The 57,671-nt window shown below is 44.8% G+C and carries 54 protein-coding genes and 4 pseudogenes (2 of these 58 cut by a window edge); 39 read left to right on the forward strand and 19 right to left on the reverse strand.

The genetic code is table 11. From position 1 onward, the window contains the following. The 4 genes in view from purM to purD are tightly spaced (at most 15 nt apart) and all read left to right on the forward strand, a layout consistent with a single transcriptional unit that may run on beyond the window. On the forward strand, positions 1 to 943 hold the 3' portion of the coding sequence (purM, locus tag NYE62_RS03390; protein ID WP_015239317.1) for a phosphoribosylformylglycinamidine cyclo-ligase. The gene continues 98 nt to the left of window position 1, outside the view; 943 of the gene's 1,041 nt are visible here — the last part of the coding sequence; the start codon falls outside the window, past its left edge; its stop codon occupies positions 941 to 943. After that, positions 940 to 1,527 carry a phosphoribosylglycinamide formyltransferase gene (gene purN / locus NYE62_RS03395; protein WP_012116999.1) on the forward strand — a complete coding sequence of 196 codons (588 nt, stop codon included), beginning with the start codon at positions 940 to 942 and terminating at the stop codon, positions 1,525 to 1,527. Before purM ends, purN begins: the two co-directional genes overlap by 4 nt. Next, positions 1,524 to 3,062, forward strand: a complete 1,539-nt coding sequence (gene purH / locus NYE62_RS03400; protein ID WP_342497235.1) for a bifunctional phosphoribosylaminoimidazolecarboxamide formyltransferase/IMP cyclohydrolase — start codon at positions 1,524 to 1,526, stop codon at positions 3,060 to 3,062. Before purN ends, purH begins: the two co-directional genes overlap by 4 nt. A 15-nt stretch (positions 3,063 to 3,077) precedes the next feature. Further along, positions 3,078 to 4,346 carry a phosphoribosylamine--glycine ligase gene (purD, locus tag NYE62_RS03405; RefSeq protein WP_017419029.1) on the forward strand — a complete coding sequence of 423 codons (1,269 nt, stop codon included), beginning with the start codon at positions 3,078 to 3,080 and terminating at the stop codon, positions 4,344 to 4,346. Positions 4,347 to 4,362: 16 nt separating this feature from the next. Here the strand turns inward: purD and NYE62_RS03410 are convergent. Together NYE62_RS03410 and NYE62_RS03415 are read right to left on the reverse strand one after the other, a co-directional pair. Beyond that, positions 4,363 to 4,488: pseudogene (locus NYE62_RS03410) on the reverse strand (Lrp/AsnC family transcriptional regulator); the annotation flags it as partial. 27 nt (positions 4,489 to 4,515) lie between these two features. Continuing rightward, a complete protein-coding gene (locus tag NYE62_RS03415) occupies positions 4,516 to 4,746 on the reverse strand; it encodes a DUF2892 domain-containing protein (RefSeq protein ID WP_017419030.1) in 231 nt (76 codons plus the stop codon). Between the two features lie 121 nt (positions 4,747 to 4,867). Between NYE62_RS03415 and NYE62_RS03420 the strand changes: the two genes are divergently transcribed. The 3 genes from NYE62_RS03420 to NYE62_RS03430 are packed head-to-tail and all read left to right on the forward strand — an operon-like array spanning position 4,868 to position 7,944. Then, complete coding sequence (locus NYE62_RS03420) at positions 4,868 to 6,610, forward strand: adenine deaminase (RefSeq protein ID WP_342497236.1); 1,743 nt, start codon at positions 4,868 to 4,870, stop codon at positions 6,608 to 6,610. Between the two features lie 24 nt (positions 6,611 to 6,634). Next, positions 6,635 to 7,630: a DUF3048 domain-containing protein gene (locus tag NYE62_RS03425; RefSeq protein ID WP_017419031.1), complete on the forward strand. Its 996-nt coding sequence runs from the start codon at positions 6,635 to 6,637 to the stop codon at positions 7,628 to 7,630. 2 nt (positions 7,631 to 7,632) lie between these two features. Continuing rightward, positions 7,633 to 7,944 (forward strand): YerC/YecD family TrpR-related protein, encoded by a 312-nt coding sequence (locus NYE62_RS03430; protein ID WP_003155745.1) that lies wholly within the window; start codon positions 7,633 to 7,635, stop codon positions 7,942 to 7,944. Between the two features lie 34 nt (positions 7,945 to 7,978). On the opposite strand, the gene NYE62_RS03435 is transcribed toward NYE62_RS03430, so the two are convergent. Then, the gene (locus NYE62_RS03435) at positions 7,979 to 9,553 is read right to left on the reverse strand and encodes an FMN-binding glutamate synthase family protein (protein WP_342497237.1); all 1,575 of its coding nucleotides are present in this window, start codon (positions 9,551 to 9,553) and stop codon (positions 7,979 to 7,981) included. A 195-nt stretch (positions 9,554 to 9,748) separates the two neighbouring features. On the opposite strand from NYE62_RS03435, the gene NYE62_RS03440 reads away from it, so the two are divergent. The 5 genes from NYE62_RS03440 (at position 9,749) to NYE62_RS03460 (ending at position 17,191) form a co-directional block, all read left to right on the forward strand. Further along, positions 9,749 to 10,438, forward strand: a complete 690-nt coding sequence (locus NYE62_RS03440) for a heptaprenylglyceryl phosphate synthase (protein WP_003155740.1) — start codon at positions 9,749 to 9,751, stop codon at positions 10,436 to 10,438. A 57-nt stretch (positions 10,439 to 10,495) separates the two neighbouring features. After that, complete coding sequence (gene pcrA / locus NYE62_RS03445; RefSeq protein WP_020955453.1) at positions 10,496 to 12,715, forward strand: DNA helicase PcrA; 2,220 nt, start codon at positions 10,496 to 10,498, stop codon at positions 12,713 to 12,715. A 24-nt stretch (positions 12,716 to 12,739) separates the two neighbouring features. Continuing rightward, the gene (ligA, locus tag NYE62_RS03450; RefSeq protein ID WP_144664922.1) at positions 12,740 to 14,746 is read left to right on the forward strand and encodes an NAD-dependent DNA ligase LigA; all 2,007 of its coding nucleotides are present in this window, start codon (positions 12,740 to 12,742) and stop codon (positions 14,744 to 14,746) included. A gap of 15 nt (positions 14,747 to 14,761) precedes the next feature. Continuing rightward, the gene (locus NYE62_RS03455) at positions 14,762 to 15,958 is read left to right on the forward strand and encodes a CamS family sex pheromone protein (RefSeq protein WP_015416980.1); all 1,197 of its coding nucleotides are present in this window, start codon (positions 14,762 to 14,764) and stop codon (positions 15,956 to 15,958) included. A 237-nt stretch (positions 15,959 to 16,195) separates the two neighbouring features. Next, positions 16,196 to 17,191, forward strand: a complete 996-nt coding sequence (locus NYE62_RS03460) for a phosphotransferase enzyme family protein (protein ID WP_342497238.1) — start codon at positions 16,196 to 16,198, stop codon at positions 17,189 to 17,191. A gap of 40 nt (positions 17,192 to 17,231) precedes the next feature. Here the strand turns inward: NYE62_RS03460 and NYE62_RS03465 are convergent, their stop codons facing one another. Both NYE62_RS03465 and putP read right to left on the reverse strand, forming a co-directional pair. Beyond that, the gene (locus NYE62_RS03465) at positions 17,232 to 17,924 is read right to left on the reverse strand and encodes an MgtC/SapB family protein (RefSeq protein WP_003155735.1); all 693 of its coding nucleotides are present in this window, start codon (positions 17,922 to 17,924) and stop codon (positions 17,232 to 17,234) included. A 120-nt stretch (positions 17,925 to 18,044) separates the two neighbouring features. Next, positions 18,045 to 19,523, reverse strand: coding sequence for a sodium/proline symporter PutP (gene putP, locus NYE62_RS03470; RefSeq protein ID WP_003155733.1), 1,479 nt, complete (start codon positions 19,521 to 19,523; stop codon positions 18,045 to 18,047). Between the two features lie 421 nt (positions 19,524 to 19,944). Between putP and gatC the strand changes: the two genes are divergently transcribed. From gatC to gatB, 3 genes are read left to right on the forward strand one after another with little or no spacing between them, the layout of a single operon-like run. Beyond that, positions 19,945 to 20,235: an Asp-tRNA(Asn)/Glu-tRNA(Gln) amidotransferase subunit GatC gene (gatC, locus tag NYE62_RS03475; protein ID WP_003155732.1), complete on the forward strand. Its 291-nt coding sequence runs from the start codon at positions 19,945 to 19,947 to the stop codon at positions 20,233 to 20,235. A gap of 14 nt (positions 20,236 to 20,249) precedes the next feature. Then, entirely contained in the window at positions 20,250 to 21,707 is a 1,458-nt protein-coding gene (gene gatA / locus NYE62_RS03480) for an Asp-tRNA(Asn)/Glu-tRNA(Gln) amidotransferase subunit GatA (protein ID WP_007408915.1), read from the forward strand. Between the two features lie 13 nt (positions 21,708 to 21,720). After that, entirely contained in the window at positions 21,721 to 23,151 is a 1,431-nt protein-coding gene (gene gatB, locus NYE62_RS03485) for an Asp-tRNA(Asn)/Glu-tRNA(Gln) amidotransferase subunit GatB (protein WP_199022403.1), read from the forward strand. 63 nt (positions 23,152 to 23,214) lie between these two features. On the opposite strand, the gene NYE62_RS03490 is transcribed toward gatB, so the two are convergent. Continuing rightward, a complete protein-coding gene (locus NYE62_RS03490) occupies positions 23,215 to 24,063 on the reverse strand; it encodes a TetR/AcrR family transcriptional regulator (protein ID WP_124934888.1) in 849 nt (282 codons plus the stop codon). A gap of 128 nt (positions 24,064 to 24,191) precedes the next feature. Here NYE62_RS03490 and NYE62_RS03495 point away from each other — a divergent pair, with 128 nt between their 5' ends. From NYE62_RS03495 to NYE62_RS03530, 8 genes are all read left to right on the forward strand, one after another. Next, a complete protein-coding gene (locus tag NYE62_RS03495; RefSeq protein ID WP_342497239.1) occupies positions 24,192 to 27,335 on the forward strand; it encodes an efflux RND transporter permease subunit in 3,144 nt (1,047 codons plus the stop codon). Between the two features lie 152 nt (positions 27,336 to 27,487). Next, entirely contained in the window at positions 27,488 to 28,399 is a 912-nt protein-coding gene (locus NYE62_RS03500) for a diacylglycerol kinase (RefSeq protein WP_342497240.1), read from the forward strand. Between the two features lie 147 nt (positions 28,400 to 28,546). Further along, complete coding sequence (gene rlmD, locus NYE62_RS03505) at positions 28,547 to 29,926, forward strand: 23S rRNA (uracil(1939)-C(5))-methyltransferase RlmD (protein ID WP_342497241.1); 1,380 nt, start codon at positions 28,547 to 28,549, stop codon at positions 29,924 to 29,926. Positions 29,927 to 30,027: 101 nt separating this feature from the next. Beyond that, complete coding sequence (locus NYE62_RS03510; protein ID WP_342497242.1) at positions 30,028 to 30,237, forward strand: hypothetical protein; 210 nt, start codon at positions 30,028 to 30,030, stop codon at positions 30,235 to 30,237. Positions 30,238 to 30,811: 574 nt separating this feature from the next. After that, positions 30,812 to 32,824: a class I SAM-dependent DNA methyltransferase gene (locus NYE62_RS03515; protein ID WP_095061196.1), complete on the forward strand. Its 2,013-nt coding sequence runs from the start codon at positions 30,812 to 30,814 to the stop codon at positions 32,822 to 32,824. Beyond that, the gene (locus NYE62_RS03520; protein WP_342497243.1) at positions 32,821 to 34,152 is read left to right on the forward strand and encodes a restriction endonuclease subunit S; all 1,332 of its coding nucleotides are present in this window, start codon (positions 32,821 to 32,823) and stop codon (positions 34,150 to 34,152) included. Before NYE62_RS03515 ends, NYE62_RS03520 begins: the two co-directional genes overlap by 4 nt. 15 nt (positions 34,153 to 34,167) lie before the next feature. Further along, on the forward strand, positions 34,168 to 37,158 hold the full coding sequence (locus tag NYE62_RS03525) for a type I restriction endonuclease (RefSeq protein WP_095061192.1): 2,991 nt from the start codon (positions 34,168 to 34,170) through the stop codon (positions 37,156 to 37,158). A gap of 89 nt (positions 37,159 to 37,247) precedes the next feature. Further along, positions 37,248 to 37,886 carry a DUF1643 domain-containing protein gene (locus tag NYE62_RS03530; protein ID WP_095061190.1) on the forward strand — a complete coding sequence of 213 codons (639 nt, stop codon included), beginning with the start codon at positions 37,248 to 37,250 and terminating at the stop codon, positions 37,884 to 37,886. A gap of 82 nt (positions 37,887 to 37,968) precedes the next feature. Here the strand turns inward: NYE62_RS03530 and NYE62_RS03535 are convergent. The 9 genes and pseudogenes from NYE62_RS03535 to NYE62_RS03575 all read right to left on the reverse strand — a co-directional run bounded on the left by NYE62_RS03535 (position 37,969) and on the right by NYE62_RS03575 (position 43,829). After that, positions 37,969 to 38,343, reverse strand: a pseudogene (locus NYE62_RS03535) (immunity protein YezG family protein). A 121-nt stretch (positions 38,344 to 38,464) separates the two neighbouring features. Then, entirely contained in the window at positions 38,465 to 38,671 is a 207-nt protein-coding gene (locus NYE62_RS03540; protein ID WP_342497244.1) for a hypothetical protein, read from the reverse strand. 85 nt (positions 38,672 to 38,756) lie between these two features. After that, positions 38,757 to 39,245, reverse strand: coding sequence for an immunity protein YezG family protein (locus NYE62_RS03545; protein WP_342497245.1), 489 nt, complete (start codon positions 39,243 to 39,245; stop codon positions 38,757 to 38,759). A gap of 84 nt (positions 39,246 to 39,329) precedes the next feature. Further along, positions 39,330 to 39,806: an antitoxin YezG family protein gene (locus NYE62_RS03550; protein WP_342497246.1), complete on the reverse strand. Its 477-nt coding sequence runs from the start codon at positions 39,804 to 39,806 to the stop codon at positions 39,330 to 39,332. 19 nt (positions 39,807 to 39,825) lie between these two features. Then, positions 39,826 to 40,271, reverse strand: a pseudogene (locus tag NYE62_RS03555) (TIGR01741 family protein). 101 nt (positions 40,272 to 40,372) lie between these two features. Continuing rightward, on the reverse strand, positions 40,373 to 40,843 hold the full coding sequence (locus NYE62_RS03560; protein ID WP_251257706.1) for an antitoxin YezG family protein: 471 nt from the start codon (positions 40,841 to 40,843) through the stop codon (positions 40,373 to 40,375). A gap of 44 nt (positions 40,844 to 40,887) precedes the next feature. Beyond that, positions 40,888 to 41,356: pseudogene (locus NYE62_RS03565) on the reverse strand (immunity protein YezG family protein). Continuing rightward, complete coding sequence (locus NYE62_RS03570) at positions 41,346 to 41,819, reverse strand: antitoxin YezG family protein (RefSeq protein WP_032871739.1); 474 nt, start codon at positions 41,817 to 41,819, stop codon at positions 41,346 to 41,348. Before NYE62_RS03570 ends, NYE62_RS03565 begins: the two are co-directional and overlap by 11 nt. A gap of 3 nt (positions 41,820 to 41,822) precedes the next feature. Further along, the gene (locus NYE62_RS03575) at positions 41,823 to 43,829 is read right to left on the reverse strand and encodes a T7SS effector LXG polymorphic toxin (protein WP_342497247.1); all 2,007 of its coding nucleotides are present in this window, start codon (positions 43,827 to 43,829) and stop codon (positions 41,823 to 41,825) included. Between the two features lie 287 nt (positions 43,830 to 44,116). On the opposite strand from NYE62_RS03575, the gene NYE62_RS03580 reads away from it, so the two are divergent. The 10 genes from NYE62_RS03580 (at position 44,117) to NYE62_RS03625 (ending at position 50,570) form a co-directional block, all read left to right on the forward strand. Then, entirely contained in the window at positions 44,117 to 44,836 is a 720-nt protein-coding gene (locus tag NYE62_RS03580; protein WP_003155709.1) for a YebC/PmpR family DNA-binding transcriptional regulator, read from the forward strand. A gap of 179 nt (positions 44,837 to 45,015) precedes the next feature. Next, positions 45,016 to 45,315 (forward strand): hypothetical protein, encoded by a 300-nt coding sequence (locus tag NYE62_RS03585; protein WP_020955471.1) that lies wholly within the window; start codon positions 45,016 to 45,018, stop codon positions 45,313 to 45,315. Between the two features lie 176 nt (positions 45,316 to 45,491). Further along, the gene (gene ant(6), locus NYE62_RS03590; RefSeq protein WP_042634942.1) at positions 45,492 to 46,361 is read left to right on the forward strand and encodes an aminoglycoside 6-adenylyltransferase; all 870 of its coding nucleotides are present in this window, start codon (positions 45,492 to 45,494) and stop codon (positions 46,359 to 46,361) included. Between the two features lie 133 nt (positions 46,362 to 46,494). Then, complete coding sequence (gene cotJA, locus NYE62_RS03595; protein WP_342497248.1) at positions 46,495 to 46,743, forward strand: spore coat-associated protein CotJA; 249 nt, start codon at positions 46,495 to 46,497, stop codon at positions 46,741 to 46,743. Continuing rightward, positions 46,727 to 46,990: a spore coat protein CotJB gene (gene cotJB, locus NYE62_RS03600; RefSeq protein WP_007408934.1), complete on the forward strand. Its 264-nt coding sequence runs from the start codon at positions 46,727 to 46,729 to the stop codon at positions 46,988 to 46,990. The genes cotJA and cotJB overlap by 17 nt, the downstream gene beginning before the upstream one ends. 14 nt (positions 46,991 to 47,004) lie before the next feature. Then, positions 47,005 to 47,574 carry a spore coat protein CotJC gene (gene cotJC / locus NYE62_RS03605; protein WP_003155700.1) on the forward strand — a complete coding sequence of 190 codons (570 nt, stop codon included), beginning with the start codon at positions 47,005 to 47,007 and terminating at the stop codon, positions 47,572 to 47,574. An 88-nt stretch (positions 47,575 to 47,662) separates the two neighbouring features. Continuing rightward, complete coding sequence (locus tag NYE62_RS03610; protein ID WP_007408935.1) at positions 47,663 to 48,196, forward strand: GNAT family N-acetyltransferase; 534 nt, start codon at positions 47,663 to 47,665, stop codon at positions 48,194 to 48,196. Between the two features lie 30 nt (positions 48,197 to 48,226). Then, positions 48,227 to 48,505 carry a YesK-like family protein gene (locus tag NYE62_RS03615; RefSeq protein ID WP_007408936.1) on the forward strand — a complete coding sequence of 93 codons (279 nt, stop codon included), beginning with the start codon at positions 48,227 to 48,229 and terminating at the stop codon, positions 48,503 to 48,505. A gap of 113 nt (positions 48,506 to 48,618) precedes the next feature. Beyond that, positions 48,619 to 49,308 carry a DUF421 domain-containing protein gene (locus NYE62_RS03620; protein ID WP_015416992.1) on the forward strand — a complete coding sequence of 230 codons (690 nt, stop codon included), beginning with the start codon at positions 48,619 to 48,621 and terminating at the stop codon, positions 49,306 to 49,308. A 111-nt stretch (positions 49,309 to 49,419) separates the two neighbouring features. Continuing rightward, positions 49,420 to 50,570, forward strand: a protein-coding gene (locus NYE62_RS03625) for an IS3 family transposase (protein WP_222835235.1) whose coding sequence is annotated in 2 segments (ribosomal slippage) — positions 49,420 to 49,693 and positions 49,693 to 50,570 — 1,152 coding nt in all. Because the reading frame shifts where the segments join, the coding sequence is not laid out codon by codon here. 59 nt (positions 50,571 to 50,629) lie between these two features. Here NYE62_RS03625 and hmoA read toward each other — a convergent pair. Both hmoA and NYE62_RS03635 read right to left on the reverse strand, forming a co-directional pair. Then, on the reverse strand, positions 50,630 to 50,956 hold the full coding sequence (gene hmoA / locus NYE62_RS03630; RefSeq protein WP_003155696.1) for a heme-degrading oxygenase HmoA: 327 nt from the start codon (positions 50,954 to 50,956) through the stop codon (positions 50,630 to 50,632). An 84-nt stretch (positions 50,957 to 51,040) separates the two neighbouring features. After that, positions 51,041 to 51,403, reverse strand: a complete 363-nt coding sequence (locus NYE62_RS03635; RefSeq protein ID WP_007408938.1) for a VOC family protein — start codon at positions 51,401 to 51,403, stop codon at positions 51,041 to 51,043. 160 nt (positions 51,404 to 51,563) lie between these two features. On the opposite strand from NYE62_RS03635, the gene NYE62_RS03640 reads away from it, so the two are divergent. The 4 genes from NYE62_RS03640 (at position 51,564) to NYE62_RS03655 (ending at position 53,987) form a co-directional block, all read left to right on the forward strand. Beyond that, positions 51,564 to 52,430, forward strand: coding sequence for an STAS domain-containing protein (locus tag NYE62_RS03640; protein ID WP_007408939.1), 867 nt, complete (start codon positions 51,564 to 51,566; stop codon positions 52,428 to 52,430). A gap of 315 nt (positions 52,431 to 52,745) precedes the next feature. Continuing rightward, complete coding sequence (locus NYE62_RS03645; protein WP_003155693.1) at positions 52,746 to 52,919, forward strand: YezD family protein; 174 nt, start codon at positions 52,746 to 52,748, stop codon at positions 52,917 to 52,919. 29 nt (positions 52,920 to 52,948) lie between these two features. Next, positions 52,949 to 53,251, forward strand: coding sequence for a hypothetical protein (locus NYE62_RS03650; protein WP_007408940.1), 303 nt, complete (start codon positions 52,949 to 52,951; stop codon positions 53,249 to 53,251). A 91-nt stretch (positions 53,252 to 53,342) separates the two neighbouring features. Then, positions 53,343 to 53,987 (forward strand): Bax inhibitor-1/YccA family protein, encoded by a 645-nt coding sequence (locus NYE62_RS03655; RefSeq protein WP_007408941.1) that lies wholly within the window; start codon positions 53,343 to 53,345, stop codon positions 53,985 to 53,987. A gap of 38 nt (positions 53,988 to 54,025) precedes the next feature. Here the strand turns inward: NYE62_RS03655 and NYE62_RS03660 are convergent, their stop codons facing one another. Continuing rightward, positions 54,026 to 54,538, reverse strand: coding sequence for a MarR family transcriptional regulator (locus NYE62_RS03660; protein ID WP_122503772.1), 513 nt, complete (start codon positions 54,536 to 54,538; stop codon positions 54,026 to 54,028). 150 nt (positions 54,539 to 54,688) lie between these two features. On the opposite strand from NYE62_RS03660, the gene NYE62_RS03665 reads away from it, so the two are divergent. Continuing rightward, on the forward strand, positions 54,689 to 55,810 hold the full coding sequence (locus NYE62_RS03665; protein WP_342497249.1) for an FAD-dependent oxidoreductase: 1,122 nt from the start codon (positions 54,689 to 54,691) through the stop codon (positions 55,808 to 55,810). A 36-nt stretch (positions 55,811 to 55,846) separates the two neighbouring features. Here the strand turns inward: NYE62_RS03665 and NYE62_RS03670 are convergent, their stop codons facing one another. Beyond that, entirely contained in the window at positions 55,847 to 56,917 is a 1,071-nt protein-coding gene (locus NYE62_RS03670) for a DUF3900 domain-containing protein (RefSeq protein WP_209387983.1), read from the reverse strand. A gap of 164 nt (positions 56,918 to 57,081) precedes the next feature. On the opposite strand from NYE62_RS03670, the gene NYE62_RS03675 reads away from it, so the two are divergent. Next, positions 57,082 to 57,671, forward strand: partial view of a bifunctional cytochrome P450/NADPH--P450 reductase gene (locus NYE62_RS03675; RefSeq protein ID WP_342497250.1) — the 5' end (the start) only. 2,593 nt of this gene lie beyond the right edge of the window; only the first 590 of its 3,183 coding nucleotides appear in the window; the start codon lies at positions 57,082 to 57,084; its stop codon lies beyond the right edge, outside the window.

The following is a 57,671-nucleotide window of genomic DNA, read 5'->3' on the forward strand; positions in this document are numbered from 1 at the left end:
CGTTATGGGAAGCCTGGGCGGTTTTGGCGGAATGTTTGATCTGTCAGAGCTTCCGTATCAAAAGCCTGTTTTAATTTCCGGAACAGACGGTGTCGGCACCAAGCTGAAACTCGCATTTTCAATGGATAAGCATGACACGATCGGCGTCGATGCGGTCGCGATGTGTGTAAATGATGTGCTTGCCCAAGGAGCGGAGCCGCTGTTTTTCCTTGATTATTTAGCGGTCGGCAAGGCCGATCCGGTAAAAATTGAGCAGATCGTTCAGGGCGTGGCGGACGGATGCGAGCAGTCAGGATCAGCGCTTATCGGCGGTGAGACGGCGGAAATGCCGGGGCTGTATACGGCTGATGAATACGATATTGCGGGCTTTTCAGTCGGCGTCGCGGAAAAAGACGAAATCGTCACCGGTGAACATATCGAAGAGGGGCATCTCTTAATCGGACTTACTTCAAGCGGCCTTCACAGCAACGGGTTTTCCCTAGTGAGAAAAGTGCTTCTTGATGACGGCGGACTTGATTTGGATACGGTCTATGAACCGTTTGCGCGTCCTCTCGGAGAAGAATTGCTGGAACCGACGAGAATATATGTGAAGCCGGTGCTCAAGGCGGTGAAAAGCGGTAAGGTGGACGGCATGGCGCATGTGACAGGCGGAGGATTCATCGAGAACATCCCGCGGATGCTGCCGGACGGATTGAGCGCGGAAATTGATCACGGATCATGGCCGATCCCGCCGATTTTTCCGTTTCTGCAGGAGCACGGCAAGCTGAAAGAAGAAGAAATGTTCAATGTCTTTAATATGGGCATCGGTTTTGTCCTTGCTGTTAAAGAAGAGGACTTGACAGACGTTATCGACACGCTTGAAGCTCAGGGCGAGAAGGCTTATTTGATCGGCCGGGTCAAGCGGGGCGAAGGCATTTCTTTCGGCGGTGCGGCTCTTTCATGAAAAAGTTTGCGGTATTTGCTTCAGGAAACGGATCGAACTTCGAGGCCATTGCCAAACGCATGAGAGAAGAGAAGTGGGATGCGGAGCTCTCGCTTCTCGTGACGGATAAGCCTCAGGCAAAGGCGGTGGAAAGGGCGGAGGCTTTACACATTCCGTCATTCGCCTTTGAACCGTCATCTTTTGAAAACAAAGCGGCCTTTGAACGGGCCGTTATTGAACAGCTGCGCCTGCACGGGGCGGAATTAATCGTTCTCGCCGGCTATATGAGACTGATTGGAGATACGCTGCTTGAAGCATACGGGGGCCGCATTATTAATATACATCCCTCGCTTCTTCCGGCATTCCCCGGGATTGACGCTGTCGGACAGGCGTATCGGGCCGGTGTGAAAGTGGCGGGCATTACCGTTCATTACGTCGACGAAGGCATGGACACCGGACCGATTATCGCGCAAAAAGCATTCGAAATACAGGAAAACGATACGCTTGAAAACATAGAGCATACAATACACGAGCTTGAGCACAAATGGTATCCGAGCGTTGTGAAACAGCTGCTGGGACTAAATAACAGAGGTGAAAAGGCATGACAATCAAACGCGCACTAATCAGTGTTTCTGATAAAACAAATCTCGTACCTTTCGTAAAGGAACTGACAGAGCTCGGCGTCGAAGTCATTTCGACCGGAGGAACAAAAAAACTTCTTCAGGAAAACGGTGTGGATGTCATCGGCATTTCAGAAGTGACCGGATTTCCTGAAATTATGGACGGACGGTTAAAAACGCTCCATCCTAATATTCACGGCGGACTGCTTGCCGTAAGAGACAATGAAGAGCATATGGCGCAGATCAATGAGCATGGCATTGCCCCCATTGACCTTGTGGTCGTCAACCTTTACCCGTTTAAAGAAACGATTTCGAAAGAAGACGTAACATACGATGAAGCGATAGAAAACATTGATATCGGCGGTCCCGGCATGCTGCGCGCCGCATCGAAAAACCATCAGGATGTGACGGTCATCACAGATCCGGCCGATTACAGCTCCGTGCTCAATGAGATGAAAGAACACGGCGGCGTTTCGCTTAAAAGAAAACGCGAGCTTGCGGCCAAAGTATTCCGCCATACCGCGGCATACGACGCATTAATCGCTGATTACTTAACACGCGAGGCCGGTGAGAAAGACCCTGAGCAATTCACCGTTACATTTGAGAAAAAACAATCGCTCCGCTATGGTGAAAACCCTCACCAAGAGGCTGTTTTCTATCAAAGCGCACTTCCCGTCTCCGGTTCCATCGCGGCGGCAAAACAGCTTCACGGCAAAGAGCTTTCTTACAACAATATTAAGGACGCAGATGCGGCCGTTCAAATCGTCCGGGAATTTACAGAACCCGCAGCTGTTGCCGTTAAACATATGAACCCGTGCGGAGTCGGTACGGGAGCTTCAATTGAGGAAGCATTCAATAAAGCGTATGAAGCTGATAAAACCTCCATTTTCGGCGGCATCATCGCGCTGAACCGTGAAGTTGATCAGGCAACGGCTGAAGCCCTTCACGGCATCTTTTTAGAAATCATTATCGCCCCTTCTTTCAGTGAAGAAGCGCTGAACGTACTGACGGCGAAGAAAAACCTTCGTCTGCTCACGCTTGAAGTGTCCGCATCAGGGAAGAAAGAAAAACAGCTGACATCCGTACAGGGCGGTCTTTTGATTCAAGATTTAGACGTCCATGGATTTGATGACGCCGACATCAGCATCCCGACAAAAAGAGAGCCGAGCGAGCAGGAATGGGAAGATTTGAAGCTGGCTTGGAAAGTCGTCAAACATGTGAAATCCAACGCGATCGTTCTTGCAAAAGACCATATGACGGTCGGTGTGGGAGCGGGACAGATGAATCGCGTCGGTTCAGCTAAAATCGCCATTGAGCAGGCCGGAGAAAAAGCAAAAGGCAGCGCGCTCGGATCAGACGCGTTTTTCCCGATGCCGGATACAGTCGAAGAAGCCGCAAAAGCGGGCGTCACGGCGATTATCCAGCCAGGCGGATCGGTCCGCGATGAAGATTCGATTAAAAAAGCGGATGAATACGGGATCGCCATGGTATTCACCGGCATCAGACATTTCAAACATTAAGAGGGGGAACGAAGCGTGAATGTATTGATTATCGGAAAAGGCGGCAGAGAGCATACATTGGCTTGGAAAGCGGCGCAAAGCCCGCTTGTTGACACGGTGTACGCCGCGCCCGGAAATGACGGTATGGCAGACTGCGCGACGCTGGCCAACATTGAAGAAAGCGATCATGCCGCACTCATTGCGTTTGCGAAAGAACATCATGTCGGGCTGACGATTATCGGCCCCGAAGTTCCTCTGATTGAAGGGATAGCGGACGAGTTTGAAAAAGCCGGACTGCTTGTTTTCGGACCGTCTGAAAAAGCGGCTATCATTGAAGGAAGCAAACAGTTTGCCAAGGATTTAATGAAAAAATACGGCATTCCGACGGCGGAGTATGAGACGTTTACTTCATTTGAAGAGGCGAAAGCATATGTGCAGCAAAAAGGTGCGCCGATTGTCATTAAAGCGGACGGGCTTGCCGCCGGAAAAGGTGTCACGGTCGCGATGACGGAAGAAGAAGCGATTGAATGCCTGCATGATTTTCTTGAGGATGAGAAATTCGGGGAGGCGAGCGCATCTGTGGTCATTGAAGAGTTCCTCGCCGGCGAAGAATTTTCTTTAATGGCGTTTGTAAAAGGGGAGACCGTCTATCCGATGGTAATCGCTCAAGATCATAAACGCGCCTTCGATGGGGATAAAGGGCCGAATACGGGCGGAATGGGAGCCTACTCACCAGTGCCGCACATTTCCGATGATATCGTCAGAAGCGCAGTCGAAACGATTGTGAAGCCGGCGGCAAAAGCAATGGTCAAAGAGGGGCGTTCCTTCACGGGCGTGCTGTACGCGGGGCTGATTCTGACGGAAAACGGATCAAAAGTCATTGAATTCAACGCGCGCTTCGGAGATCCGGAAACACAGGTCGTCGTGCCGAGAATGGAATCTGACCTCATTCAGGTGCTCTTAGATCTTCTGCATGAGAAGGATGTTGACCTAAGGTGGAAGGATACGGCCGCCGTCAGCGTTGTGCTGGCTTCTGAAGGCTATCCGGAAGGCTATGCGAAAGGGACGCCGATCGGCAGTTTGACGTCCGCTGAAGACGGGATCGCCGTTTTTCATGCCGGAACGAAAAAAGACGGCGGACAATTTGTTACAAACGGCGGCCGGGTCGCCAATGTTACGGCATTTGCTGAGACATTTGAAGCGGCGAGAGATAAAGTGTACAGCGCCGTTTCTGGGCTGACAAAACCCGGACTGTTTTACAGAAGCGACATCGGCGCCCGTGCGCTGAAAGCTTCTCAGCGATAAAGAGGAAAACCCCGTGTCATATAAGATGCGGGTTTTCTTCTGAAAAGACGACTAAGACTGCCGGCTTGCCGTGTGACATGCAGTCATCGATGAAGTCTTCCGGCGTATAGACGGATTCTTCTCAGACTCGCGGGACAGGAGAAATTAAATAACAAGCCGAAACGGCTTGTTATTTTTCTTGCTGATGGCTGTCATCCTGATTCATTCCGGTTTGGAACATATATGTCACCGGACAGAAGCGGAGGATGCCGGACGCCGCTTTCATCGCGCCCATCATCATACAGAAGAGATGCATCTTGCACCAAGGTTTTCTCGTGTATTTCGCTGACGCAGCAGACAAAATGGTGAGGCCGCAAGTGATGCGCATAACGGCATTTAATAAACTGATATTCGGTTTCATCATTTCAGCTCCCTTAGAAAAAGTTTTTCATTCATCTTCAATAATTTGTAACGTTTTAGCCGTGCGATAATTGTGCGGATGTGATACGATGGGTCTAATATAAGCGAAGGAGAGTATGTGAATGTCCGAACGTACCTTTAACTGGAAAAACAAAGACATCAGATCACAGGCGGATGTTGTAGACTCAAAGCTGCTTCCAACGCTACTTTTACGGGATGCTCTCGTATTAAATCCTTTTTTAAAACAATGGCTGAAAAAGAATGTCTGGATTTACGGAGACCGAATTGTATATGTTGGTGATGAGCTTCCTGATGCAGCAGAGCACATTCATACCATAAATTGTGAAGGAAAATACATTGTGCCAGGTTACATTGAACCGCATACACATCCTTTTCAAATATATAATCCCCAAACGCTCGCCGAATATGTGTCTCAATTCGGAACAACGACGTTTGTTAATGATAACTTGTTTTTTCTTTTGCACAGCGGTAAAAAGAAAGCGCTTACTATATTGGAGGAACTGAAAAAACAGCCGGTGCAATATTTCTGGTGGTCCAGATATGATCTGCAGACTGAAGTGCTGAATGAGGATCAGCTTCTTTCTTTTGATGTCCGAAAGCAATGGATGGAGCACCCGGATGTCATTCAAGGCGGAGAATTGACCGGATGGCCGCGCCTCATGGACGGCGATGACCTGATGCTTCATTGCATGCAGGCGACAAAAAAACTGCGCAAGCGGATAGAAGGGCATTTTCCCGGAGCCTCTGAAAAAACATTGACGAAGATGAAACTGTTCGGAGCTGATTCCGACCACGAGGCGATGAATGGCGGCGAGGTGATGAGACGGCTTGAATTGGGCTACTATGTTTCGCTCAGACATTCATCCATCCGCCCTGATTTGAGAGCGATTTTGCAGGATCTCCATCAAAAAGGCTTCCGGCATTATGATCATTTCTTCTACACGACGGATGGAGCGACGCCGCATTTTTATAAAGGCGGCATGACGAATGAATTAATCAAAATCGCTTTGGAGGAAGGAGTTCCGGCGATCGATGCCTATAATATGGCCTCCTTTAATATCGCGAAGTATTATCAGATGGACGACTTTCTCGGTGTGGTCGGTCCGGGACGGCTTGCTTCATTGAACATTCTCGATGACCCGATGAATCCGGACCCGGTCACGGTGATCTCCAAAGGAATCCTGCTGAGGGAAGACGGCCGAAATATGAATGCGTTTACAGAAACGGATTGGAAAAAGGGCGGTCTTGTCCCTCTTGAGCTTTCATATGATATGACGATGGATGATTTACAGTTTTCAATGCCGATGGGTGTGACCATGCGCAACGCGGTCATTATGGAGCCGTATATGATTGCAATTGATAATTCTGTTGACCAGCTTTCTTTTGATCATGATGAATGCTATCTCACGCTTCTCGATAAGCATGGAAAATGGCGGGTCAATACAATGCTGAAAGGTTTTGCCGATCGGGTGCAGGGCTTTGTCAGTTCCTACACGACAACCGGAGATATTATCGCTGCCGGAAAAAATAAAGAAGATATCCTGCTCGCTTTCTCACGGATGAAAGAAATCGGCGGCGGAATCGTGCTTGCCGAAAACGGGAAGATTCTGCATGAGATTCCCCTCGCCTTAAACGGTTCTGCATCTGCGGAGAAGTATGAAGAAGTGCTTGAGAAAGAACAAAAACTGAGGATGTTGCTGGAGGAGCGGGGCTACCGATTCTGCGATCCGATCTATACGCTGCTCTTTTTGCAGAGCACACACCTGCCTTATATCCGCATTACGCCGAGAGGAATATTTGACGTGATGAAAAAAACTGTACTCTTTCCATCGATAATGCGTTAAAATATAAAAGCAGGGAGCCGACATATGAAAAGATGGAAAACCGTTTGTATGCTTTGTTTTGCGTTTTTGCTGCTTGCCGCCTGCCGGCAGAACAATGCCGATCAGGTGCAGCCGAAAGAAGCGGAAGCTCCTTTAACGGGGCTGAAAACTGAGCAGAAGCTTGCAGAACGCCGTCCGATTGCAGTCGCAGTGAACAATCATCCGAAGGCGAGGCCCCAATCCGGGCTGTCAAAGGCGGACGTTGTCATCGAAGCGCTCGCGGAGGGCCGGATTACGCGGTTTCTCGCGATTTTTCAAAGTGAGATGCCGGAAACGGTCGGGCCTGTGCGGAGCGCGAGGGAATATTTTGTCACGCTCAGCAGCGGGTTTAACAGCATATTTGTCCATCATGGCTGGAGTCCCGGCGCAAAAAAGCAGCTGGAGTCCGGAGCTTACGATTATATAAACGGTTTGGATTTTGACGGAAGCCTGTTTTGGAGAGCCGATTTCAGCAAGCCGCCCCACAATTCCTACACGTCGTATGACAATATCAGGAAGGCGGCGGAACAAAAAGGATACAAGCTGAACGGAAAAACAGAACCGCTCCCATTTCAGACATCAGATGCAAAACCAGGAAATGAAACCTACAATATTCGGATAGATTATGGAACACAAAACATTACAAATCTTGTCGAATACGATTATGATAAAAAAGCTGATGCTTATACAAGAAGCTCTGATGGTGTGAAAGCGACAGACCGGGAGACCGGAAAGCCTTTAGCCATGCACAACATTTTTATTGTTGAAGCCGGCCATCGCATGACAGACAAAGATGGAAGGCGGGCCATCGATATTCAGTCAGGGGGGAAGGGCCTCCTGCTTCAGCACGGCGATGTTATGGAGTCAGACTGGGAATATAAAGACGGCCGTATTCTGCCCGTAAAAGGCGGTGAGATTCTTCCGTTTGTGCCAGGAAAGACATGGATTAATATCGTGCCTGATCTCGATGCAGCTTCCATTAGTAAAGGAGAAGGTGTTTGACGATGCAAATCGATAAATTACGCGGAAAAGAACTGGACCAGTTATTTTTATCTATTTTATCGCTGAAAGATCTGGAGGAATGCTATCGTTTCTTTGACGATCTTTGTACGATTAATGAAATCCAATCGCTGGCGCAGCGTTTGGAAGTGGCGAGAATGCTCCGCGAAGGAAATACGTATCACAAAATAGAAAGCGAAACGGGTGCTTCCACAGCGACGATTTCCCGGGTGAAGAGATGCTTAAATTACGGTAACGACGCCTATGAAATGGCGCTTGACCGCGTAAACAAAGGAGAATCCTCCTCAGCTACGTAAAAAACCGCTCTGCCGATGACGGCAGGCGGTTTTTTTATGCGTGCTGATTCAAAAGGCCGGGAAGTTCCCTCAGGCTTCCGTCTTCCTCCCTGTATACGATGTGTTCAGCTGAGAAATGAATCGGCGAGCTGATGCCCGCCGCCGCGGCAAGGTGAAACAGCCCTTCACGCAACGAGAGCACGTAGTTGCAGACGCGGTGCTGTTTATCTTCGATACTGAGCGCGCGCTGAAGTTTTGGATCGGTTGTCGCCACTCCGACAGGACAATGATTGGTGTGGCATACTTGAGCGCGGATACAGCCGACTGAAAACATCATTCCCCGGGCAATATTGACAAAATCCGCGCCTAACGCGAGGGCAACGGCAATCTTATCCGGAGTGAGCAGCTTTCCGGATGCGAAAATTTTCAGCTTATCTCTTATCCCGTATGTCTTCAAAAGGCCGTCAACAAGGGGAAGGCCGGTCAGAATCGGCAGGCCGACGGAATCCGCCAGCTCATGGAAAGAAGCTCCCGTTCCCCCTTCACTGCCGTCAATCGTAATAAAGTCGGGAAGTTTGCCTGATGAACTCATACAGGAAATAAGGTCTTCAAGGTCTTTGCGGCTGCCCGGGACAATTTTGATGCCGACCGGTTTTTCACCGACAGTCCTTAATTTCTCAATGAAATCAAGCATGTCCGGAACATTTGAGAACTCGTTGAAGCGGTTTGGGCTGTCAATGGATTGTCCGGGCTGCACATTTCTGATGGCGGCAATTTCTTCGGTCACCTTTGAACCGTCAATATGCCCGCCTCTTGCTTTTGCCCCTTGCGCAAGCTTTAATTCAAAGGCTTTAATCTGCTCGAGGCGGCTTTTTTTCTTAAATTCTTCCCATGAAAATTCTCCATCTTCAGTGCGCACGCCGAACAGCCCGGGGCCGATTTGGCAGATAATATCCGCGCCGCCTTTCAAGTGATACTCAGACAGGCCGCCTTCGCCTGTATTCATCCATGTGCCGCCGGCCTGGTGCAGCCCTTTTGACAGGGCGGTGATTGCACGGTCGCCAAGTGAGCCGTAGCTCATCGCTGATTGTCCGATTAACCCTTCTACATAAAACGGCTTCTTGCATGTGTCGCGGCCGATCACTTGCACATCGTCCGGATGCAGGTAATAAGGGTCCGCTTTTGCTTTTTCGCGGTGTTCGCTGCGTTTCAGCAGGTTGTCTTTGTCAATCTTGTATACCATCGTGTCGATCTTCGGCGTCTGATCTGCGCGCAGCTCCTCCCTTTGTTTCGGGAAGAGGGCGTTACGGATATAATAGCCCGGCTGATCGAAATCCCGTTCTGAGCCGAAGCCCATCATTCTGCTCTTATACTTTCCGGACATGACCGTCTGTTCATATTCTCTCCGGGAAAACGGCTGTTCTTCGTTATCATTGCTGAATAAATACTGCCGCAGCTCAGGTCCGATTTTTTCAAATATATAGCGCAGTTTTCCCGCTACGGGATAATTGCGCAGCACTGAATGTTCTTCCTGCTTTTCGTCTCTTATGTATATCCAGAGAAACAATGCGGCGGGAACTAAAATAATAAAAATCAATATACAAATCAGTACGATAATGGCTTGTTCCATTGAGATCAGACTCCTTGTCTTTTTTCTCTTTGACATTCCACATATTGTCTGTTTTCAAACATAGCCGTTTCCCGTCCGGCGGAGCGCAATCTTTTTTTGTGAATCAGGTGAATGACGTCTTTTTCCGTTTTTCCGGGCCAAACGAATTTGTTATAATGTTTAAATGGCAAGAAACGAATGGAGGAACGAAAACGCATGTACGATGTTAACGAGTGGAAGCATGTTTTTAAACTCGATCCGAATAAAGATTTACCGGATGAACAGCTGGAACGGCTTTGTGAATCAGGGACTGACGCCATTGTGATCGGAGGAAGCGACAATATCACCGAGGACAATGTGCTGAGACTGATGTCAAAGGTGCGGCGGTTTTTAGTGCCGTGCGTACTTGAGGTGTCGACGATTGATTCCATTGTGCCCGGGTTTGATCTTTATTTCATTCCGAGTGTGCTCAACAGCAAAAAGGCGGACTGGATTGTCGGCATGCATCATCAGGCGATGAAAGAATACGGAGAGCTCATGTCAATGGAGGAAATCGTGACGGAGGGCTACTGCATCGTCAACCCTGATTGTAAGGCGGCCGCTTTGACGGAGGCGGATACACATATAGAAACAGAAGATATTCTCGCCTATGCGCGGGTCGCGGAACATTTGCTTCATCTCCCGATTTTTTATCTGGAATACAGCGGGATGCTGGCGGACATAGAAACGGTGGAGAAAACGAAGGCTGTGCTGGACAAGTCCGTCCTGTTTTACGGAGGCGGCATTAAAGACGCGGAAACGGCGGAACGGTTCGGCCGTCATGCCGATGTCATCGTTGTCGGAAATGCCGTATATGAAGATTTTGATCAGGCGCTTAAAACGGTGGCGGCTGTAAAGACAAAGTAGCCAAGCGGACGAAATTGATTTATGATAGAACATATGTTTGATAGGCGGTGAACGGATATGAATTACATTAGCAATCAATTATTAAGCGGATTAAATCCCGTTCAGCAGGAAGCGGTCAAGACGACGGACGGTCCGCTGCTTCTGATGGCGGGCGCGGGAAGCGGAAAAACACGTGTGCTGACGCACAGAATCGCATACTTAATGGCGGAAAAACACGTGGCGCCATGGAACATTCTGGCGATTACATTTACAAATAAAGCCGCCAGAGAAATGAAGGAGAGGGTAGAGAGCATTCTCGGACCTGGCGCGGATGAAATCTGGATTTCCACTTTCCACAGCATGTGCGTGCGGATTCTGCGCAGGGATATTGACAGAATCGGCATCAACCGAAATTTCTCCATTCTTGATACGGCTGATCAGCTTTCCGTTATTAAAGGGATTCTGAAAGAGCGGAATATCGATCCGAAAAAGTTTGATCCGAGAAGTATTTTAGGCTCCATCAGCAGCGCAAAAAACGAGCTGATCGAACCTGAGGAATTCGCAAAATCGGCCGGCGGCTACTACGATCAGGTCACGAGTGACGTGTATACCGATTATCAGAAAAAACTGCTGAAAAACCAATCGCTCGATTTTGATGATTTAATCATGACGACGATTAAGCTTTTCGAGCGTGTGCCGGAAGTGCTTGAGTTTTATCAGCGCAAATTCCAGTACATTCACGTAGACGAGTATCAGGATACGAACAGGGCGCAATACCTCCTTGTGAAGCAGCTTGCGGCCCGCCTTGAAAATATCTGCGTCGTCGGTGACTCCGACCAGTCCATTTACAGATGGCGCGGGGCGGATATCGCGAATATCCTTTCCTTTGAAAAAGATTATCCGAGCGCAAACGTGATTTTGCTCGAGCAAAACTACCGCTCAACAAAGCGGATTCTGCAGGCGGCTAACGAAGTGATCAAAAACAATTCAAACCGCAAGCCGAAAAACCTGTGGACGGAAAATGACGAAGGCATCAAGCTTTCTTATTACAGCGGCGACAATGAATTCGGCGAAGGCCAATTCGTCGCGGGCAAAATTTATGAGCTGCACAGCTCGGGCCGGCGGAAGCTTTCCGATATCGCGATTTTATACCGGACAAACGCCCAGTCGCGCGTCATTGAGGAAACCCTTTTAAAATCCGGACTGAACTACAATATCGTCGGCGGAACCAAGTTCTACGACAGGAAAGAAATTAAAGACATTCTCGCATACCTGCGCCTTGTGTCAAACCCGGACGACGACATCAGTTTTACGCGGATCGTCAATGTGCCGAAGCGGGGCGTCGGCGCAACTTCGCTAGAAAAAATCGCTTCATATGCGGCGATGAACGGAATGTCAATGTTCCAGGCGATCAAACAGGTTGATTTCATCGGCGTCAGCGCGAAAGCGGCAAACGCGCTTGACGGCTTTGGCGCGATGATTGAAAATCTGACGAACATGCAGGATTACCTGTCCATTACGGAACTCACGGAAGAAATTCTCGAGAAAACGGAATACAGAGAAATGCTGAAGGCCGAAAAATCAATCGAAGCCCAAAGCCGTCTTGAAAATATCGACGAGTTTCTTTCCGTGACGAAAAACTTCGAACAAAAAAGCGAAGACAAGTCTCTCGTCGCGTTTCTGACTGATTTGGCGCTGATTGCTGATATTGACCAGCTCGACCAGAAGGAAGAAGAATCAGGCGGAAAGGATGCCGTCACTTTAATGACACTGCACGCCGCTAAGGGGCTTGAATTTCCTGTCGTGTTCTTAATGGGCATGGAAGAAGGCGTGTTCCCGCACAGCCGCTCCCTGATGGAAGAAGCCGAGATGGAAGAAGAACGCAGGCTCGCATATGTAGGCATTACGAGGGCGGAAGAAGAACTGTATCTAACGAATGCCAAAATGCGCACCTTATTCGGCCGCACCAATATGAATCCGGAATCCCGCTTTATCAGGGAAATACCTGGCGATTTATTGGAGAACCTAAATGAGAAGAAAACACCTCGCATGCAGCCGGGAAGAAAAGTGCAGCCGAAACGCGGGCCCGTATCCCGTCCCGTTTCTTATGCGAACAAAACAGGCGGCGACTCGCTCAGCTGGGCGGTCGGCGATAAAGCGGGCCATAAAAAATGGGGCACCGGAACGGTTGTCAGCGTAAAAGGAGAAGGCGAAAGCACCGAGCTTGATATCGCATTCCCGAGCCCAGTCGGCGTGAAGCGTCTGCTTGCCGCTTTTGCGCCGATTGAAAAGCAGTAACCTGAAGAGGAAAGGAAGAACATGATGGACAAAGAAACAGCGAAACACCGGGCAGAAGAATTGCGCCGCACCATCAATCAGTACAGTTATGAATATTACACCTTAGATGAACCGAGCGTGCCGGATTCCGAGTACGACAGACTGATTCAGGAGCTGATTGCCATAGAGGAAGAGCACCCGGAACTCAGAACGCCTGATTCGCCCACACAGCGGGTCGGGGGAGCGGTGCTTGAATCGTTTCAAAAGGTGCAGCACGGCACGCCGATGCTCAGTCTCGGCAACGCATTTAACGATGATGATCTCCGCGATTTTGACCGCCGGGTCCGTCAGGCTGTCGGTGACGGCGTCGCTTATAATGTGGAGCTGAAAATAGACGGTCTTGCTGTTTCTCTCCGTTATGAAGACGGCTATTTCGTCAGAGGCGCGACAAGAGGAGACGGAACGACGGGCGAAGATATCACGGAAAACTTAAAAACGATCCGCAACATTCCGCTGAAAATGAAACGGAATCTTTCCATAGAAGTGCGCGGAGAGGCGTACATGCCGAAACAGTCATTTGAAGCGCTCAATGAAGAAAGGCTGAAACATGAAGAGGAGCCGTTCGCCAATCCCCGGAACGCGGCTGCGGGCTCACTCAGACAGCTCGATCCGAAAATTGCAGCGAAACGAAATCTTGACATCTTCGTCTACAGTATAGCGGAGCTTGACGAGATGGGTGTGGAAACACAGAGTCAGGGCCTGAATTTTCTGGATGAGCTCGGTTTTAAAACAAACCAGGAACGAAAAAAATGCGCCACGATAGATGAAGTCATTGAAATGATCGAAGAGCTGCAGGCGAAGCGGGCCGATCTCCCGTATGAAATTGACGGAATCGTCATCAAAGTCGATTCGCTCGACCAGCAGGAAGAGCTCGGGTATACGGCAAAAAGCCCGCGCTGGGCGATTGCTTATAAATTCCCGGCGGAAGAGGTCGTGACAAAACTGCTCGATATCGAACTGAATGTCGGAAGAACGGGCGTCATTACGCCGACCGCCGTTCTGGAACCGGTAAAAGTCGCGGGAACGACGGTCTCAAGAGCATCCCTTCATAACGAAGATTTAATTAAAGAGAAGGATATCCGCATTCTCGATAAAGTGGTCGTCAAAAAAGCGGGCGACATCATCCCTGAGGTCGTCAATGTCTTAATCGAACAGCGGACCGGGGAAGAAAAAGAATTCAATATGCCGACCAGCTGCCCTGAGTGCGAAAGCGAGCTAGTGCGCATTGAAGGAGAAGTCGCGCTGCGCTGCATCAATCCGGAATGTCCGGCGCAGATCAGAGAAGGCCTGATTCACTTTGTCTCACGCAACGCGATGAATATTGACGGACTCGGAGAACGTGTCATCACACAGCTTTTCCGTGAACATCTCGTCCGTAATGTCGCTGATTTGTATAAGCTGACGAAAGAGCAGGTCATCCGGCTTGAGCGGATGGGGGAAAAATCAACTGACAATCTGATCAGCTCCATCCAAAAGTCGAAAGAGAATTCGCTGGAACGCCTGCTGTTCGGTCTCGGCATCCGTTTTATCGGCTCAAAAGCGGCCAAAACACTCGCCATGCATTTTGAAAGCCTGGAAAATCTGAAACAAGCTACGGAAGAAGAGCTGCTTGCGGTGGATGAAATCGGCGAAAAGATGGCCGATGCCGTTATCACCTATTTCCGCAAAGAAGAAATGCTTGAGCTATTGAATGAACTTGAGAAACTCGGTGTGAACACACTCTACAAAGGCCCGAAAAAAGTAAAAGCGGAGGACAGCGACTCTTATTTTGCCGGCAAAACCATCGTGTTAACCGGAAAGCTTGAAGAGCTGTCCAGAAATGAAGCCAAGGCGCAGATTGAAGCGCTCGGCGGAAAGCTGACGGGATCTGTCAGCAAAAAAACAGACTTGCTGATTGCCGGAGAAGCAGCCGGAAGCAAGCTGACAAAAGCGCAGGAATTAAACATTGAAGTATGGAATGAAGCACAGCTATTGGGAGAGCTAAAGAAATAAGAGGAGTGTTTTCTATTGAAAAAGATGTTGGCATTGGCGGCGACGGCAACGGCGGCAGTACTCATGCTGTCGGCCTGTTCGCCGAGTTTCGGGGGGAACAAAGAGGAAGAGATCACGCAGAAAACGGCAAAGTCTTCTGAAAAAGCGATCATACCGAAATATAATATCTCTGATTCCTACTATAAAATGGTGCTTCCGTTTAAGGCCGGAAAAGCGCGCGGCCTGACCGCGGACCGGCTGAACACGAGGCTGGACATCGATGAATTCGAGACGGGTCTGATGCGGCTCGCTCAAGACACGTTCCCGACGGATGACTATTTGTATCAGGAAGGCCAGTATTTAGATGAGGACACGGTACTCAGCTGGCTTGACCGCAAAAAAGAGGGCAGTGATCTGAAAAAGGCGAAAAAGGCAGACGCCAATTTCCAGAATCTCGGCTTAAACCCCGTGCTGCCAAGCTCGGGATCGGCAAAAGAGAAAAATGAAAACAGCCCGATTTACTTAGCGTCCATGCTTGAGCAGGATTACTTAGTAAGAAAAGATAAAAATTCCATCCAGCTTGGCGGTATCATGATCGGTCTCGCTCTCAACTCTGTATACTATTACCGTGAAAACACAGGTGATCCGCAGCAGGAAGTGGAGCTCAGTGACAAAACAATCCGCAGCCACGGTGAAGAAATCGCCCAGGAAGTCGTTAACCGCCTTCGGAAAATGGATAACCTGAAAAATGTGCCGATTACCGTCGCCCTTTATAAACAAGCGCCGAAAACATCAATCGTACCGGGGAATTACATTGCAAAAACAGAAGTCAAAGCCGGCTCATCCACCATTTCAAACTGGGATGATGTCAAAGAAAAATACGTCTTCTATCCGGCGGATACAGACACGGCAAAAAAATACCCTGATGATTCCGAAGTATTTAAACGCTTCAAAAACGCCATCGACAGCTACTTCCCGAATTACACCGGAGTCGTCGGAACGGCAATGTACGAAAACGATGAAATGAGAAAAATGAAGATTGAAATCCCGATGCAATTTTACGGGAAAAGCGAAGTCATCGCCTTCACCCAATACTTAACAGGTGAGCTGATGGATTATTATTCAAAAGGCTCAGTTGATGTCGAAATTAACATTACCTCGTCTGACGGGCAGGAAGCGCTGATCGTCCGCAATGCGGGTGACAAAGAACCGACCGTCCATATTTACGATTAACCAAGATGCCCTTGTTCATTTCTGTATGAGCAAGGGTTTTTTTATTGTGAATATCGTTGGAGCGAGGAATGAAGTATGTTAAGATATTTGTATAATCAGGAATTAACAGGAAAACACATTTCATTTCTAAGCGGATGTTACTAATCTGCTGTGAAAAAAGAAGGGCAGGAATGTTGATGAATGACATTTGCTGAGTACACACACCGCCTACAAACGTTATGAAAAGGGTGAATCAGCATGCATAAAGATATTAAAGCGATTTTTGAGGAAGATAAGGTGCTGGCTGAGGCCGGTGAAATATATGGATTTACCAAGTTTCAATTTATTGCGGACGCAGAGAACTACGTATATGAAATTGTGAAAGATAACGAACCGTATATCTTAAAAATTACGCATACGATCAGAAGAACACCGGAATATATTCTCGGAGAAATGGAATGGCTTCATCATCTGGCAAGGGGAGGGCTTTCAGCAGCAAAGCCGATTCCTTCATTAAGTGGCAAAGATGTCGAAGAAGTCCCGGATGGAAAAGGCGGAGCGTTTTTAGTAAGAGTCTATGAAAAAGCGCCCGGACGCAAAGTGGAGGAACCAGACTGGAACGGAACCCTGTTTTACGAGCTTGGAAAGTACACGGGGAACATGCACCGGCTGACGAAAAGCTACCGTCTGAGCGATCCGACATATAAAAGGCAGGAATGGGATGAAGAGGAGCAGCTGAAGCTGAGAAAATACGTACCCGCAGATCAGCATCTCGTATTTGAGCGGGCGGATGCTCTAATGGAAAAACTGCGCCGTTTGCCGAAGAACCCTGAAAACTACGGCCTTGTGCACGCCGATCTGCACCACGGCAATTTCAATTGGGACAACGGAAAAATCACTGCATTTGATTTTGATGATATCGGCTACAATTGGTTTGTGAATGATATCAGTATTCTGCTGTACAACATGTTGTGGTATCCGGTCATCCCGTATGAAGACAAGGCCGCGTTTACGGGTGAATTCATGACTCACTTTATGAAAGGCTACAGGGAAGAAAATGACCTTGACCCCGCCTGGCTTGAACACATCCCGGATTTTCTCCGGCTGCGCCATATGCTGATCTACGGATTATTGCATCAGGCGTTTGACCTCAATTCACTCGGGGACGAGGAACTTGAGATGCTGAAAACCTTCAGGCGTGATATCGAAAATGAAACCCCGATTACGGAGTATAACTTTTCTGCATTCATATAAATAGAAAAACGCCGGCTGAATCCAGCCCGGCGTTTTTTTTTTATAGCGTATCACACTTCACTCCGACGACACCCTGAATTTCTTTAATATCATAATAGACGTCAGTGGTGTAGCGGTTTTTATGAACACTGACTTTCACTTCCATAATCGGAAATTCTTTTTCGCCCAGATCATCAATCCGGACGGAGTGAATGCGGAGCTGTTTGCTTTTCATTTCCTTTAAAATCTCGGTCATTTTGTCTTTATCGGAAAGAGACATTCTCACGCGGATATCTTTTTCCTTCAAGCGGTTGGGACCGATTTTTCTGATCAGCCACGGAAGAAATTCGACACTGATCAGGATAAACAAGAGGCTTGCGAACGCCTCTTTATAAAAGCCGGCGCCTGTAGCCAGACCGAGCCCGGCTGCGCCCCAGATGATAGCCGATGTCGTCAGGCCGGATATGACGTCATTGCTTTTACGCAGGATCACGCCCGCGCCGATAAAACCGACGCCGGAAATGATTTGGGCGGGAAGGCGGAGCGGATCCATCATGATTCGGTAATATTTTGGGAAATGATATGCCGCATTAATGCTGACGATCGTCAGCATACAGGAGCTGACGGCGATGACGATACAGGTTTTCAGTCCGAGCGGTTTGTTTTTCAGCTCGCGTTCAAGACCGATGATCATGCCGATCAGCGTGGCAATGCCCAGCTTTAATAAAATGTCTGGTTCGATAGGCCAGCTCAATTTGCACAGCACCTCCGCAATTTTTCTTATAATAAATTGATATGATTTTCTCACAGTATTTATAGCAGGACAAGTGCGGAAGAAAAAAGCCGTCAGGGATAAAATCTGACGGCTTTTTGTCTATTTCTTGTTTTTCAAAAGAGCTTCCATCCGGCTGAACAGCTGATAAGAAGCATCGGCCGGTTTTTTGGTCAGCAGGCTGACGGCAATACCGGCAATCAGACTGAGGAAGAACCCCGGAATGATTTCGTATACGCCGGTTGAAGCGGCAAGCCCTGTCGTGATCCAGATTAAAACGGCCGCGGCCCCGGTAATCATCGCCGCAAGCGCTCCCCATTCATTCATCCGTTTCCAGTACAGACTGAGCAAGAGCGCCGGGCCGATAGCCGAACCGAAGCCTGCCCACGCATATCCGACCAGATCAAGAATGGTGCTGTTCGGATTCATGGAAAGCAAAATGGCGATAACGGCCACGATCAATACCGACAGGCGTCCGGTCATGACCAATTCTTTATCGCTCGCTTCCCGTCTGAAAAAGGCGCGGTATAAATCTTCCGTAATGGCGCTTGCCGTTACGAGAAGCTGTGAGGAAATGGAACTCATGATCGCCGCTAAAATCGCGGACAGCAAGAAGCCCGTAATCAGCGGATGGAACAAGATTTTAGAAAAAATAATGAAAATCGTTTCCGGATCTTTTACGGAGACTCCGAAGTGATGAGAATACGCAACGCCGATAATCCCGGTCAGCAATGAGCCGACAACTGAAATAAACATCCAGCTCATCCCGATTCTGCGGGCGGGTTTTAAATCTTTCACTTCTTTAATCGCCATAAATCGTACGATGATATGAGGCTGGCCGTAATAGCCGAGTCCCCATGCCAAATAAGAAATAATGCTAATGACGCTCGCGCCTTTAAAGATATCCAATAGTTTCGGGTTAACGGCGTTGATCGAATCAATCGTCGTTGAAACGCTCCCGAGCTGGGTAAAAGCAACGATCGGCACAAGCACTAATGCCGCAAACATGATCGCTCCCTGTACAAAGTCAGTCAGACTGACAGCGAGGAAACCGCCAAACAGCGTGTAAAGCACAACAACACCGGCCGTTAAAAACAAACCGAATTTGTAGTCGGCGCCGAATGCCGATTCAAATAACCTGCCTCCGGATACCATCCCGGACGATGTGTACAGTGTGAAAAAGATCATAATAATCACGGCGGAAACAATTTTCAGCAATGATGACGAGTGGCGGAACCGTTTATCGAAAAAATCGGGAATCGTAATCGCATCATCCGCAACTTCCGTGTAAGCGCGCAGCCTCGGAGCAAGCAGCAGATAATTTGAATACGCGCCGATCGTCAAACCGAGCGCCAGCCATAAGGTCGATAACCCCGTTGCGAACATTGCGCCGGGAACTCCCATCAGCATCCATGCGCTCATATCGGCCGCACCTGCGGACAGCGCCGTTACGAACGGGCCGAGTCCTCTTCCGCCCAGCATGTAATCATTAATATTCGTTGTCTTCCTGAATGCGTACCAGCCGATTAACAGCATGGCAGCAAAGTAAATGCCAAGAGATATAATTAATTCAATACTCACGTTTTTGGACCCTCTCTTCTTTCATGTAAATGTTGCATCACCTCTGTAGATTAGTAGTGCCGGAATATGCGCCGGCGATCCAGCCTTTAGTCATCATTCCATGCGGATCGCATGATTTAGTGCTGGCTATGGTTACTAAACCTAACAAAGTATCCCCGATCAATCAACTCTCGAAACCTGGCCCGCTCAAGGAAAAAATCCCCGCCAACATAGAACAGCTTAGAGATGAAAACGCTACCAATAAATTATAAAAGTAAAAATTTTCTGACATATAATTCGTTTCTCTTTCTCCCCGATTTAGGATAAAATAGAGAGGGTTTCATCATGCCTCAGAAGGCGGCGTTTTGTTGCTTTAGAGGGCTCGTTTTTGATAAGATCAGTATTATATGACGAAACGGAGAATTATGCGGAGGTGGATCTTATGTCACGAATTTCTATAGAAGAAGTAAAGCATGTCGCTCATTTGGCGAGACTCGCCATTACGGATGAAGAAGCTGAAATGTTTACAGAACAGCTTGACAGTATCATCTCGTTTGCCGAGGAGCTTAATGAAGTGGACACGGATAACGTGGAACCGACAACACACGTGCTGAAAATGAAAAACGTAATGAGAGAAGATGAAGCGGGTAAAGGCCTTCCGGTCGAGGATGTCATGAAAAATGCTCCCGATCATAAAGACGGCTATGTCCGTGTGCCATCTATTCTGGATTAAAGGAGGGAGACAGTATGTCATTATTTGATCACAAAATCACAGAACTGAAACAAATGATACATAAAAAAGAAATCAAGATTTCCGATCTTGTTGATGAATCTTACAAACGGATCGCATCCGTGGATGATAAGGTGCAGGCGTTTTTACAGCTTGATGAAGAAAGAGCCCGCGCTTACGCGAAAGAACTTGACGAAGCGGTTGACGGACGGTCTGAACACGGTCTTCTCTTCGGAATGCCGATCGGCGTCAAGGACAACATCGTGACCAAAGGGCTTCGCACAACATGCTCAAGCAAAATCCTCGAAAACTTCGATCCGATTTACGATGCGACGGTTGTGGAGCGCCTTCAAGCCGCTGAAGCCGTCACGATCGGAAAGCTGAATATGGATGAGTTCGCGATGGGGTCTTCTACTGAAAACTCCGCGTACAAAGCGACGAAAAACCCTTGGAATCTCGATACGGTTCCCGGCGGATCAAGCGGCGGTTCCGCAGCGGCGGTTGCCGCGGGCGAAGTGCCGTTTTCACTCGGATCTGATACGGGCGGCTCCATCCGCCAGCCGGCTTCTTTCTGCGGCGTCGTCGGATTAAAGCCTACATACGGACGCGTGTCGCGTTACGGTTTGGTCGCTTTTGCGTCTTCACTGGACCAGATCGGACCGATCACAAGAACCGTAGAAGATAACGCATTCCTGCTTCAGGCGATTTCAGGCCCGGACAAAATGGACTCTACGAGCGCCAATGTCGAAGTGCCGGACTTTCTTTCTTCATTAACTGGCGATATTAAAGGCTTAAAAATCGCCGTACCGAAAGAATATCTCGGAGAAGGCGTCGGCAAAGAAGCGAAAGAATCGGTTTTAGCCGCTTTAAAAGTGCTTGAAGACCTCGGAGCGACATGGGAAGAAGTATCTCTGCCGCACAGCAAATACGCGCTTGCGACGTATTATCTGCTGTCTTCTTCCGAAGCGTCTGCAAACCTTGCGCGCTTTGACGGCATCCGCTACGGCTACCGCTCAGACAATGCGGACAACCTGATCGACCTTTATAAACAGACACGCTCTGAAGGATTCGGCAATGAAGTGAAGCGCCGCATCATGCTCGGCACCTTCGCGCTCAGCTCCGGCTACTATGACGCGTATTACAAAAAAGCGCAAAAAGTGCGCACGCTTATTAAGAAAGATTTTGAAGACGTATTTGAGAAATACGATGTCATCGTCGGACCGACAACGCCGACACCGGCATTCAAAATCGGCGAAAAAACCAGCGATCCGCTCACAATGTACGCCAACGATATTTTAACGATCCCTGTCAACCTCGCGGGTGTGCCGGGAATCAGCGTGCCGTGCGGATTTGCGGACGGACTGCCGCTCGGACTGCAAATCATCGGAAAACACTTCGATGAAGGCACTGTATACCGCGTCGCTCATGCTTTTGAGCAGGCAACAGATCATCATAAAGCGAAACCTGAACTGTAAGGGGTGAAATGAAGTGAACTTTGAAACGGTAATCGGACTTGAAGTCCATGTGGAATTAAAAACAAAATCTAAAATTTTCTCAAGCTCACCGACGCCATTCGGCGCGGAAGCGAATACCCAAACGAGCGTCATCGACCTCGGCTATCCCGGCGTGCTGCCCGTTTTGAACAAAGAAGCGGTCGAATTCGCGATGAAAGCCGCAATGGCTTTGAACTGCGAAATCGCAACGGATACGAAGTTTGACCGGAAAAACTATTTCTACCCGGACAACCCGAAGGCATATCAAATTTCTCAATTTGACAAGCCGATCGGCGAAAACGGCTGGATCGAAATCGAAGTCGGCGGAAAAACGAAAAAAATCGGCATTACCCGTCTTCACCTTGAAGAAGATGCGGGAAAACTGACGCATACGGGCGACGGCTATTCCCTCGTTGACTTCAACCGCCAGGGCACGCCGCTTGTCGAGATTGTATCTGAGCCGGATATCCGCACACCGGAGGAAGCTTACGCATATCTCGAAAAGCTGAAATCAATTATCCAATACACAGGCGTTTCCGACTGTAAAATGGAAGAAGGTTCACTGCGCTGTGACGCCAACATTTCCCTCCGTCCGATCGGCCAGGAGAAATTCGGCACAAAAACGGAGCTGAAAAACCTCAACTCTTTCGCATTCGTGCAAAAAGGCCTTGAGTATGAAGAAAAACGCCAAGAGCAGGTGCTTCTGTCAGGCGGAGTCATTCAGCAGGAGACGCGCCGCTACGATGAAGCGACGAAAAAAACCATTTTGATGCGTGTCAAAGAAGGTTCGGACGACTATCGTTATTTCCCTGAGCCTGACCTTGTCGAGCTCTACATTGATGACGAATGGAAAGAACGCGTAAGAGCAACCATTCCTGAGCTTCCGGACGAGCGCCGAAAACGTTATATCGAAGAGCTCGGCCTGCCGGCTTATGACGCAATGGTTCTGACGCTGACGAAAGAAATGGCTGATTTCTTCGAAGAAACGGTCAATAAAGGCGCAGAAGCCAAGCAGGCATCAAACTGGCTGATGGGTGAAGTCTCAGCTTACCTGAACGCCGAACAAAAAGAGCTTGAGGATGTCGCACTGACTCCTGAAGGCCTTGCCGGCATGATTAAGCTGATTGAAAAAGGAACCATCTCGTCTAAAATCGCGAAGAAAGTCTTTAAAGAATTAATTGAAAAAGGCGGCGACGCAGAAAAAATCGTCAAAGAAAAAGGCCTCGTGCAGATTTCTGACGAAAGCGTGCTTCTGAAGCTGGTAACAGATGCGCTTGACAGCAACCCGCAGTCAATTGAAGACTTCAAAAACGGAAAAGACCGCGCGATCGGCTTCCTTGTCGGGCAGATTATGAAAGCCTCAAAAGGACAGGCCAACCCGCCGATGGTCAACAAGATCTTACTTGAAGAAATCAAAAAACGATAAAAAAAAGCAGCCGCCTGCAAGGGCGCTGCTGACACGGAGACCGGTAAGCGCCGGTCTCTTTTTTTATAAGATGAAATAGGTTTCAATGGAAGCCCGCAGCGTTTCAATCTGCTCATTTCCGCTGCCTGCCAAGTTGGACAGCATTCCTTTAATAATCGGTTTTCGCGGCTCTTCCTTTGCACATTCCTCTTCAATGACTTCAAGCGATACGAGGACGTCCTCAGGCAGCTCCTGCTGTGCTTTTATCTTTTGAATATCCGCAAGCAGTCTTTCTCTGTCCGCCGCGGGCTGAGTGAAGATATCCTCAGGCAGCAGCGGATCGGGATTGTCTCTTATCAGTCCCGTAATCAGATCATCAATTCTGGCAATCAGAAAGGCCGCCACGTTTTCCGTCCGGAATGCCGTATGTTCATTAAAAATCAAGAAATGAATATAGGAGCTCACAATTCCTTGCGCCATAACGGACGCATCCGCTAAAAACGGTGTGACGGCATCTCCGTAAACGGAGAGCAACGCATCCCGGTACAGCATGTTAAATTGAATATTGGCCTCATGAAAATACTGTTTGACCTTTTGATTTTCAGGAATGACCTTTTCGCTCAGCAAGAGAATGATAAAGTCCTTGTGTTCCATAAATTCCTGGAATTGATATGCGATTTGTTTTCGGAATACGTCCTTAGGCGGTTTATGCTGATGTTCTGTTTTGATTTTCTTTATTTCTTCCATAGACATGCCGATGTAATACTCACATGCTGACAGCAAAAGGTCTTCTTTTGATTTGAAATGGAGATAGAAGGCTCCTTTTGAAATTCCGCATTCGCCGGCGATTTCCTGAATGGTTGTTGAAGAAAACCCTTTTTTGGCAAATAAATGGATGCCTGTTTTTATGATTTTCTCTTTTTTTTCGTTCATGACGTGCTTCCCCTTAATCCTGAAAAATTTAGAAAAATTTACTGCCTTATTAGTTGACGATGTTGAGTTATACCGTTTAGTATTATATAGAATGACCAGTCAGTCAATAAAAATTAACGGAGGACATGATGAACCACATTATTAACTTTGTACTGAAGAACAAATTCGCAGTTTGGCTGATGACGATTATCGTTACTGTAGCAGGGCTGTATGCCGGTATGAATATGAAGCAGGAATCCATACCGGACGTCAACATGCCTTACCTTTCAGTAAATACGACTTATCCCGGAGCTGCTCCGAGTCAAGTTGCGGATGACGTGACAAAACCGATCGAGCAGGCGGTCCAGAATTTAGAAGGAGTGAGCGTCGTAACGTCCACATCCTCTGAAAACGTCTCATCGGTTATGATTGAATATGATTACAACAAGGATATGGACAAGGCGAAAACCGAAATCGCTGAAGCGCTGGACAGTGTCAGCCTTCCTGACGACGCGAAAAAACCTGACATTTCCCGTTACAGCCTCAACTCTTTCCCGATTTTGACGCTCAGTGTGACAAGCGGCAAAAGCTCGCTTGAAGACCTGACCAAAAATGTGGAAAACACTCTCGTTCCTAAGCTTGAAGGCATTCAGGGCGTTGCGTCCGTGCAAGTTTCAGGACAGCAGGAAGAGCAGGTGGAATTCTCTTTCAAAGACAAAAAAATGAAAGAGTACGGACTTGATGAAGATACCGTCAAGAAAGTGATCCAAGGCTCTGACGTCAATACGCCGCTTGGATTGTACACATTCGGCAACAAAGAAAAATCAGTTGTCGTTAACGGAGATATTACATCAATTAAAGATCTGAAAGATATGAGGATTCCGGTCACATCTTCTTCTGCCGCTCAAGGTCAAGCGGGCGGAGCCGGTGCGGCATCTGCGGCGGACGCTCAGGCTATGCAGCAGGCACAGCAAAGCGCGTCAGCAGGGGTGCCGACAGTCAAGCTTTCTGACATTGCCGACATTAAAGATGTGAAAAAAGCTGAATCCATTTCCCGCACGAACGGAAAGGACAGCATCGGAATTAATATCGTAAAAGCCAATGACGCCAACACGGTAGAAGTGGCCGATGCGATTAAAGATGAACTGAATCAATACAAAAAAGACCATAAAGGGTTCAAGTACAGCTCGACTCTTGATATGGCAGAGCCGATTACAGAGTCGGTGGATACGATGTTAAGCAAAGCGATTTTCGGCGCGATTTTTGCGGTCGTGATCATTCTCTTATTCTTAAGAGATATTAAATCAACGATGATTTCTATCGTTTCCATCCCGCTGTCACTGCTGATTGCGCTTCTTGTGCTGAATCAGCTTGATGTCACATTGAACATAATGACGCTCGGTGCGATGACGGTCGCCATCGGACGGGTAGTCGACGACTCGATTGTCGTGATCGAAAACATTTACCGCCGCATGAGGCTGAAAGATGAACCTTTACGCGGGAAGCAATTGGTGCGTGAAGCGACGAAAGAAATGTTTAAACCGATCATGTCATCAACGATCGTAACCATTGCCGTATTCCTGCCGCTTGCCATGGTCGGCGGACAGATCGGCGAACTGTTTATGCCGTTTGCATTAACAATCGTCTTCGCGCTTGCCGCATCACTGTTGATTTCGATCACACTGGTGCCGATGCTTGCGCACAGCTTATTCAAAAAATCGCTCACAGGCGCGCCTGTTAAAGCGAAAGAGCATAAGCCGGGCAGATTGGCCAATTTCTATAAAAAAGTGCTGCATTGGTCATTAAGACATAAATGGATTACATCTATCATCGCGGTTCTGATGCTTGTCGGCAGTTTGTTCCTCGTACCTCTGATCGGCGCGAGCTACCTGCCTGCGCAAGCGGACAAAACGATGCAGCTCACATACACGCCTGAACCGGGCGAAACGAAAAGCGAAGCTGAAAAAGCTGCGCAAAAAGCGGAAGATATGCTGCTTAAACGCAAACATGTCGATACCGTTCAGTATTCTTTAGGCTCGCAAAGTCCGCTCGGCGGAAGCTCAAACGGCGCATTGTTCTACGTGAAATACGAGGATGACACGCCTGATTTTGACAAAGAAAAAGACAATGTCTTAAAAGAAATCAAAAAAACATCCAGCCGCGGCGAATGGAAATCACAAAATTTCAGTTCGTCAGGCAACAACAACGAATTAACGTACTATGTGTACGGAGATTCAGAGTCTGATATTAAAGGCACGGTCAAAGACATCGAAGGCATCATGAAAAAGCAGAAAGATCTGAAAGACGTAAACTCAGGCCTTTCCAGCACATATGATGAGTACACGTTCACCGCTGACCAGGAGAAACTCAGCAAGCAGGGCCTGACGGCTTCGCAAATCTCCCAAGCCCTGATGTCCCAAACATCACAGTCTCCTTTGACAACGGTGAAAAAGGACGGCAAAGAGCTTGACGTCAACATCAAAACAGAAAAAGACCAGTATAAGAGTGTAAAAGAATTAGAGGATAAAACCATCACATCGCCTGCAGGCCAAGAAGTTAAAATCGGCGATGTGGCGAAAGTGAAAAACGGCACGACATCCGATACCATTTCCAAACGCGACGGCAAAGTGTACGCTGACGTAACGGCAACCGTCACTTCTGACAACGTCACGAAGGTGTCATCAGCCGTTCAAAAGAAAGTTGACAAACTGGATCACCCGGACAATGTATCGATTGATACCGGCGGTGTATCAGCGGATATTGCTGATTCCTTTACGAAACTCGGCTTAGCGATGCTTGCCGCAATCGCCATCGTATACCTCGTTCTTGTGATCACGTTCGGCGGAGCATTAGCGCCGTTTGCGATTCTGTTCTCGCTTCCGTTTACAGTCATCGGCGCATTAGCCGGACTGTATGTATCCGGAGAGACAATCAGTCTGAATGCCATGATCGGTATGCTGATGCTGATCGGAATCGTCGTCACAAATGCGATTGTCTTAATTGACCGCGTCATCCATAAAGAAGCGGAAGGCTTATCGACGAGAGAAGCGCTCCTGGAAGCCGGCTCTACGAGATTGCGTCCGATTCTGATGACGGCGATCGCGACAATCGGCGCCCTGCTTCCATTGGCATTGGGATTCGAAGGCGGAAGCCAAGTCATTTCTAAAGGACTCGGTGTCACTGTTATCGGCGGTTTAATCAGTTCGACTCTGCTTACCCTTCTGATTGTGCCGATCGTATATGAAGTATTAGCGAAATTCCGTAAGAAAAAACCTGGAACGGAAGAAGAGTAAGACAGCGGGCCTTGGCTCCTTAAACGGAGCCGGGGCCTTTTTTCTTCTGGCAATTCCTGTACATATTGTTGCGATTTTCTCAAGTCATAGTATAATTAAAGGTTGTTAGTGTTAATAATGGATCGGATACTCTTAAGTAGGATGATGAGATAATGAAACGTGCACGCATAATATACAATCCGACTTCAGGACGGGAGCTTTTTAAGAAAAATCTTGCCCAGGTCCTGCAAAAATTTGAACAAGCCGGTTATGAAACCTCCACCCATGCCACCACATGCGCGGGGGATGCCACTCAGGCCGCAAAAGAAGCCGCTGTGCGGGAGTTTGACCTGATTATCGCAGCCGGCGGAGACGGAACGATTAATGAAGTCGTCAACGGCCTTGCGCCGTTAGACAAACGCCCGACACTCGGCATCATTCCGGTCGGCACGACAAATGACTTCGCCAGAGCGCTGGGCATTCCGAGAGAGAATATACTGAATGCCGCTGATACCGTCATTAACGGCGTAGCCCGCCCGATCGACATCGGACAGGTGAACGGTCAGTATTTTATCAACATCGCCGGCGGAGGCCGTCTGACGGAGCTGACGTATGATGTGCCGAGCAAACTGAAAACGATGCTCGGCCAGCTTGCTTATTATTTAAAGGGAATGGAAATGCTGCCTTCACTTCGACCGACAGAAGTCGAGATTGAGTATGACGGCAAGCTGTTTCAAGGCGAAATTATGCTGTTTTTAGTGACGCTGACCAACTCGGTCGGCGGATTCGAGAAGCTGGCCCCTGATTCCAGCCTGAATGACGGCATGTTTGATTTGATTATTTTGAAGAAAGCCAATCTCGCGGAGTTTATCAGAGTCGCGAGCATGGCGCTCAGAGGCGATCATATTAACGATCAGCACATTATTTACACAAAAGCGAACCGTGTGAAAGTCAATGTATCAGAAAAGATGCAGCTGAACCTGGACGGCGAATACGGCGGCATGCTGCCGGGCGAATTCGTGAATCTGTACCGGCATATTCACGTCATCATGCCAAAGGAGAAAGCGGAACAGCTGGATGACTAATACGCGGACAAAATCCTAAAACAGTATTCGTTTTAGGATTTTGTCATCTTTTCAGCGTGATCGGAAACCTTTGAAGGCTGACATTGAATTTGAAGGTTTGCCAGCACGCTGAAACAAGGCTATTGGTAAAACTAGAGGTGATTATAGATGAAAATGAAACCCCCGATAGAAAAAAACGAATACTATGATGTGACATTTGAGGATTTGACGCACGAAGGAGCGGGCGTCGCAAAGGTTCAGGGCTTCCCGATCTTCGTGCCGAACGCCCTGCCTGAGGAAAAAGCGCAAATCAAAGTGACACGCGTCAAAAAAGGCTTCGCTTTCGGCCGCTTGATTGAGCTGAAGGAAGAAAGCCCGCACAGAACGGATGCCCCGTGCCCGATCTACAAACAATGCGGCGGCTGCCAGCTTCAGCACATGACCTATGAAGGCCAGCTTTTGTTTAAACAGAAACAAGTCAAAGACGTCTTAGAACGGATCGGCAAGCTGGATCTGTCCAATGTCACCGTGCATCCGACGCTCGGCATGGAAGACCCGTGGAACTACAGAAACAAAGCACAGGTGCCGGTAGGAGAAAGAGAAGGCGGACTCGTCGCCGGATTCTATCAGCAAAGAAGCCATGACATCATCGACATGAGCGCCTGCCTGATCCAGCAATCCAAAAACGACGAAGCCGTCCAAGCCGTCAAAGACATCTGTGCAGCATACGGTGTCAAAGCCTATAACGAAGAACGCCACAAAGGCTGGCTCCGCCACATTATGGTCAGATACGGCGTCGTCACGGGCGAAATGATGATCGTCTTCATCACAAGAACAAGCGATTTTCCGCACAAAGCGAAAATCATCGAAGACATCACAGCGCAATTCCCGCACGTCAAATCCATCGTGCAAAACATCAATCCAAACAAAACAAACGTCATCTTTGGGAACGAAACAAACGTCATCTGGGGCGAAGAATACATCTACGACCTCATCGGAGACGTCAAATTCGCCATCTCCGCCAGATCGTTCTATCAGGTCAACCCGGAACAGACAAAAGTGCTCTACGACAAAGCGCTTGAGTACGCGGAGCTGCAAGGGGAAGAAACCGTCATCGACGCCTACTGCGGCATCGGAACGATTTCTCTCTTCTTAGCGAAGCAGGCGAAGAAAGTATACGGCGTCGAAATCGTGCCGGAAGCAATTGAGGATGCGAAACGCAACGCTGAGCTGAACGGCATCACAAACGCGGAATTCGCAGTCGGAGAAGCGGAAACCGTCATTCCGAAATGGTATGAAGAAGGCATCACGGCCGACACCCTCGTCGTCGACCCGCCAAGAAAAGGCTGCGACGAAGCCCTCCTGCGGACAATTGTAGAGATGAAACCAAAACGCGTGGTGTACGTGTCCTGCAATCCAGGAACGCTTGCAAGAGACCTGCGGGTGCTTGAGGATGGCGGGTATCAGACGCTTGAAGTGCAGCCTGTGGATATGTTTCCGCATACGAATCATGTGGAGTGTGTGGCTGTGCTAAAATTAATTAAATAAGAAGCAGGTGGGTTCGAGAATCGATAAAAAATTCTTGGACTTCATCTGCTTTTATTTCAATTGTCTTCAATAAAGCTGTGAAGTATTTCTGGAGGTAATTCTTGAAATTCATAAAAGTATCTAACTGTTATTTAATTTCATCACTAGTTCATCGTTATTGGTTTCAAGAGAAGATTTCATTTACTGGTTTTAGAATTGATACTGTCCGTCTGGTTATTGATATCGCTGACACTCCATCATTATCTGATTTGGATATTTTTTCGCCAATTCAAGGATATGCAAAATTTCCTGATTGTCCAAAACGATGTTAGATGTTTTAAGTCATTGAGAATGACTTGTAGTGATCACAGCTGATTTCTAATATTAATAATTAAGAGTAGAAATAGACACTATTTCGCTCAGGATTGATGAAACAATGTGTCAATAGCTCTGCAATTTTATTTAAAAATGTAGTAACACAATTTGAATACATAAATTTTTCTCTATTATTCTTTAATAATCTAAATAGTTAGTATAAGAGCCCCTTATATAAGCGGATTTTTTCAAAAAGTCAGAATGTTTGTAGTGTTTGACCTCTCATCAGATATTGGGGTTTTTATGCCTCACCTCTTTACTTTATAGGGATACTCCATAAAATTTGGATGCTTACTAAGAAAAAGAAACATGTGGTAGCAAATGAGAGGGAGATTTTTTACTTTTTGTTGTACAAACTCTTATAATAGTAGGTAATGATATCTATTTTGATGAATCAGTGAATAGGTGATATGAGCGAAAAAATGCTCAGTTATTACAATGAGATAAGCATCCTTAAAACCTGCTCAAATTATCTCAATCTAGCTACATGAAAAGTAGATTCGAAAAAAATTATTAAATGAGGTATATAACATGATCAACTTCCAAGATAAAGTGAGCTTCATTTGGTCAATTGCAGAGATTTTGCGTGGACCATATAAACCAGAAGACTACGGTAAAATTATTTTGCCATTAGCAGTATTACGTCGTTTTGACTGCGTATTAGAAAGCACAAAAGAAGAAGTGTTAGAGAAGGCAGAACAGTATGCAACAATCAATGATGAAGCACGTGAACCGATTTTAAATCGCGTATCAAAACAGAATTTCCACAACACAAGTAAATATGATTTCAACAAGCTATTAACAGACTCTGATAACATTGCGGATAACTTACGTGATTATATCAATGGTTTCTCAAAAGTGGCTCGTGATATTATGGAACACTTCGACTTTGATCGTCAAATCGATAAACTCGATCAAAACAACTTACTATATTTAACGATTAAACGCTTCAGTGAAATCGACTTACATCCAGAAGCAGTTTCAAACATTGAAATGGGCTATGTGTTTGAGGAACTCATTCGTCGTTTTAATGAGAATGCGGAAGCAGGTGATCATTACACACCTCGTGAAGTTATTCGTTTAATGACGCATTTATTATTCTTACATGACGATGCGAGTATTTTAACGAAGCCGGGCTTAACACAAACGTTATATGACTGTGCAGCAGGTACGGGAGGTATGGGTTCAGTTGCACAAGAGTATTTATTAAGTCAAAACCCTACAGCTCATTTAGAGTTTTTCGGCCAAGAAATTAACCCTGAATCGTATGCGATTTGTAAGGCGGATTTACTTATTAAAGGTGAAGATGCCCGTAACATTCGATTAGGTAACACGTTATCAAAGGACCAATTCGCACATGACTCATTTGATTACTTAATTTCAAATCCACCGTACGGAGTGGACTGGAAATCGTATGAGAAGCCAATTAAAGAAGAACATGAGAAACAAGGCTTTGATGGTCGCTTTGGTCCTGGTACGCCTCGTACAAAAGACGGGCAGCTATTATTCCTCATGCATTTAATCTCAAAAATGAAGCCAGTCACAGTAGAAAATCCACAAGGCTCTCGTTTAGCGATTATTATGAATGGTTCGCCGTTATTTACAGGTGATGCAGCTTCTGGTGAAAGCGAAATTCGAAAGTATGTGCTTGAAAACGACTTAGTAGAAGGTATTGTGGCATTGCCGAACGATCTTTTCTACAACACAGGCATTGCAACGTACATTTGGATTTTAACAAACAATAAAGCACCTCTTTATAAAGGAAAAGTACGGTTAGTCAATGCTGTAGACTTCTCGAAAAAAATGAAAAAGTCGATGGGGAGCAAGCGAAACGAAATTACGGAAGAGCAAATTAATGAGATTGTTCGTTTATACGGTGATGCACAGCCAAATGAGTACGTGAAGATTTTTGAGAATGAAGACTTTGGTTATTCGAAAATTACAGTAGAACGTCCATTACGTTTAAACTTCCAAGTAAATGAGGAGCGTTTGGCACGTGTAGTAGAGCAAAAAGGCTTTGCGAACTTAGCGACATCGAAGAAAAAAGGTGATGCAGGTCACTTTGAAATTGAAGAGGGTAAGAAGCTACAAACGCAAATTTTATACGTCTTACGCACATTAGAAAGCGATACAGTATATAAAAATCGTGACGAGTTCACGAAAGTACTAAAAGATGCGTTGAAGCAAGCTGGTATTACTATTGGGGCTTCTGTATTAAAAGCAATTTTAGCTGGTTTATCTGAAAAAGATGAAACAGCTGACGTATGTATGAAAAATAAAACAGATATCGAACCAGATACAGATTTACGTGATACTGAAAATGTACCATTAAAAGAGAACATTCTTGACTATTTTGCACGTGAAGTATTACCACATGTTCCAGATGCATGGATTGATGAAACAAAAACAAAAATTGGCTACGAAATTCCATTTACTCGCCAGTTCTACAAATACAAAGAATTACGCAACTCAGCAGAAATTATGGATGAAATACGTGTATTAGAGGCGGAGATTGCTGAGCAGTTGAAGAAGGTGATCGGGTGAGTAGAGAATTAAAAGATTCAGGAGTAGAATGGATAGGAAAAATACCCGCAAACTGGTCTGTTGAAAAAATTAAGTATACAACGTATGTTAAAGGTAGAATTGGTTGGCAAGGTTTAAAATCTGATGAATTCACCGATGAAGGACCTTATTTAGTTACAGGAAAGGATTTTATCGGAAAAAATGTTAATTGGGAAAGCTGTCATCATATTTCAAGGGAAAGATATCATGAAGCCCCACCTATTCAACTTAAAGAAAATGATTTATTAATTACTAAAGATGGAACTATTGGTAAAACAGCTATTGTTAGTGATATGCCAGATAAAGCTATTTTAAATAGTGGCATTTTTGTAACGAGATCAGCTAAATATGAAGTTGATTTTATGTATTGGATGCTTAATTCTCAAGTCTTTGATAAATATATTAAATTCTTTGAAACAGGTTCTACAATTAAACATTTATATCAAGAAACATTTGAAAACTTTTCTTATCCTTTACCTACACGATTAGAACAAAAAAAAATAAGTTTATTTTTAAACCGTAAAATTAAACTAGTAGATGAAGTTATTAAAAATAAGGGAAACATGATGACACTTTTGGAAAAACAATGCCAATCCATCATCACAGAAGCTGTTACAAAAGGTTTATATCCGAATGTGAAAATGAAAGATTCAGGTGTTGAGTGGATTGGTGAGATCCCGGAACATTGGGAAGTAAGTAAATTTAAATATTTAGGTAAGTTAGTTAATGGATATCCTTTTCCAAGTAATGAATTTTCTTCATCAGGTGTCAGAGTAATGAAAATAAATAATATCCAAAATATGAGGTTGGATTGGAATGATGAGAGTTTTATCGATGAGAGTTATTTCATTAAACTAAAGGAATTTAGAATTCAAAAGAATGATTTAGTTTTTGCATTAACTCGACCAATAATATCGACTGGGATTAAAGCTGCAATTGTAGATATAGATGAACCTATATTATTAAATCAGCGTAATGCTTATTTTAGGAGTGGAAAGAAAATTTGTTCTTCCTGGTTATACTATTTAATGCTTAATAAAAATTTTGTACAAGAGTTTGAAAGCCTAATAGATAGAACGGGTCAACAACCAAATATATCTTCAATTGATATTGAAAATATCAAGCTTCCAATTCCTCCTGTATTAGAGCAAGAGGTTATTATCAATCATTTAAATCATGAAGGTTTTAAGGTTGAGAAAACAGTTACTAATTTAAAAAATCAAATTAAAAAACTAAAAGAATACCGACAATCTCTAATTTACGAAGCAGTAACAGGAAAAATTGATGTACGTGATATGGAACTTTATTAAGTGAGGTGAAAGGTAATGGCGATCGATACTACAGAAACAGGTTTTGAGACAAATATCGAATTAGCATTAATCGCGAATGGCTATAAAAAGCGTGTGTTAGAAGGTGAGGCAAGTAGTTCTTTCAAGCAGCATGCGATTGATGTTGAAGAGCTATTTGCATTTTTAGAAGATACGCAGGAAAAGCGGATGCGTACGTTAGAGATATCGTATGGTCCTACTTATAAAGAACAAGTGTTAAAGCGCATTAAAGATCAGCTACATAAACAAGGTTTGATTGAATGTTTACGTAAAGGGATTAAAGATCGTGGTGTCACATTACAACTTGCGTATAACCAGCCACCCACCGATATGAACAAAACATTAAATGAACAGTATGGGAAAAACCGTTTTAATGTTTCTCGCCAAGTGTTTTACAGTGATAAGCATAACAATAGCTTAGATATGGTGCTGTTTTTAAACGGTTTACCACTTGTAGTGATGGAGCTGAAAAATCCATTAACAAATCAAACAGTTGAAGATGCGATGAAACAATTAAAGAATGATCGCGATCCACGTGAGCAGCTATTTAAATTTAATGAGCGTGTTGCTGTCTACTTTGCCGTTGACCCAGATGAAGTGTTTATGACAACAAAGCTTGATAAGAGCAAAACGTACTTCCTTCCATTTAACAAAGGCAATAATGGTGGGAAAGGCAATCCGTTAACTTACGGTGACAACTATCGAACTCATTATTTATGGGAAGACATTTTAGCTCCTGATAGCTTACTCGATATTATATATCGCTTCATCTTTATTAAGAAAGACGACATTAAAGATTCAAACGGTGAAACAATAGGTGAGCGTCAAATGCTCATTTTTCCTCGTTTCCATCAGCTTGATGTTGTACGTAAGTTAGAAGCAGATGTAGCACAAAAGCTTGTCGGTCAAAATTATTTAATCCAGCACTCTGCGGGATCTGGTAAGACGAATTCAATTTCATGGCTTGCACACCGTTTAGCAAAGCTACATAACGAGCAAAATGAATCGATCTTTAGTAGTGTGATTGTGATTACCGATCGTCGAGTGTTAGATAAGCAATTGCAAGATGCAGTGTATCAATTAGAGCATAAAGCAGGAATGGTCGAGCCCGTCGATAAAAACTCAGAGCAATTAGCACGTGCTATTAATAGTGAAACACGTATTATTATTACAACGCTTCAAAAATTCCCGTTCATTTTGGAAAAGGTAGCGGGCTTAAAGCGAAAAAAATATGCAGTTATTATCGATGAAGCGCACTCATCTCAAGGTGGTAAAGCATCTACTGCCTTAACAAATGTTCTATCAGATAAGACGTTAGAAGCAGCATATGAGGAAGACCGGATTGCCGAAGAAAACTTAGTTGATGTAGACGAGAAAATTGTAGAAGCCATTTTGAAAAGTGGGAAACAGGATAACGTATCGTTTTTTGCATTTACAGCGACTCCCAAGCCCAAGACGTTAGAAAAGTTTGGTACGGTTGGTATTGATGGTAAGCCAGAGGCCTTTCATCAATACACAATGCGACAAGCAATTGAAGAAGGTTTTATTTTAGATGTCCTTGAAAACTATACGACTTATAAAACATTCTGGAAAATTGCAAAGACAGTTGAAGATGATCCGGAGGTATCAAAAAAACAAGCTACGAAAAAGCTAGCACAATACGTATCACTTCATCCACATAGCATTGCACAAAAAACAGAAATTATTATCGAGCATTATCGCAATTTCGTACAGCGCAAAATTGGCGGCCGTGCAAAGGCAATGGTGGTAACAGCGAGCCGTTTACATGCAGTACGTTATAAAATTGCTTTTGATAAGTATATTCATGAAAAGGGATATAACGATTTAAAAACAGTTGTGGCGTACTCAGGTACTGTAAAAGACGGTGGAATAGATTATACGGAGCCGGACATGAACAGTTTCTCTGAAAAAGAGCTACCTGATAAATTCAATTCAGATGAATTTAAGGTATTGCTTGTAGCTGAGAAATATCAAACGGGATTTGATGAACCACTGTTGCATACGATGTATGTAGATAAGCCATTAAGTGGTATTAAAGCGGTGCAAACTCTATCTCGTTTAAATCGTACTTGCCCAGGTAAAGAGGACACATTCGTACTCGATTTTGTAAATGAACCAGAGGTTATGAAAGCTTCGTTTCAACCATATTACGAATCAACAAGCTTATCTGAAATTACGGACCCAAATATCCTTTATGATATGCAGGCTGACATCGAGCCTCATCAAGTATTTAAGGAAGATGAGGTACAAAGGGTTAATGAACTTGAAGTAACAGACGGCGTGAAAAAGTCAACTAAGGCGCAAACAGAGTTAAATGCAATTCTTGACAAAGGTGTAGAGCGATATAAAAAGCTTTCAGAAGAAGAACAGTTTGATTTTAAACAAGCTGCAACAAAATTTATTCGTACGTATAGTTTCGTGCTACAAGTTGTAACGTTTATTGATCTAAGCTTACACAAACAATATATTTATTTAACATACTTGTTGCGCAAACTACCTCGTACAACTGGTGATAAGGACGTTTATTTAGCTGATGATATCGCACTTGAATACTATCGCAATCAAAAGGTATTCGAAGGAAGCATCGAGCTGGAAAAAACGGGAGGCATTGAACTTGATCCACAGAAGCATGGTGCTGGTGGTGTAGCTGAAGATGAGAAGGTGCGATTATCAAGCGTGTTAGAAAAGTTAAATGAGCGCTTTGGTACACAATTTACAGAAACAGATTTTCTTTCTCGTGAACAAGTGAAAGAGGACATGTTGAATGATGATGATCTCCGTCAGAAAGCGAAAAACAATACAAAAGAAAACTTCAAATTTGCTTTCGAAAAAACATTTATGAATTTTGTTATCGACAGAATGAGTAGCAACCAGGAGTTCTTTATGAGAATTTTAGAGAACGATGAGTTTAAGGCTTATATTATGGAAGATATGATGAATGAAGTTTACGGAGAAGTGAATGGTTAGCTTTTTAATTTGGACGGAGTTATGATTTTAATCTTTTAAGGTTAGTCTTGGCTCCGTTACTTATATTATTTACAGAAAGGAAGTTTTTATTGACGCATTATTACGATCCTAATAAGGTTGATATTTCGTCTATTACTATTGATGATAGGCAAAATATTATACCGGGTGTAAATTTAAGATATAGCTTATCAATTCCTTTTAAAAATCGAATGGAAGGTATTATCGTTACAGTAATATTAATGAATCCATCGGAAGCTGATTCAAATATTTCAGATAGAACTGTAAATAAATTAATTGATTTTTTCTATTGTTATACCCATGAGAAAATTCAAGTGAAAAAACTTTACGCAGGAAATGTTATACCTATCTATGCTCCAAATCCAGCAGACACCTCAGCAAAATTGAAAAGTATTCACGGTGCAAATCTATTAAATCATGTTCAAAAGAATAATATTAATACAGTTAGTTCAATGATAAATGATTCAGATATAGTTGTCCTTGCATGGGGGAAACCAAATGTGAAAACTGTACACAACCTTTATTACTATTCTCAAGTATATAAAATCATAGAGGTAATTTCGAATACTGATAAAGATATTTTTGTATTTAATATGGGAAATACAAACACAATCTTAACAGAACATGGCGACCCGAGACATGCTGGACGGTCAGCAACTTTAATTGATTTAATCAAAATAGATATTAATGAATTATTGGGGTTAGTGTGAAGGAGGGGAATCCGTGGATACAATCGAAAAGATTTTAGTATCAAAAATAGCCCAGCAGAGAAGGGCTGAGCTATTAAATAGATTATTCTTCTTCCGAATTGAGATAGCGTTCCAAGAAATCCCTGTTTTTCTTACCAGTAGGAACCATACCTAAGTGTTTATATTCCCAAACAACTTGACGTTGAGTACCGCTTAATTCTGATGAAATAACATCTTCATAATCATAGTCGATTGAAAATTTTCCAGTATGCTCTAGCTTGAGTGTAAAGTTAGCCCACACATCTGAGTTATTCGCTTTCCATTCATCTCTTAGTTCATCAAATACATCTTGTAGTTCGATTAACAAGTCATCATAAATATTTTTTGCATTAAAGAAAAAGTATAATTTTCTAGAGTCAGCTAAAATCTTTGCATATAGAGAAACTTTATTCCATTATGCTGGAATCAGTTCATAAATTTGTTCCGCTAGCTCTCGATATAATTTACTACTCTTTTATTTTTCAATCTCTTTTAATCTCGCGACTTTATCATCTCTATCCCATTTGAGAGTTGCTATATCAGTTTAATGGTTTGATAGACTACTTATCTTTATAGTTAAGAACAATTCTTACGACTTGCTCCGCTGTGTAATTTTCATTGCTCCAGAATATTAAATCGCTTGGTGCCAGATGAGGTACATTTTTCTCTAATAAAGCAAGATATTCACTGACTTTCTCATCATCTAATGGTGGGTTCATTATTTCCTTTACAAGAGAGATTAATTCTTCTTTTGTCAGAATATCCATTTTTATACTCCCTTTAGAGAATAATTCGTTTATGACATTTGGATATTCTCTTATTTAATACAGCATTACCATGTTATTATAAAAATTAAATTGGATTTTCAGGATATTCTTCTAAATATTTTTTAATTAATTTTTGTAATGATAGATCCTTAGGTTCTTCCCCTAAATATTTAAATTTCCAGATGATAAGCTGATCACTGAAACTATAATCTGTCTTAAACCAATCTGTATAATCAAAGTTGACAGTTAATTTTCCTGATCGTTCTAGGCTAAGAGTGAAGGAGTAAAAGAATTCTTGATCATGATCTTTGAAAACATCTCTCATTTTTTCGCTTAGTTTAAATAATTCCATCTCATTCTGATCGAATTCATTTTCGTCAATATCAAATTCAAAAGGAATTTCAAGACTGTACTTAAAATGAATAGGTTCATTTTGAGAATTATAAAAAAAGTAAGTGCCTCCGCCTGTCTCTGAAACCTGAGCATAGAACAAAAATTTCTCCCATGGTTCTGGTATCATTTCGTTAACGGTTTCAGCTATGCTTCTATATAATGCATTTAATTCATTTTCCAACAAGAATCAGCCTCCAGCATTATAATTGGTAATTTGTAAGGATCATTTGTATCAAAAAAACCCCCCAATAAAGGAGGGGGAATTTTAATTTTGAGAATTTAGATACTGTTCTAAAAAGGATTTTAAAGGTTTACTCTTAGGATAAATTCCTACATTTTTATAAGTCCAGATTGTTTGTCTTTGAGAGATGGTATATGGAGATTGAATAACGTCTTCATAATTATAATCTATCGAGAATTCTCCGCTTATCGCCAGATTAAGTGTTAAATTAGTCCATATATCTTGATTGTTTTCTTTAAATTCATCTCGTAATTCCTCGAATAAGTCATGCAAGTCAAATAGTAGCTCCTCATAAATCTCCTCACTGACATGATAGTGTTCAGGAATATTATGAGAATAGATATAATCCTCACTTTGCGGAGGATTGAAATAAAAGAAAACTTCAGAAGAATCGTCGAGTATTTCTGCATAAAGAATGACCTTTTCCCATTCAGAAGGAATGATTTCGTTAATGCCTTCTACTATCTGTTGATATAATTCACCCATTTTTTCTGTTTCCATGCTAACCTCCAGTTCAAATTTATAGATTTAGGTAGCTAATTAAAAATTCTTGGTCTTCCTCGTCTTCAGGCAAAATTCCAAGAGTTTTGTACTCCCATAATGCAATTCTTTGATACCCAGCTAACTCAGATGCCAAAATATCATCATCATTATAATCAAGTTGGAATTGACCGTTGCTCTCCAATGTCAATGTAAGGTTCGTCCAAACCTGATCATTATTATTTTTGTGCTCAGCTCGTAATTCCTCAAAAACTTCACGGATTTCTCTTAATAAAGTTTTGAAGATATCTTTACTTACACTGTATCGGACTGGTAGATCTTGCGAATAAATCAGCTGACGTTTTCTGGTGTCTTTAAGTGAAAGAGAACCATGGTAGAGTCATCTAATACTTCTGCATAAAGATATATTTTTGTCCATTCACAAGGTATGATGTCATTTAATTTCTCACAAATAATCTGGTACAATTTTTGCGTTTTTTTAGTTTCCAACCTTTTTCACCTTCAATCGTCGAGAGATCCTAGTTATAAAAAATAGCCCAGCAGTAAAGCGCTGAGCCATTATTGATTTATAGACCGAAGTAGCTTATTACAAATTCTTTATCGTCCTCATCTTCAGGCAAAATCCCCAAGTTTTGATATTCCCATACCACTTGCCGTTGTGTTCCGTTTAAGTCTGAGGCGATGACATCGGTGTAATCGTAGTCAATTGAGAATTTGCCGCTTCGTTTGAGATGTAAAGTGAGGTTTGTCCATAAGTCCTCGTTGTTTGTTTTAAATTCATCCCGTAACTCTTCAAAGTAATCATGCAATTCATATAGAAGTTCGTCATATATATCTTCATCAACATTAAAATGTTCAGGAATATCGTGTGAATATATATATTCCTGATTTTGTGGAGTAGTAAAGAAGAAGTAAACTTCTGAAGAATCATCTAAAATTTCGGCATAAAGAGCAACCTTCCCCCACTCAGAGGGGATAATTTCATTTATTTGCTCAGCGATTTTTTGATATAGTACTCCCATCTTTTCAGTTTCCACAATATCAGAATCCTTTTTAATTTTTTTAGCCGTTTGAAAGCTTATTATATGTTTAGATACTCTTCTATGAGTTTTCTATCTTTCTCATCAGCTGGCAGTATGCCAAGCTTTTGATATTTCCAAACATCTCGTCTTTGAAGATCATCAAGTTCAGAGGATAAAACATCATCATCAATATAATCAATCGAAAACTTTCCGGTGTTTTCTAATTTTAAAGTGAGATTAGTCCAAATATCTTGGTTGCCTAGTTTAAATTCTTCTTTTAGTTCTTCAAATAGCTCTTGAAGTTCAATCAGCAGTTGATCGTAAATCTCTTCGCTTACATCAAAGTGTTCAGGTATATAATGAGAAAATAAATAATTACTGTTATTTGGTGTTGTAAAATAAAAGTATATATCCGCTGAGTCATCAAGTATTTCAGCATATAAAACGATCTTTTCCCATTGAGATGGAATCATTTCATTTAGATGTTCAGCAATCTTTTGATAGTTCACCCATTTTTTCATTGTTCATTTAGATATTGTTCAAGGAACTTTCTGCTACTCTCGCTTATTGGCGTAATTCCCAAGTGCTTATATTCCCAAATGACTTGTCGCTCAGTATCAGTATATTTTGAAGCGAGTACATCTTCATAATCATAATCAATTGAGAATTCACCGTTTCTATCTAAATTTAGTGTGAGGTTAGTCCAAATATCTGAGGATTGCTTTTTAAATTCATCCCTTAATTCATCAAATAAATCTTGAAGGTCTAGTAGCATATTTTTGTAAATTCGATTACTTACTTGAAAATGTTCTGGAATATCGTGTGAATAAATATATTCTTCGTCTTCATGTGTGTTAAAGAAAAAATAAACTTCTCTGGAGTCATCTAAAATTTCGGCGTATAGAGTAACCCTCATCCATTCGGAGGGAATCATATCATTTATTTTTTCAGCAATCTTTTGATATAGTTGTTCCATTTTAGTAGTTTCCATTTTTCAGCCTCCAATTTGGTTTCTAATTGTTATGCTCTTTGTTCTTTCTTCTCCAATTTTATATGTTATATCAAATAAAGTGGGTCTTAACGAATCGCTCTCATACACATTTTCAATTGTGACCGTAACCTTTTTTGGAGGTTCTTCTTTAAGCGCCTGCGACCATGCTTGTTCTAACTTATACCATTTCCCGCCGCTCCTATTAATCTGAGAGTTCATCGGCACGATGTTGTCGAACTGGCCTGAGCCTTTGAATTGGGTGGCGATTAGGTGGCCTCCGTCGTCATCTGTCAGACGGTCTGGTTTACCTGCTTTTGACTGCGCATATTGGTTGCGTTTTGCTTCTCCCAGCTGCAAGTCTGCTTTGACACTTGTAATTCTACCATAGTTGTCAGTGGTGTACGTGTAGCCTTCTTTTGTTTTGTAGATGACATTCGGCTTCAATACTTTCTTTCTGGTCCATTTCGCAAAATGCTCGCCGTATTTGACTGTTACCGGCGGTACATGCGGTGCCGGTGTCCGTCTGCCGCTTGCGGAGGTTCCGTACGGTTTCGGCAGGATGACCTTGGCGAATTTCTGAAGTCCTTCTTTAAGTGTGACCCCGTTGACTGCGTTGTAAGGAACGCCTGCCGGCACTAAGTCGTGACGCGGATGATACGGGAGAATATCAGCCAGGGTGAGATCTCCGATTTGATTTAACTTGGTTTTGACACGTTTTTTTGCTACTTCCATGCCTGTGTTTACTTTTTGTTTGATGTGATCAACGGTTTGTTTTGAGACCGTTATCGCTTTTTGTGCTGTGGCGGATTTGCTTGCTGCTGTTTTGACTTTGGTCGTCACTTTGGCGGCTGTGCCTGTTTTTGAGACGGCGCCGACGCCTTTTGTGCCGACGACTGATGTCACAACGGTGCCCACTGCATATGACACCCATCTTGCTCTGGAGTAGGTGTCGCCATTCACCATGTCTTTTTGGTACGATTCTTCGATTGCCGCTGAAATGGCTTCATACGTTTTGATCGGGTGAGCCACCGCTCCTGTAATGGCTTCAACCGTTCCGCCCGGATCTGTGACCATATCCCACAGGCCTGTGACCGCGTCTTTTCCGGAATCATAAAGGCCGACGGCAACGCCTTTGAAACCGTCTGTAAGTTCACGCGTGTTTTCAATTTGAGTGAAGTAGCGCTGCTGTTCTTTTGTCAGGTTTTTATAGCCGATTGTTTTGGCCATTGAGTAGAATTCATCGGCATTCGCATAATCGTAGTTTTTCAGTCTTTCTTTCAGTTTTTCAATCTCTCGCTCTTTCGCCTCTTCCTTCTTAATCGTCAAATAAGCATCCGAATGTCTTGCGATATCGCCTTTTTTCTTATGGATGTCGCTTTCTCGGTACGCTTTGGCATTGTAGTGAAGCGGCGTGGCGCTTTTTCCTTTGCCTGTTGCGTTTTGAAGCTGCTGGAAATCTGCTTGGATAAAATGTTCATTTGCTTCGGTTTCTGCGTATTCTTTCGTTAGATCGTGATCAAGCTTGCCGAGTTTATGTATGGTTTCGCTTCTTTTTTTGTCAGCTGAAGAAAGCTTCTGATCTGTGCTTTCCGTTGAAAATAGATCAAGCGAGATGATGTCTTCGATCTCTCCGAGGATGGAGCGCATGTCCTTTTTCTGCTCTTCCATAATTGCCTTTGATTTACTGAGGGCGTGGGTGAGCTCGTGCTCCAGAAATGATTCCTCCACATGTGAATTGGAAAGTCCGGCGTCTTCGACCTTGCCGGGAAGGCTTGTGAGAAATGCGATTTTCATGTCGATCAGATCAAGCCAGCTGTCTGTGACGCCGGCGTGGTCCTTAAAAAAAGCTTTGATGTTATTTGCGCCCCGGCCTGAGAAGTCGCTGTCACCGAGATCAGCCATACCTTGAAACGCTTTTTTCAGATTAACCATTTGACCGCGCAGTTTTTTGTATTCACCCGCGCGCTGTTTGGCGGCGGCCAGCAGGGTGTTTGCTTCGAAAACTTTCATGATCATATCCTTTCTTTTGTTCGATATCAAAATTTTACCACGTGAGTCAGGATATACAGTGTAGGAAATAGGTAATAAGAATAAAATGAATCTTTTGGCTTGCGACTTCCTTCCTGTATGAAGGGAGGCTTTTTATGTTTTGTATAATAACCCTCACATTCGGCTTACTGTTTTAAGCGTGCCTGTTTTTTCTAATGTCTTACACTCGAAACAACCCAACCGCTGAGGTATAATAGAAGCAGAGTATTTATCATACAGATTCAATTCGTGAAAGAGAGTGGAACAAAATGGGCCGTAAGTGGAACAATATTAAAGAAAAGAAAGCATCAAAGGACGCAAATACGAGCCGGATTTACGCGAAGTTCGGCCGTGAGATTTATGTGGCGGCAAAACAAGGCGAGCCAGATCCGGAATCGAACCAGGCGTTAAAAGTGGTGCTTGAGCGTGCGAAGACGTACAGTGTGCCGAAAAATATTATTGAGCGTGCGATTGAAAAGGCGAAAGGCGGCGCGGAGGAGAACTTTGACGAGTTGCGTTACGAAGGTTTCGGGCCGAACGGTTCAATGATCATCGTTGATGCGTTAACGAATAATGTAAACCGCACGGCGCCTGAAGTGCGCGCCGCATTCGGGAAAAACGGCGGAAATATGGGTGTGAGCGGGTCTGTCGCTTACATGTTTGATGCGACCGCCGTTATCGGCGTTGAAGGCAAGACGGCGGATGAAGCGCTGGAATTGCTGATGGAAGCTGATGTGGACGTGCGCGATATTTTAGAAGAGGATGACAGTGTTATCGTGTATGCCGAGCCTGATCAATTCCATGCCGTACAGGAGGCATTCAAAAATGCCGGCGTTGAAGAGTTCACGGTTGCGGAGCTGACGATGCTTGCGCAAAATGAAGTCGAGCTCCCGGAAGATGCGAAAGCTCAATTTGAAAAGCTGATCGATGTGCTGGAAGACCTCGAAGACGTACAGCAGGTTTATCACAATGTAGATTTAGGCGAATAAAGACAAAAAGGCCGGGGCGGCATAAGTTCCGGCCTTTTTATTTTGCTTATGCGGTCGGCCTGTATCGTATTTCTCCGTAAGCAATTATTGATTATTTCGCCAAAACTGGGCGGATGCCCATACGTTTCCTTCCGCATGTCATAAACTGGACTGTAACCTATGTGAAGGAGCGATAAATCATGAATGAAAGAAGACCGATTTACGGCGGCGGCTATGGCGGCGGCTATGGAGGCTACGGAGGCTACCCGGGGTACGGTTTTGGCGGCTACGGAGGCTACGGTGGCTACGGCGGCTTCGGAGGATATCCGGGATACGGTTTCGGCGGCGGCTATGGCTACCCGGGGTACGGTTTTGGCGGCTACGGCGGCTACGGCGGCTACGGAGGATATCCGGGGTACGGTTTTGGCGGCTATGGCGGCTACGGCGGCTACCCGTTCTATCATCATCATCATCATCATCGGGACAGCCAATATATCTGACCATTCGGGAAAAGCACTCTTGGAACAGCAAGAGTGCTCTTCTCATGTTCTTGCAGCTGTGTTACGATTGGAGCAAAATCATCAAGTACATAGGACTTTTCTGTAAATCATGAGCAAGTTGTTTATAAACTGAAAAGCATGATCTGTAAAAATCTCTTTATCGGGAGGTTTTCCATGTGAGAAGTGAAGGCGAAATGATGAAATTGATTCTTGATATTGCGATGAAGGACGAGAGAATCCGTCTTGTCACTTTAGAGGGATCAAGAACCAATAAAAATGTACCGAGAGACAAATTTCAAGACTATGATATTTCTTATTTTGTGACCGATATGGACTCTTTCACATCTGACGAAAGCTGGCTGGATCAGTTTGGCGAAAGAATGATGATGCAAAAACCTGAAGATATGGAACTTTTCCCTCCGGAACTCGGAGACTGGTTCTCCTATCTAATGCTTTTTAAAGATCATCATAAAATCGACTTAACTTTGATCCCTCTGAGTCAAACAGAGGCTTATTTTACACAGAGTGATGGTTTGGCGGAAATATTATTAGACAAGGATCACCGAATCAACAGTAAGATTATTGCGAGTGATGAACAATATCATATAAAGAAACCGACCCCCAGAGAGTTTGATGATTGCTGCAATGAATTTTGGATGGTTTCAACCTATGTTATTAAAGGATTAATGCGTAAAGAAATACTGTTTGCGCTGGATCATATGAATGACATTTTAAGGCCTAATGTTTTGCGTATGATTGCGTGGAATATCGGGATAGAGAATCAGTTTTCATTAAGTGTAGGGAAGAATTATAAGTATATTCAACATTACATGAATGCGAAAGATTGGGAAATTCTGCTGAATACTTATGTCGGCAATACTTATGAAGGCGTGTGGAAGGCATTGTTTGACTGCCAGGGTCTCTTTAGAGCATATTCAAAGTCAGTGGCTGTTTTATTGAGATATGAATATCCTGAATATGATCAACAAATTACGGAATATACATTGAAACATTATCAGCGCTTTCAATCAGATTTTTCATTATGATTTTTTTACTTCAAATTCCAGATGAGTTACATTGAGTCCGTTTTTAACGGGCTTTTTTATTTTCTTACAGGGCATAAATGCCGATACGGATTCATACCTATTAAGGTCATGTGTTTAGGAAAGGAGGATCGTAATGAAAGAAAATCAGCCGTTTACACCGGTCAAATCCTATAAACCCTTCCACAGCCGGTTTGATCCCTGCCCGCCGATCGGGAGAAAATACTTCAGAACGCCGCCGCATCTTTATATGCGGTTTCAGCCGTATCACTTAGAGCAGTTTTCTCCGATGGAGGCATTGAGAAAAGGGACCCTTTGGAAGGATCTTTACGATTTCTATGATAATCCTTATCGGGGGGGAATCGATTATGGCGAAAAAGATTGATGATGAATATTATCGGCTGCTGGAGCAAATCCAGGCGGCGGACTTTGTCTTGGTGGAGCTGACGCTTTATCTGGATACGCATCCCCATGACCGTCTCGCGCTTCAGCAGTTTCATGAATATTCCCGGTACTCAAGACAGCTGAGAAAGCGGTTTGAGCCTGAGTACGGACCGCTTCTGCAATTCGGCGTGAGTCAGGTCGGCGCTCAATGGGACTGGGGCCGCGGTCCTTGGCCATGGCAAGTATAAGGAGGGATCTGTAAATGTGGGTATATGAAAAAAAGCTGCAGTATCCGGTTAAAGTCAGTACATGCAACCCGATGCTGGCTAAGTTTCTCATTGAACAATACGGCGGGGCGGACGGCGAATTGGCCGCAGCGCTCCGGTACTTAAACCAGCGCTACACGATTCCTGACAAGGTGATCGGCCTGCTGACGGATATCGGCACGGAGGAGTTTGCGCATTTAGAAATGATTGCGACGATGATTTATAAGCTGACAAAAGATGCGACCCCGGAGCAGCTGCGTGATGCAGGGCTCAGTGATCATTACGTCAACCATGACAGCGCGCTGTTTTATCACAATGCGGCCGGAGTTCCGTTCACAGCGTCTTACATACAGGCGAAGGGAGATCCGATCGCTGATTTATATGAGGATATTGCGGCTGAAGAAAAGGCGAGAGCGACGTATCAATGGATTATTGATATTTCCGATGATCCTGACCTGAATGATTCACTCCGTTTTCTGCGTGAGCGTGAAATCGTCCACTCTATGCGTTTCAGGGAAGCGGTTGAGATTTTAAAAGAAGAACGTGATAAGAAGAAAATTTTTTAAACGGCCCTCAAACATGACGGCTGTTTTTTTTCTTTCTGCGTTTGGTCTATAATGAAGGTGTCGAATATTCTGATTACAGGAGGCTTTTATGACACCATTTACGATCACGGAGGAGAAGGCGGGGGCATTCCGGGTCACCTCCGCCCGGAAAGATGATGCAAAAGAGGTCATGGATCTGCTCGTGCAAGCGGCAGAATGGCTTCGAGATAAAGGGTCGAACCAGTGGAGCGGCCTTCTGCAAGGGGAAGATACCCACAATATGCGGGAGGCGATCGCCCAAGGGTATGTTTTTTTATTCAGGCAGAATGAAGAGCTGGCCGGCGTCGTCATGCTGCTTCCCGAAGCAAGCGGGTGGGACAGACGTCTTTGGGGCGATGAGGGACATGAGGAGTCCGTATATCTCCACCGGCTGGCGATTAACAGGCGGTTTGCAGGGGCGGGGCTCGGCCGGACAATCATGACTTGGGCGGAGACGGGTGTGTCTTGTCCGGGAAAAACGAAAATCCGGCTCGATTGCGTGTCCGAAAACAAGGCGCTTCAGTCGTTTTACAGCGGAATGGGGTACGAATCAAAAGGACCCGCGCCGGGTTATCATTTGTTTGAAAAAAAGGTGAGCAAATAAAAAGCTACTCATGACGGAGGTGCAAAAGACATGGGGTTTTTTTTTCTGATCTGTCTGGCCGCATTTTGTCTTAACTTTGCCGTATCGGCTGTGCTCCGCAAGAAATGGCCGAAAAAGATGTGGCCTGAGTGCCTTTTGGCGGTGCTGGGCCTGACTGCTTTCGGTACGGTTGTTTACAGCATTTTCGGTGTCGGCGGCTGGGAAGGAATGGGCTTGGGGCTTGCCGCGATGTTTGCGGGTTCCGGAGCGGCCGCCGGTTATGCCGCTGAGGTGTGCTTACGGGTCGTCAGATCGAATCAAAAACAGTAAGCAGAAGTGAAAAAACGCGGCCACGGCTGCGTTTTTTTGTGTGTTGCCGGCCGCTGTATAGAAAACAGGCGAATGTCCATAATGGTAATGACTTTTAAGAAGAAGGTGCGAATATGGGACATTTACTTACAGTGGCTTGGGAGTTAGTATGCGGTTTGGGTATTTTATTTGTGATTTTAAAATTGCTTGGAAAAACTCAATTCTCGCAAATTACGCCGTTTGATTTTATTTCCGCGCTCATCCTCGGCGAACTGGTCGGAAATGCGGTGTATGATAAAGGCGTCAGGATTTTTGAAATCATTTTTGCCTCTCTGTTATGGGGGGGTTTAATTTATCTCATCGAACTGATTACGCAGAAAGTAAAAAGCTCCAGAAAGCTGTTGGAAGGCGAGCCGAGTATTATCATCCATAAAGGAAAACTGAAATATGGTGTGCTGAAAAAGAATAAGCTGGACATTAATCAATTGCAAAGCCTTCTCAGACAGGCGAATTGCTTTTCCATACAGGAAGCGGAGTACGCGATTTTAGAAACAAACGGGATGGTCAGCGTCCTGCCGAAATTTCAATATGACACGACGAAAAACGGCGACATGCAAATAAAGCCGAAGCAGGTCTCTTTGCCGGTCACGCTGATTATTGACGGCGAAGTGCTGTATGAAAATCTGAAAGAAGCCGGGCTGGAAGAAAAGCAGCTGAATCAGGAGCTGAAAAAGCTGAACATCAAAAAAACGGAGGACGTGCTGTATGCGGAATGGAAGCCCGATAAACCGCTGTTTGTCCTGCCGTATGAGGAGAAAAAATAAAAAGAGCATTGCCCTGGGGAACTGACCCCATAATATGAGACAAACAAAAAACACCTTCAAGTTTGAAAACGGACCGTTGTTATCCGAAATAAAACTTGGAGGTGTTTTTCTATGGGGACAAGAGTGAGTTATCCGGTTGAAGTCAAACAGAAGGCTGTAGGAATGAGATTGGCGGGCGTGCCTATGAAAGAGATCATGCAGGAATTGAATATCAAAAATAAGACTCAGGTTCAGACATGGGTTAGATGGCATAAGGCTGGGGATACCCACCGATTCGAACAGCCTGTTGGAAAGCAATATACTTATGGAAAGGGTCCGGAGTATTCTTCTGAATTAGAGAAACTCCAGGCAGAGAATCGTTATCTGAGACAACAGAATGAAGTGTTAAAAAAGTACAACGAATTGGAAAGGAAGCTGATAGGGAAACGACAATCAAACTGGTAGAAGAATTGCGCAAGACGATGACGGTACAGGACATCTGTGTCCATTTAGATATTTCACGCACTTCATATTATAGATGGAGAAAGAATCTGACTAAGAGTAATCCTAAGATACGACTGGAGAAACAAATCGGCACGTTGTGCCGAGAACACAAGTATCGATATGGATATCGAAAAATCACAGCCATACTAAAAAAGAGAATAAGTATTAATCATAAATCTGTTCAACGTATTATGCAGAAAAATCAATGGCAGTGTCGGGTTAAGATGAAAAAGCGTAAAAAAAGTGGGCAGCCATATTCTGTGGTCGATAATATATTGGATCGGAACTTTCAGTCTGATCGCCCTCTTGAAAAACTGGTAACGGACATCACATATTTGCCTTATGGACAGAAACAATTGTACCTTTCCAGTATATTGGATTTATACAATGGAGAAGTGATTGCTTTTACGATTGGAGATAAGCAGGACACAGACTTTGTCTTAGACACACTTGATCAGCTGCCAACACTTCCTGAAAACTGCGTGTTACATAGTGACCAAGGTTCTGTTTATACATCTTATGAGTATCAGAAAGCTGTTAAAACAAAAGGCATTACCATGAGCATGTCCCGCAAAGGGACGCCCGCTGATAATGCCTCCATCGAATCGTTTCATTCCTCACTAAAGTCTGAAACGTTCTATCTTAACAGCATTGATCGAACTACGACCGCCATCGTAGAACGCACTGCCATAGAATACATTCATTATTATAACAATATTCGTATTCAAACGAAACTAAACAGCCAATCGCCGATACAATATCGGCAATTGGCTGTATGAAGGTGTTTTGATCCCTGTCTCAAAAACGGGGGTCAGTCCCCTGGGGCAAATGCTCTTTATTATTTTTCGTGTACGCCTGTTTTAACGGCTCTGACATGATACATACCGACATCCGTCCCAAGCATATAATCAGGTTTCGGCTTGCCTTGGTTTGCTTTGTGGGCCGCGATGTGGTCTTCGCTTTTTTCCCATTGTTTCCAATGGTCTTCTGACTCCCAGCGGATTAACACGACGACTTCTTCATCACCGCGGCGGACTTTTTTTTCCAGGACCGTTACGTCTATCAAACCTTCCTGCTTTTCAATCACGCCTTCTGAACTGAAGCGTTCGATTACTTTGTCGGCATGTCCTTCTTTTACGGTCATTTTTCTGATTTGCACGAACATCTGGCAACTCTCCAATCCTTTTCACGCTTTATCCAACATTTTAAATGAAAATGATTCTCAAAGTCAATTAAGATGCCTGACGGATTACGATTTCAGGAGAAAGACATGACCATCCTCATCTTTAAATTGCACGAAGCTGCCCCATTCCATTTGTTTCGGTTCATCTAAAAAGGTGATACCGTTCTTTTTCATCTGTTCGTATGCGGCAAAGACATCTTCACACTCAAATACGATAGAAGCCTTCATATGCTCGGCTCCTTTCATCATTGATTTCGGATAAATCACCAAATGAGTGGCGGCCCCTTTGGGCGCTACCTCAAGCCAGAAGGCGCCCGGGCCCATCGGATGCTCGGCGACAGTTTCAAACCCCGCTTTTTCCGTCCAGAATGTTTTCGCTTTTTGCTGATCATCAGTGTATACGGCGACTGTTGCGATTTTTTTGATCATCATACTGACCTCCTGTTTCATTTCTTTTATAGTGTATCCTCCTGCCGAAAAAAGCAATCAACAGCTTTAATGTGCAGGTTTTTTTAATTTCTCTAGTGCGATCGGCGATTCCGATTTATAATTTAGACAAAAGTACATATTCTTGAAAGAGGAGACGGCAGTGAACAAAGACCAATTACTTCATGATTATATTATTACACATTCGGCAGAGCTGACGGAAAAATGGCTCAAGCTGAGACGGAAGCTGAGAGGGCGTTTTTATTCTGCGGATCAATTAAGTGAGGAAATGAAACGGCTGCTGATCGAGCAGCATACCTTTACAAACACGGTCATCGCAAGCGCTTTTTTGGAGGATCCGGCCGTTTTTCAGCATAACAAAGAAAAATGGGCCGCACAGGTAGCGAAAAGCAGAGTGGAGCAAGACGCGGAGGTTCATGAGGTCGTTGAGGCGATCGGCAATTCAAGAACCGTCTTTTGGGAGGCGGTCACCCGTTTTATGGATGAGCATCAGGACATCGTAACAAACGAGGATGCCCGCCGCTGGAATCACCTTGTCAACGGCTCGTTTGATCAGCTGATGACGGATTTTACTGAACAGTTTCAGAAATTAATGATCGCGAGGCTGTCATCTCAGCAGGAGCTTATTTCCGAATTGAGCTGTCCGGTTATTTTGATCGCGGATACGATCGGCACTCTGCCGCTCATCGGATCGATTGATACGAGACGGGCGCGCGTGATTTTGGAGTCGGTGCCGGAAAACTGTGTCGCCAAACGGATCACAAACCTTGTGATTGATCTGTCCGGTGTGCCCATTGTCGATACGATGGTGGCGCAGCAATTGTATATGCTGTCGAAAACGTTATTTCTACTCGGCATCAGAACCGTGTTTTCCGGCATTCGGCCTGATGTGGCACAGACTTCTATCCAATTGGGGCTTGATTTTTCAGAGTATCAAACTTACGGCTCCCTGGAGCAGGCGCTCGCCAGCATGGGTGTCACATGTGTGATCGAGGAAGCAAAAGCATAGAAAAAAGGGTGCTCCGTCCAGAGGCGGGGCGCTTTTTTTGTCAGCGGAAAACAATGTAAATATGTCGGAACGTGAAGATTGCGTTCTTAAAAACAGCTATATGACGCCTTGGGAGTCGATTTCGGGATGACACGGTTTATATCAAAGCGAAGGAAGTGAAAGTTTTCGCAAAGAAAACATATCCAAAAATTGTGTAAATGTTATTGATTTCTGAATGAAAACATAATAGTATAATTATATATTTCTTATCAGAATAGTATGAATTAAAACGCTCATTGTCAAAAGACGAACGGCCAGACATAAAGGGGGAGCATGATGACGTCCAAAGGAAACGTAGATCCGCATGTGATCGAAAAGATTATCAGCGCGCTGGAAACGCTCGATTTCGGGACAGTTCAGATTACGGTTCATAATTCCCAAGTGACACAAATTGATAAGGTGGAGAAATATCGATTTTCCCTGAAGAGCAAAGAAGTAAAACAATCTTAAAAAACAGCCAATGACAGGAGGCGGTACATATGAAGCATTCAACTGTTCCTTTCCGGGAGAGCCGGTATCTGCACCTGCCCGAAGTGCGCTTTCTGCATTGGTGCACGAAGCAATACGGCATTAACAAAGGCGTGCTCAATACAATTGACGGCTGGTTTTATGATGCGGGCGTCATTCCGATTCCCGTCAGGCGTCTTTATGTGCTGGCATTTCTCGATTTCGCGAAAACGCCGGGGCAGAAGGGGAATATCCGATTCGGGCACGGCGGATTGACGAAAAAACTGCATGATTTCATGGATATGCAGGAATGCGCAGCAAAACGTCAGGCCTGACATCCTTAAAATCTTCTTAAAATCATACAAATTTCTCCCATTTTATTTATAATAGACCTATCAAGATCATTTTTTTGGGAGGACTTTTGACATGCAAACTGCTGCTTATGAGAGCAAACAATCTATTATGCAGCGCATTATAACGGTATTTGTGTTTACACTGTTAGTTGCGACAATCGGCCTGTATACGGGCCAGTTCATTCCGCCGGCATTGATGCTGCCGCTGTCGGTCTTAGAGGTCGTCATGATCATCGCCGCATTTTGGCTGCGCCGAAAAAAAGCCGTCGGATATGTGTTTGTGTTTTCATTCGCTTTCATTTCCGGAATGACGCTGTTTCCGATTATCAGCCATTATGCGTCCGCAGCGGGGGCCTATGTCGTATTGGAGGCATTCGGTTCATCGTTTGTGATTTTTGCGGTGCTCGGCACGATCGGCGCTAAGACGAAAAAGGACTTGTCGTTTTTATGGTCCTTCTTGCTTGTCGCTGTTATCGCGCTTCTCGCAGTGGGGATCTTTAATATTTTCAGCCCGCTGAATTCCGCCGCCATGATGGCGTATTCCGTCATCGGAACGATTGTGTTTTCAATGTACATCTTATACGATCTGAACCAGATCAAGCACCGGGACATCACGGCTGACCTGATTCCTTTGATGGCATTGACGCTTTATATCGACTTTATTAACCTGTTTATCAACCTGCTACGGTTTTTCGGAATTTTAAACAGTGATGATTAACCGCGCGAAAAAGGCGCCCTACTGAGAGGGGCGCCTTTTTATGTTCTGCCGCCGGAAAACAGCAGAAGCTTATCAAATAATACTTCAAGCATTTTTGTCAATTCCGCTTTTTGTTCAGCGGTGAAGCTTTCCATGACTCCTGAAATGTTGGAGAAGTGGCCGGGAAGAAACAGCATCAGCTTTTCTTTTCCTTCTTTTGTGAGTTCGATGCTGATTTTTCGTCTGTCGCCGGTATGCCGGCTGCGGTTTACAAAGCCGTCCCGTGCGAGTCCGTCGATCAATCCGGTGATGGTCGCTTTGGTGACATTGGATTTTTTCGCCAGATCTGTCGGACTCAGGCTGTGGCCGGGTGCGTCAAACAGAAACATTAAAATTTTGAATTTCCCTTCGGACAATCCGTGACTTGAGAAATAATGCTCCATGACCTGATTCATTTTTTTAGACATATCAAATAACGTCAAAAATGTTTTCAATGATTCAGCATCCATATCGGCGTAAATCTCAGCGCGTTCGGCAATCTGCGAGTAATCCGGCAAATGTCTCAACTCCATTTTTGTAAGCCTCCGTACCATTTTAGTGATTCAAAGTATAAGCTTGCCGGATTCAAAAGGCAACCTATAAAGATTGACAGTTTTTCAGCCTATATAGTAAGGTGGCTAATAGTTAATGAATAATAAATAAATAGAGAAGGCGGTATCGTGATGAACCATGAAGTGAAAAAGATCATCATAGCGGGCGGAGGGATCGGCGGCCTGTCCGCAGCGATTTCTCTCGGCAGAGCGGGTTTTGAAGTGACCCTTTGCGAGGCGGCGTCCGGCATGCGAAAAAGCGGAGCGGGCATTCTCCAGCCTCAAAATGCGCTGCGGGTGCTGCGGGAAATCGGTGTGTATGATGAATGCTGCCAACACGGCTTTCAAACGGAATGGCTGAAGCACCATGATGAAAACGGAACGCTGCAGTTTAAAGTGAGTGAGGCGTTTTTAGATGATTCATTGCCGGGGCGGAATAATATATTGCGGCAAACGTTAAACGATATCCTCAAAAAGCATGCTGAAGCGGCGGGGGTCAAGATTCTGCTCGGTAAAAAAGTCGTGTCTTACGAAGAAACGGCAGATGAAATAACGGTGCATTGTGCAGACGGAACCATGATGACGGCTGACATTCTCGCCGGCTTTGACGGCATCCGCTCCGCTGTCCGCAATCAAATGCTGCAAAGAGAAGTGAAAACAGAGTATCTCGGCATGGGAGCGCACAGATTTTACATTTCTTTTCCCGAGCCGGTTTTTCATGATTCGACACTGATGTATAAAAAAGGGCAGACGCAGGTCGGAGTCGTGCCGCTCTCTGAAAAAACAGGATACGTATTTATCATCCGGCCGTATGACGCTGACTTCAGGGATGACGAGGACACGCGTTTTGAACGGGTGAAAGACTTGCTGCGCGGAATTCCGGGAGTAAAGTTTGTGACAGAGAATATGTCAAAGGAATATCCCGTTTTGTTTCATAAGATTGAGCAGATGGCGGTCATAGAACCGTGGCACAGAGGCCGCGTCGTTCTGGGCGGGGATGCCGTCCATGCAGGAGCGCCGACATTGGCCCAGGGAGCGGCGATGGCGATTGAAGACGCGATTGTGCTTAGTGAAGAACTGCAAAAACACGAAAACCATGAAACTGCATGTCAATCATACTTCGAAAGACGGGCGGAGCGGGCATTACAGGTGCAGAATCTCTCATCTGAAATCGTCCGCCGCGAGATAAAGGGAACGCCCGGCGTCCAAGACATCATCAGTGAATGCTATCGGTTGCTCAAAGAGCCTTATTAAATAAAGAAAGTCCAGAACATGGCGTCTGGACTTTTGTCAGTCTTGTTCAGATTTATTCCGTATCCGTTCAATCACCTCATGCAGCCCCTCAGGCCTGTGAAACTCCACCGGCGAACTGCCTTTTTCAAACGAGATCGTCTCCGCCTCAATGAGCGCGACATAGCGCCCGTTCACTTTTGCGAGATGGATGGATTCGCCGAAATCAGCCAGTAATCCTTTAATCTCTGTTTCTCCGACTTTCATTTTCAGCTCGGCTTCCGGCGTGTGTTCAATGATCTGCGCGGATGCCTCGATGACTTGATGGGTGTCGAGGCGCTCCTGAATTTCCCGCTTTTCACTCGCTTCCCAAATTTCAATGTCGTGCTCAAACTGCTGAAGCTCTTCGCTGTTTTCTTCAAAAGTTTCATACACGTGTTCCTGCACCATGTTCATGACTTGGCTTTTCATGATTTCCGGCATCGATTCGCCGTATTCGACAAATTTGAGAAAATCTTCGAAATAACGGGCGTGCGAGGCCTGATGGATTTTCAGCTCATGCTCTTCCGTCATGCCTTCTTCCGGCATATACGGATATTGAATGCTTTTCATGTTTTTTGTCGTGATGGCCATTTCGACCTTTTTAATGAGAGACGAGGCGTCTGAGATGCGGGCGACCTTCGGCTCGAAATCGCATTTCATCATAAAGACGAATTTGTCTTCAAAATACTTGCGCGGAACGGCCGATGCCACGATAAAAACACCGCCGCGCACGGCGCTCGTGTCAAGGTAAGTGCGGACGAACTGCTCGCTTGCTTCGATAAATGCTTCCTTCGTATCCGCAAGTCTGGCACGGTTGAAAAGGTTGTAATTCGGATTTGAATCAAGCTCATGGCCCGGCTCCGTGATAAAATGGCCGATTTTTGTTGGGACTTGCTCGGATTGCGGATGCCGTTCGGCTTTCCGTTTGACGATTTTCTTCAATTCCCCGTCAAGAAAATCCTTCAGCTCGCTTTCTTCAAATTCTTCCGTGTCAAGGGTCTGGAAATGTTTGAACTGTTTGTTTGCCTGTTCGTCTTTTCCTTCCACTTGAATGACATAAAACGATAAAAACTTGATTTCAAAATCCATATGTGAACTCACCTTATTTCTGTATTTAACAAGCCTCTCCAGTATAGAAAAAACCGTTATCGATCGTCAATCCGATGATTGATCCGTGACGGCGGATAATCGGCCGGTGAAAAGGGCAATGTAGTTGGAAGGAACGCATCAATGTGTTAGAAAGGGTGTTATTCATGAAGGAAACAGGTCCGATTCCGCAGCCGAAGACATTCGGCCCGCTCGGCAATCTTCCTTTGCTTGATAAAGACAAGCCTACAATGTCGCTGATCAAACTGGCAAACGAGCAGGGGCCTATTTTTCAGCTGCATACGCCGGCGGGCGCCATTATCGTCGTGTCCGGCCATGAACTGGTGAAAGAGGTTTGTGATGAAGAACGGTTCGATAAAAACATTGAAGGAGCTTTGGAGAAAGTCCGGGCGTTTTCCGGTGACGGGCTGTTTACAAGCTGGACGCATGAGCCTAACTGGCGAAAGGCGCATAATATTCTGATGCCGACCTTCAGCCAGCGCGCGATGAAAGATTATCATTCGATGATGACTGATATCGCGGTGCAGCTGATTCAAAAATGGGCTAGGCTGAACCCGGATGAGGCCGTTGATGTGCCTGCTGATATGACCCGCCTGACGCTTGATACGATCGGGCTTTGCGGCTTTAACTATCGGTTTAACAGCTATTACAGGGAAACGCCTCATCCGTTTATCAACAGCATGGTGCGCGCCCTTGATGAAGCGATGCACCAAATGCAGCGCCTTGATGTTCAGGA

Source organism: Bacillus sp. FSL K6-2861 (assembly GCF_038630725.1).
Classification (GTDB): Bacteria; Bacillota; Bacilli; order Bacillales; family Bacillaceae; genus Bacillus; species Bacillus velezensis.

What these genes read in the sequence shown, in the direction of transcription:
- NYE62_RS03635 (WP_007408938.1), bottom strand. Translation starts at nt 51,403, where the DNA reads ATGATCAAAAAAATCGCAACAGTCGCCGTATACACTGATGATCAGCAA.
- hmoA (WP_003155696.1), bottom strand. Translation starts at nt 50,956, where the DNA reads ATGTTCGTGCAAATCAGAAAAATGACCGTAAAAGAAGGACATGCCGAC.
- NYE62_RS03440 (WP_003155740.1), top strand. Translation starts at nt 9,749, where the DNA reads ATGTACGATGTTAACGAGTGGAAGCATGTTTTTAAACTCGATCCGAAT.
- cotJA (WP_342497248.1), top strand. Translation starts at nt 46,495, where the DNA reads ATGAAAGAAAATCAGCCGTTTACACCGGTCAAATCCTATAAACCCTTC.
- cotJC (WP_003155700.1), top strand. Translation starts at nt 47,005, where the DNA reads ATGTGGGTATATGAAAAAAAGCTGCAGTATCCGGTTAAAGTCAGTACA.
- NYE62_RS03420 (WP_342497236.1), top strand. Translation starts at nt 4,868, where the DNA reads ATGTCCGAACGTACCTTTAACTGGAAAAACAAAGACATCAGATCACAG.
- NYE62_RS03515 (WP_095061196.1), top strand. Translation starts at nt 30,812, where the DNA reads ATGATCAACTTCCAAGATAAAGTGAGCTTCATTTGGTCAATTGCAGAG.
- cotJB (WP_007408934.1), top strand. Translation starts at nt 46,727, where the DNA reads ATGGCGAAAAAGATTGATGATGAATATTATCGGCTGCTGGAGCAAATC.
- purH (WP_342497235.1), top strand. Translation starts at nt 1,524, where the DNA reads ATGACAATCAAACGCGCACTAATCAGTGTTTCTGATAAAACAAATCTC.
- NYE62_RS03620 (WP_015416992.1), top strand. Translation starts at nt 48,619, where the DNA reads ATGGGACATTTACTTACAGTGGCTTGGGAGTTAGTATGCGGTTTGGGT.
- NYE62_RS03575 (WP_342497247.1), bottom strand. Translation starts at nt 43,829, where the DNA reads ATGAAAGTTTTCGAAGCAAACACCCTGCTGGCCGCCGCCAAACAGCGC.
- NYE62_RS03660 (WP_122503772.1), bottom strand. Translation starts at nt 54,538, where the DNA reads ATGGAGTTGAGACATTTGCCGGATTACTCGCAGATTGCCGAACGCGCT.
- NYE62_RS03580 (WP_003155709.1), top strand. Translation starts at nt 44,117, where the DNA reads ATGGGCCGTAAGTGGAACAATATTAAAGAAAAGAAAGCATCAAAGGAC.
- NYE62_RS03670 (WP_209387983.1), bottom strand. Translation starts at nt 56,917, where the DNA reads ATGGATTTTGAAATCAAGTTTTTATCGTTTTATGTCATTCAAGTGGAA.
- NYE62_RS03655 (WP_007408941.1), top strand. Translation starts at nt 53,343, where the DNA reads ATGCAAACTGCTGCTTATGAGAGCAAACAATCTATTATGCAGCGCATT.
- gatA (WP_007408915.1), top strand. Translation starts at nt 20,250, where the DNA reads ATGTCATTATTTGATCACAAAATCACAGAACTGAAACAAATGATACAT.
- NYE62_RS03615 (WP_007408936.1), top strand. Translation starts at nt 48,227, where the DNA reads ATGGGGTTTTTTTTTCTGATCTGTCTGGCCGCATTTTGTCTTAACTTT.
- NYE62_RS03430 (WP_003155745.1), top strand. Translation starts at nt 7,633, where the DNA reads ATGCAAATCGATAAATTACGCGGAAAAGAACTGGACCAGTTATTTTTA.
- NYE62_RS03460 (WP_342497238.1), top strand. Translation starts at nt 16,196, where the DNA reads ATGCATAAAGATATTAAAGCGATTTTTGAGGAAGATAAGGTGCTGGCT.
- NYE62_RS03435 (WP_342497237.1), bottom strand. Translation starts at nt 9,553, where the DNA reads ATGGAACAAGCCATTATCGTACTGATTTGTATATTGATTTTTATTATT.
- purN (WP_012116999.1), top strand. Translation starts at nt 940, where the DNA reads ATGAAAAAGTTTGCGGTATTTGCTTCAGGAAACGGATCGAACTTCGAG.
- NYE62_RS03650 (WP_007408940.1), top strand. Translation starts at nt 52,949, where the DNA reads ATGAAGCATTCAACTGTTCCTTTCCGGGAGAGCCGGTATCTGCACCTG.
- NYE62_RS03570 (WP_032871739.1), bottom strand. Translation starts at nt 41,819, where the DNA reads ATGGAAACTACTAAAATGGAACAACTATATCAAAAGATTGCTGAAAAA.
- ligA (WP_144664922.1), top strand. Translation starts at nt 12,740, where the DNA reads ATGGACAAAGAAACAGCGAAACACCGGGCAGAAGAATTGCGCCGCACC.
- NYE62_RS03540 (WP_342497244.1), bottom strand. Translation starts at nt 38,671, where the DNA reads ATGGATATTCTGACAAAAGAAGAATTAATCTCTCTTGTAAAGGAAATA.
- pcrA (WP_020955453.1), top strand. Translation starts at nt 10,496, where the DNA reads ATGAATTACATTAGCAATCAATTATTAAGCGGATTAAATCCCGTTCAG.
- NYE62_RS03550 (WP_342497246.1), bottom strand. Translation starts at nt 39,806, where the DNA reads ATGGAAACAGAAAAAATGGGTGAATTATATCAACAGATAGTAGAAGGC.
- NYE62_RS03500 (WP_342497240.1), top strand. Translation starts at nt 27,488, where the DNA reads ATGAAACGTGCACGCATAATATACAATCCGACTTCAGGACGGGAGCTT.
- gatC (WP_003155732.1), top strand. Translation starts at nt 19,945, where the DNA reads ATGTCACGAATTTCTATAGAAGAAGTAAAGCATGTCGCTCATTTGGCG.
- rlmD (WP_342497241.1), top strand. Translation starts at nt 28,547, where the DNA reads ATGAAAATGAAACCCCCGATAGAAAAAAACGAATACTATGATGTGACA.
- NYE62_RS03415 (WP_017419030.1), bottom strand. Translation starts at nt 4,746, where the DNA reads ATGAAACCGAATATCAGTTTATTAAATGCCGTTATGCGCATCACTTGC.
- NYE62_RS03610 (WP_007408935.1), top strand. Translation starts at nt 47,663, where the DNA reads ATGACACCATTTACGATCACGGAGGAGAAGGCGGGGGCATTCCGGGTC.
- NYE62_RS03490 (WP_124934888.1), bottom strand. Translation starts at nt 24,063, where the DNA reads ATGAACGAAAAAAAAGAGAAAATCATAAAAACAGGCATCCATTTATTT.
- NYE62_RS03525 (WP_095061192.1), top strand. Translation starts at nt 34,168, where the DNA reads ATGGCGATCGATACTACAGAAACAGGTTTTGAGACAAATATCGAATTA.
- NYE62_RS03665 (WP_342497249.1), top strand. Translation starts at nt 54,689, where the DNA reads ATGAACCATGAAGTGAAAAAGATCATCATAGCGGGCGGAGGGATCGGC.
- NYE62_RS03425 (WP_017419031.1), top strand. Translation starts at nt 6,635, where the DNA reads ATGAAAAGATGGAAAACCGTTTGTATGCTTTGTTTTGCGTTTTTGCTG.
- NYE62_RS03495 (WP_342497239.1), top strand. Translation starts at nt 24,192, where the DNA reads ATGAACCACATTATTAACTTTGTACTGAAGAACAAATTCGCAGTTTGG.
- NYE62_RS03645 (WP_003155693.1), top strand. Translation starts at nt 52,746, where the DNA reads ATGACGTCCAAAGGAAACGTAGATCCGCATGTGATCGAAAAGATTATC.
- NYE62_RS03585 (WP_020955471.1), top strand. Translation starts at nt 45,016, where the DNA reads ATGAATGAAAGAAGACCGATTTACGGCGGCGGCTATGGCGGCGGCTAT.